At 65.7% G+C, this 55,503-nt stretch carries 57 protein-coding genes and 1 tRNA gene (1 of these 58 cut by a window edge); 12 read left to right on the top strand and 46 right to left on the bottom strand.

What is annotated here, in order from left to right; all coding sequences use genetic code 11:
* Both XM1_RS09985 and XM1_RS09980 read left to right on the top strand, forming a co-directional pair.
* On the top strand, positions 1-1,406 hold the 3' portion of the coding sequence (locus XM1_RS09985; protein WP_068433116.1) for a bacteriohemerythrin. Its footprint begins 1,207 nt before the window's first position; the window shows 1,406 of its 2,613 coding nt (coding positions 1,208-2,613); its start codon lies beyond the left edge, outside the window; its stop codon occupies positions 1,404-1,406.
* Positions 1,407-1,473: 67 nt separating this feature from the next.
* On the top strand, positions 1,474-3,444 hold the full coding sequence (locus tag XM1_RS09980; protein ID WP_068433114.1) for a PAS-domain containing protein: 1,971 nt from the start codon (positions 1,474-1,476) through the stop codon (positions 3,442-3,444).
* Here XM1_RS09980 and XM1_RS09975 read toward each other — a convergent pair.
* Both XM1_RS09975 and XM1_RS09970 read right to left on the bottom strand, forming a co-directional pair.
* Positions 3,441-5,492 carry a YgiQ family radical SAM protein gene (locus tag XM1_RS09975; protein ID WP_068433112.1) on the bottom strand — a complete coding sequence of 684 codons (2,052 nt, stop codon included), beginning with the start codon at positions 5,490-5,492 and terminating at the stop codon, positions 3,441-3,443. The two genes, XM1_RS09980 and XM1_RS09975, sit on opposite strands and share 4 nt — an antisense overlap.
* An 11-nt stretch (positions 5,493-5,503) precedes the next feature.
* Positions 5,504-6,514, bottom strand: coding sequence for a cache domain-containing protein (locus tag XM1_RS09970; RefSeq protein ID WP_156428689.1), 1,011 nt, complete (start codon positions 6,512-6,514; stop codon positions 5,504-5,506).
* Between the two features lie 163 nt (positions 6,515-6,677).
* Between XM1_RS09970 and XM1_RS09965 the strand changes: the two genes are divergently transcribed.
* The 3 genes from XM1_RS09965 to XM1_RS09955 are packed head-to-tail and all read left to right on the top strand — an operon-like array spanning position 6,678 to position 11,091.
* Complete coding sequence (locus tag XM1_RS09965; protein ID WP_068433108.1) at positions 6,678-9,251, top strand: MMPL family transporter; 2,574 nt, start codon at positions 6,678-6,680, stop codon at positions 9,249-9,251.
* A complete protein-coding gene (gene hpnK / locus XM1_RS09960; protein ID WP_068433106.1) occupies positions 9,248-10,114 on the top strand; it encodes a hopanoid biosynthesis-associated protein HpnK in 867 nt (288 codons plus the stop codon). Before XM1_RS09965 ends, hpnK begins: the two co-directional genes overlap by 4 nt.
* Complete coding sequence (locus tag XM1_RS09955; protein ID WP_068433104.1) at positions 10,111-11,091, top strand: lysylphosphatidylglycerol synthase domain-containing protein; 981 nt, start codon at positions 10,111-10,113, stop codon at positions 11,089-11,091. The genes hpnK and XM1_RS09955 overlap by 4 nt, the downstream gene beginning before the upstream one ends.
* A gap of 69 nt (positions 11,092-11,160) precedes the next feature.
* Here the strand turns inward: XM1_RS09955 and XM1_RS09950 are convergent, their stop codons facing one another.
* Positions 11,161-13,320 (bottom strand): methyl-accepting chemotaxis protein, encoded by a 2,160-nt coding sequence (locus XM1_RS09950; RefSeq protein WP_068433102.1) that lies wholly within the window; start codon positions 13,318-13,320, stop codon positions 11,161-11,163.
* Between the two features lie 210 nt (positions 13,321-13,530).
* Here XM1_RS09950 and XM1_RS09945 point away from each other — a divergent pair, with 210 nt between their 5' ends.
* From XM1_RS09945 to XM1_RS09930, 4 genes are all read left to right on the top strand, one after another.
* Positions 13,531-14,523, top strand: coding sequence for an RluA family pseudouridine synthase (locus tag XM1_RS09945; protein ID WP_068433100.1), 993 nt, complete (start codon positions 13,531-13,533; stop codon positions 14,521-14,523).
* 97 nt (positions 14,524-14,620) lie between these two features.
* Complete coding sequence (locus XM1_RS09940) at positions 14,621-15,310, top strand: HAD-IA family hydrolase (protein WP_068433098.1); 690 nt, start codon at positions 14,621-14,623, stop codon at positions 15,308-15,310.
* Positions 15,307-17,337 carry an AsmA family protein gene (locus XM1_RS09935; RefSeq protein ID WP_068433096.1) on the top strand — a complete coding sequence of 677 codons (2,031 nt, stop codon included), beginning with the start codon at positions 15,307-15,309 and terminating at the stop codon, positions 17,335-17,337. The genes XM1_RS09940 and XM1_RS09935 overlap by 4 nt, the downstream gene beginning before the upstream one ends.
* A gap of 31 nt (positions 17,338-17,368) precedes the next feature.
* The gene (locus tag XM1_RS09930; RefSeq protein WP_231920763.1) at positions 17,369-18,079 is read left to right on the top strand and encodes an ATP12 family chaperone protein; all 711 of its coding nucleotides are present in this window, start codon (positions 17,369-17,371) and stop codon (positions 18,077-18,079) included.
* On the opposite strand, the gene XM1_RS09925 is transcribed toward XM1_RS09930, so the two are convergent.
* From XM1_RS09925 to rpsJ, 28 genes are all read right to left on the bottom strand, one after another.
* Positions 18,066-19,172 carry a methyltransferase domain-containing protein gene (locus tag XM1_RS09925; RefSeq protein WP_068433094.1) on the bottom strand — a complete coding sequence of 369 codons (1,107 nt, stop codon included), beginning with the start codon at positions 19,170-19,172 and terminating at the stop codon, positions 18,066-18,068. The genes XM1_RS09930 and XM1_RS09925 overlap by 14 nt on opposite strands.
* 115 nt (positions 19,173-19,287) lie before the next feature.
* Entirely contained in the window at positions 19,288-19,710 is a 423-nt protein-coding gene (gene rplQ / locus XM1_RS09920; protein ID WP_068433093.1) for a 50S ribosomal protein L17, read from the bottom strand.
* Positions 19,711-19,901: 191 nt separating this feature from the next.
* Positions 19,902-20,918 carry a DNA-directed RNA polymerase subunit alpha gene (locus tag XM1_RS09915; RefSeq protein WP_068433092.1) on the bottom strand — a complete coding sequence of 339 codons (1,017 nt, stop codon included), beginning with the start codon at positions 20,916-20,918 and terminating at the stop codon, positions 19,902-19,904.
* A 101-nt stretch (positions 20,919-21,019) separates the two neighbouring features.
* Positions 21,020-21,415, bottom strand: a complete 396-nt coding sequence (rpsK, locus tag XM1_RS09910) for a 30S ribosomal protein S11 (RefSeq protein ID WP_002725469.1) — start codon at positions 21,413-21,415, stop codon at positions 21,020-21,022.
* 12 nt (positions 21,416-21,427) lie between these two features.
* Positions 21,428-21,805, bottom strand: coding sequence for a 30S ribosomal protein S13 (rpsM, locus tag XM1_RS09905; protein WP_068433091.1), 378 nt, complete (start codon positions 21,803-21,805; stop codon positions 21,428-21,430).
* 162 nt (positions 21,806-21,967) lie between these two features.
* Positions 21,968-22,621 (bottom strand): adenylate kinase, encoded by a 654-nt coding sequence (locus XM1_RS09900; protein WP_068433090.1) that lies wholly within the window; start codon positions 22,619-22,621, stop codon positions 21,968-21,970.
* Between the two features lie 27 nt (positions 22,622-22,648).
* On the bottom strand, positions 22,649-23,992 hold the full coding sequence (gene secY, locus XM1_RS09895) for a preprotein translocase subunit SecY (protein ID WP_068433088.1): 1,344 nt from the start codon (positions 23,990-23,992) through the stop codon (positions 22,649-22,651).
* A 165-nt stretch (positions 23,993-24,157) separates the two neighbouring features.
* A complete protein-coding gene (rplO, locus tag XM1_RS09890) occupies positions 24,158-24,637 on the bottom strand; it encodes a 50S ribosomal protein L15 (RefSeq protein WP_068433087.1) in 480 nt (159 codons plus the stop codon).
* Between the two features lie 55 nt (positions 24,638-24,692).
* Positions 24,693-24,896 (bottom strand): 50S ribosomal protein L30, encoded by a 204-nt coding sequence (gene rpmD, locus XM1_RS09885; protein WP_009868549.1) that lies wholly within the window; start codon positions 24,894-24,896, stop codon positions 24,693-24,695.
* 17 nt (positions 24,897-24,913) lie between these two features.
* A complete protein-coding gene (gene rpsE, locus XM1_RS09880) occupies positions 24,914-25,555 on the bottom strand; it encodes a 30S ribosomal protein S5 (protein WP_082700437.1) in 642 nt (213 codons plus the stop codon).
* Between the two features lie 12 nt (positions 25,556-25,567).
* Positions 25,568-25,930 carry a 50S ribosomal protein L18 gene (gene rplR, locus XM1_RS09875; RefSeq protein WP_068433085.1) on the bottom strand — a complete coding sequence of 121 codons (363 nt, stop codon included), beginning with the start codon at positions 25,928-25,930 and terminating at the stop codon, positions 25,568-25,570.
* An 11-nt stretch (positions 25,931-25,941) separates the two neighbouring features.
* Complete coding sequence (gene rplF, locus XM1_RS09870; RefSeq protein WP_068433084.1) at positions 25,942-26,475, bottom strand: 50S ribosomal protein L6; 534 nt, start codon at positions 26,473-26,475, stop codon at positions 25,942-25,944.
* A 15-nt stretch (positions 26,476-26,490) separates the two neighbouring features.
* On the bottom strand, positions 26,491-26,889 hold the full coding sequence (gene rpsH, locus XM1_RS09865) for a 30S ribosomal protein S8 (protein ID WP_068433082.1): 399 nt from the start codon (positions 26,887-26,889) through the stop codon (positions 26,491-26,493).
* Positions 26,890-26,902: 13 nt separating this feature from the next.
* Complete coding sequence (rpsN, locus tag XM1_RS09860) at positions 26,903-27,208, bottom strand: 30S ribosomal protein S14 (RefSeq protein ID WP_009868554.1); 306 nt, start codon at positions 27,206-27,208, stop codon at positions 26,903-26,905.
* A 15-nt stretch (positions 27,209-27,223) separates the two neighbouring features.
* Positions 27,224-27,763 carry a 50S ribosomal protein L5 gene (gene rplE / locus XM1_RS09855; RefSeq protein ID WP_068433081.1) on the bottom strand — a complete coding sequence of 180 codons (540 nt, stop codon included), beginning with the start codon at positions 27,761-27,763 and terminating at the stop codon, positions 27,224-27,226.
* A gap of 17 nt (positions 27,764-27,780) precedes the next feature.
* Positions 27,781-28,101 carry a 50S ribosomal protein L24 gene (gene rplX, locus XM1_RS09850; RefSeq protein WP_040475808.1) on the bottom strand — a complete coding sequence of 107 codons (321 nt, stop codon included), beginning with the start codon at positions 28,099-28,101 and terminating at the stop codon, positions 27,781-27,783.
* A gap of 2 nt (positions 28,102-28,103) precedes the next feature.
* The gene (rplN, locus tag XM1_RS09845) at positions 28,104-28,472 is read right to left on the bottom strand and encodes a 50S ribosomal protein L14 (protein WP_002725445.1); all 369 of its coding nucleotides are present in this window, start codon (positions 28,470-28,472) and stop codon (positions 28,104-28,106) included.
* Between the two features lie 32 nt (positions 28,473-28,504).
* Positions 28,505-28,744, bottom strand: a complete 240-nt coding sequence (gene rpsQ / locus XM1_RS09840; RefSeq protein WP_068433079.1) for a 30S ribosomal protein S17 — start codon at positions 28,742-28,744, stop codon at positions 28,505-28,507.
* A gap of 14 nt (positions 28,745-28,758) precedes the next feature.
* Entirely contained in the window at positions 28,759-28,962 is a 204-nt protein-coding gene (gene rpmC / locus XM1_RS09835; protein ID WP_008615442.1) for a 50S ribosomal protein L29, read from the bottom strand.
* A gap of 2 nt (positions 28,963-28,964) precedes the next feature.
* Entirely contained in the window at positions 28,965-29,381 is a 417-nt protein-coding gene (gene rplP / locus XM1_RS09830) for a 50S ribosomal protein L16 (protein ID WP_008615450.1), read from the bottom strand.
* A 17-nt stretch (positions 29,382-29,398) separates the two neighbouring features.
* Complete coding sequence (gene rpsC, locus XM1_RS09825) at positions 29,399-30,085, bottom strand: 30S ribosomal protein S3 (protein WP_068433077.1); 687 nt, start codon at positions 30,083-30,085, stop codon at positions 29,399-29,401.
* A 4-nt stretch (positions 30,086-30,089) separates the two neighbouring features.
* Positions 30,090-30,476: a 50S ribosomal protein L22 gene (rplV, locus tag XM1_RS09820; protein WP_008615452.1), complete on the bottom strand. Its 387-nt coding sequence runs from the start codon at positions 30,474-30,476 to the stop codon at positions 30,090-30,092.
* A 3-nt stretch (positions 30,477-30,479) separates the two neighbouring features.
* Positions 30,480-30,758, bottom strand: coding sequence for a 30S ribosomal protein S19 (gene rpsS / locus XM1_RS09815; RefSeq protein ID WP_008615453.1), 279 nt, complete (start codon positions 30,756-30,758; stop codon positions 30,480-30,482).
* Positions 30,759-30,771: 13 nt separating this feature from the next.
* Positions 30,772-31,599, bottom strand: a complete 828-nt coding sequence (rplB, locus tag XM1_RS09810; protein ID WP_068433075.1) for a 50S ribosomal protein L2 — start codon at positions 31,597-31,599, stop codon at positions 30,772-30,774.
* Positions 31,600-31,603: 4 nt separating this feature from the next.
* The gene (locus tag XM1_RS09805) at positions 31,604-31,912 is read right to left on the bottom strand and encodes a 50S ribosomal protein L23 (protein WP_008615455.1); all 309 of its coding nucleotides are present in this window, start codon (positions 31,910-31,912) and stop codon (positions 31,604-31,606) included.
* The gene (rplD, locus tag XM1_RS09800) at positions 31,909-32,529 is read right to left on the bottom strand and encodes a 50S ribosomal protein L4 (RefSeq protein ID WP_068433072.1); all 621 of its coding nucleotides are present in this window, start codon (positions 32,527-32,529) and stop codon (positions 31,909-31,911) included. The genes XM1_RS09805 and rplD overlap by 4 nt, the downstream gene beginning before the upstream one ends.
* A gap of 12 nt (positions 32,530-32,541) precedes the next feature.
* The gene (gene rplC, locus XM1_RS09795; RefSeq protein ID WP_068433070.1) at positions 32,542-33,231 is read right to left on the bottom strand and encodes a 50S ribosomal protein L3; all 690 of its coding nucleotides are present in this window, start codon (positions 33,229-33,231) and stop codon (positions 32,542-32,544) included.
* Positions 33,232-33,242: 11 nt separating this feature from the next.
* Positions 33,243-33,551: a 30S ribosomal protein S10 gene (rpsJ, locus tag XM1_RS09790; protein ID WP_002725423.1), complete on the bottom strand. Its 309-nt coding sequence runs from the start codon at positions 33,549-33,551 to the stop codon at positions 33,243-33,245.
* Positions 33,552-34,142: 591 nt separating this feature from the next.
* Here rpsJ and XM1_RS23180 point away from each other — a divergent pair.
* Both XM1_RS23180 and XM1_RS09780 read left to right on the top strand, forming a co-directional pair.
* Positions 34,143-35,094, top strand: a protein-coding gene (locus tag XM1_RS23180) for an IS630 family transposase (RefSeq protein ID WP_156428594.1) whose coding sequence is annotated in 2 segments (ribosomal slippage) — positions 34,143-34,480 and positions 34,479-35,094 — 954 coding nt in all. Because the reading frame shifts where the segments join, the coding sequence is not laid out codon by codon here.
* A gap of 54 nt (positions 35,095-35,148) precedes the next feature.
* On the top strand, positions 35,149-35,331 hold the full coding sequence (locus tag XM1_RS09780; RefSeq protein ID WP_068433068.1) for a hypothetical protein: 183 nt from the start codon (positions 35,149-35,151) through the stop codon (positions 35,329-35,331).
* Positions 35,332-35,625: 294 nt separating this feature from the next.
* On the opposite strand, the gene tuf is transcribed toward XM1_RS09780, so the two are convergent.
* The 4 genes from tuf to rpsL are packed head-to-tail and all read right to left on the bottom strand — an operon-like array spanning position 35,626 to position 39,803.
* The gene (tuf, locus tag XM1_RS09775; protein WP_068433039.1) at positions 35,626-36,816 is read right to left on the bottom strand and encodes an elongation factor Tu; all 1,191 of its coding nucleotides are present in this window, start codon (positions 36,814-36,816) and stop codon (positions 35,626-35,628) included.
* 32 nt (positions 36,817-36,848) lie between these two features.
* Positions 36,849-38,933: an elongation factor G gene (gene fusA, locus XM1_RS09770; RefSeq protein ID WP_068433066.1), complete on the bottom strand. Its 2,085-nt coding sequence runs from the start codon at positions 38,931-38,933 to the stop codon at positions 36,849-36,851.
* A 15-nt stretch (positions 38,934-38,948) separates the two neighbouring features.
* Entirely contained in the window at positions 38,949-39,419 is a 471-nt protein-coding gene (gene rpsG, locus XM1_RS09765) for a 30S ribosomal protein S7 (RefSeq protein ID WP_011385501.1), read from the bottom strand.
* A 12-nt stretch (positions 39,420-39,431) separates the two neighbouring features.
* On the bottom strand, positions 39,432-39,803 hold the full coding sequence (gene rpsL / locus XM1_RS09760) for a 30S ribosomal protein S12 (protein WP_008620996.1): 372 nt from the start codon (positions 39,801-39,803) through the stop codon (positions 39,432-39,434).
* 424 nt (positions 39,804-40,227) lie between these two features.
* Between rpsL and XM1_RS09755 the strand changes: the two genes are divergently transcribed.
* Positions 40,228-41,187, top strand: a complete 960-nt coding sequence (locus XM1_RS09755) for a transglycosylase SLT domain-containing protein (protein WP_068433065.1) — start codon at positions 40,228-40,230, stop codon at positions 41,185-41,187.
* Between the two features lie 8 nt (positions 41,188-41,195).
* On the opposite strand, the gene XM1_RS09750 is transcribed toward XM1_RS09755, so the two are convergent.
* The 11 genes from XM1_RS09750 to XM1_RS09700 all read right to left on the bottom strand — a co-directional run bounded on the left by XM1_RS09750 (position 41,196) and on the right by XM1_RS09700 (position 55,474).
* Positions 41,196-41,600, bottom strand: a complete 405-nt coding sequence (locus tag XM1_RS09750; RefSeq protein WP_068433063.1) for a hypothetical protein — start codon at positions 41,598-41,600, stop codon at positions 41,196-41,198.
* The gene (locus XM1_RS09745; RefSeq protein ID WP_231920762.1) at positions 41,597-43,009 is read right to left on the bottom strand and encodes a trypsin-like peptidase domain-containing protein; all 1,413 of its coding nucleotides are present in this window, start codon (positions 43,007-43,009) and stop codon (positions 41,597-41,599) included. Before XM1_RS09745 ends, XM1_RS09750 begins: the two co-directional genes overlap by 4 nt.
* Positions 43,010-43,176: 167 nt before the next feature.
* The gene (locus tag XM1_RS09740; RefSeq protein WP_068433061.1) at positions 43,177-47,667 is read right to left on the bottom strand and encodes a DNA-directed RNA polymerase subunit beta'; all 4,491 of its coding nucleotides are present in this window, start codon (positions 47,665-47,667) and stop codon (positions 43,177-43,179) included.
* Positions 47,668-47,738: 71 nt separating this feature from the next.
* Positions 47,739-51,914, bottom strand: coding sequence for a DNA-directed RNA polymerase subunit beta (gene rpoB, locus XM1_RS09735; RefSeq protein ID WP_068433058.1), 4,176 nt, complete (start codon positions 51,912-51,914; stop codon positions 47,739-47,741).
* A 195-nt stretch (positions 51,915-52,109) separates the two neighbouring features.
* Positions 52,110-52,484 (bottom strand): 50S ribosomal protein L7/L12, encoded by a 375-nt coding sequence (gene rplL, locus XM1_RS09730; RefSeq protein WP_068433052.1) that lies wholly within the window; start codon positions 52,482-52,484, stop codon positions 52,110-52,112.
* 49 nt (positions 52,485-52,533) lie between these two features.
* Positions 52,534-53,049 (bottom strand): 50S ribosomal protein L10, encoded by a 516-nt coding sequence (rplJ, locus tag XM1_RS09725; protein ID WP_068433049.1) that lies wholly within the window; start codon positions 53,047-53,049, stop codon positions 52,534-52,536.
* A gap of 313 nt (positions 53,050-53,362) precedes the next feature.
* Positions 53,363-54,055: a 50S ribosomal protein L1 gene (rplA, locus tag XM1_RS09720; RefSeq protein WP_068433048.1), complete on the bottom strand. Its 693-nt coding sequence runs from the start codon at positions 54,053-54,055 to the stop codon at positions 53,363-53,365.
* Positions 54,056-54,059: 4 nt separating this feature from the next.
* Positions 54,060-54,491, bottom strand: a complete 432-nt coding sequence (rplK, locus tag XM1_RS09715; RefSeq protein ID WP_068433046.1) for a 50S ribosomal protein L11 — start codon at positions 54,489-54,491, stop codon at positions 54,060-54,062.
* Between the two features lie 150 nt (positions 54,492-54,641).
* Positions 54,642-55,175 carry a transcription termination/antitermination protein NusG gene (gene nusG / locus XM1_RS09710; protein WP_068433044.1) on the bottom strand — a complete coding sequence of 178 codons (534 nt, stop codon included), beginning with the start codon at positions 55,173-55,175 and terminating at the stop codon, positions 54,642-54,644.
* Between the two features lie 7 nt (positions 55,176-55,182).
* Entirely contained in the window at positions 55,183-55,380 is a 198-nt protein-coding gene (gene secE / locus XM1_RS09705) for a preprotein translocase subunit SecE (protein ID WP_068433041.1), read from the bottom strand.
* An 18-nt stretch (positions 55,381-55,398) separates the two neighbouring features.
* Positions 55,399-55,474: transfer RNA gene (locus XM1_RS09700), tRNA-Trp, on the bottom strand.
* Between the last annotated feature and the right edge of the window lie 29 nt (positions 55,475-55,503).

Genomic DNA, 55,503 nt, shown 5'->3' with positions numbered 1-55,503 from the left:
GCCTGTCGCTGGCCTGGTTCGAGCGCATCGTCGCCGATTACTTCGAACCGGCCGACGTCAAGAAGGTGGACATCGGCGGCGGCCTGATCCATGGCGCCGCCCAGGATTTCGCCGAGGACCGGTCGCGCAAGATCATCTTGTCCCACACCGCCCTGAAATTGACCGACGAGCAAAAGCGCATCGGTTCGGGCGCCTCGTTCGGCACGGTGGACGTGCTGGTGCGCAGCTACCGCGATTTCGCCCGGCGCTCGGCCTACGAGCATCTGGCCGGCTATTTCCCCGAGGTCGGCGACGCCCACCTGCAGGTGCTGCTCAATTGCCCGCTGGAAAGCTTCAATCCCGAAACCATCCTGATCCGCGAGGGAAGCGTCGGCAACGCCATCTATCTGGTGCTGGCCGGCCAGGTGGAGATGCTGTCCTCGGACAGCCAGGTGCGCTCGCTGCTGTCGGCGGGCGCCCTGCTGGGAGAGCTGGCCGGGCTGCACGGCCTGCCGTCCATGGAAACCTACCGCGCCACCTCCTACGTCCAGGCCCTTCGGCTGTCCGCCGATTTCTACCTGGAATTCGTCAAGCGCCACGACCTGTTCGCCGCCATCTCCCGGCTGATGGAAATCCGGGAATTCCTCAGCCACACTTGGCTGTTCGGCGAAGTGGTGTCCACCGGAACCCTGAACCGCATCGCCACCGACATGCGCCCGTGCGCCGCCGCCGCCGGGGAAGTGCTGTCGGTGGGCGACCGCAACGTGGCGCTGATCCGGGCCGGCTCGGCCCGCCGTCTGGTGGGCGACCAGGAACTGGAAATCCTGGGCCCGGGCGACTTCTTCGGCGAGGAGACCGCCGTCTTCGAGACCCCCAGGCTGTCGCGCCTGGTCTCGTTGGAACCCATGGAGCTTTACGTGGTGCCGGCCCGCACGCTGCAGGACATTCCCGGCGTGCGCTGGAAGCTGTTCGAGACCTTCCACCGCCGGACCCGGGCCTGCGCCGAGGCCCAGATCGTCACCGCCGACGATCTGGTCTGGCGCGAGGAGTATTCCGTCAACATCCAGCGCATCGACAATCACCACCGCCGCCTGTTCGAGATGTCCAACCGCCTGATCGAGGCGGTCCACCTGGGCAAGGGCAAGACCGAGGTGAGCGAGGCGCTGGACTTCCTGATGGGCTACGCCATGTACCACTTCGCCGAGGAGGAAGCCCTGCTGGAGCGCTACGGCTACCCCGAAGGCGGCGGCCATTCCGCCAAGCACCGGCGCCTGATGGCCCAGATCCGCGAGCTGGAGGAACAGCTGGCCCAGTCCACCGTCACCGCCAAAGACGTTCTGGTCTTCCTGCAGGATTGGATCGTCAACCACATACTGATGGAAGACAGACGCTACGCCCCCTTCATCAATTCAAAGGGCGTATACTAAGGTCAATACCGTATGGGAGGGCGGTTTGAGCAATCAAAACAAGAATGACCCCCCGGGAGGCGATTGCATGACGGATAAGGGCCGGGAGGACATGCCGCCGGGTCATGGTATCGACATGACCATGATGCACGGCGTTCTTGACCACCTCGACCAGGGCATTTCGGTGTTTTCCGCCGAGTTGCGCCTGATGCTGTGGAACCAGCAATTCGCCGACCTTCACGACTTTCCCGAAGGCTTTCTCCATCACGGCCTGAAGTTCGAAGACATCATCCGCTTCAACGCACGGCGCGGCGAATACGGCGATTGCGACGTCGAGGCCTATGTGGGCGCCCGGGTGGCTTCGGCGCTGGAGTTCCGCCCCCATCGCTTCGAGCGGACCCGGCCCAACGGCACCATCCTGGAAATCATCGGCAATCCCCTGCCCGGCGGCGGCTTCGTCACCACCTACTCGGATGTGACGGTCAACCGGCAGGTGGCCGAGAACCTGCGCGATTCCAACGACCGCCTCGACCAGATGGTCGAGCGCCGCACCCAGGCGCTGCGCGAAAGCGAGGAACGCCACCGCGCCTATGGCGAATTTCTGGAAGCCACCGTCCAGCATATGCCGCAAGGCGTCTGCCTGTTCGACAACGACCTCAATCTGGTGGTGGCCAACCAGGGCTTCTTCGAACTGACCCAGATTCCGGTCAGCTTCAACATCAAGGGCATCAATTTCCGCGAATTCATGCTCTACAACGCCCAGCGCGGCGAATACGGCCCCGGCAATCCGGCGGAGCTGGCCGACCAGCGGGTGGAACAGGCCCGCAAGATGGAGTCCCATGCCTTCGACCGCGCGCGGCCCGACGGCACGGTGATCGAGGTGCGCGGCAACCCCATCCCCGGACGCGGCTTCATCAGCACCTTCACCGACATCACGGCGCGAGCCAGGGCCGAGGAATCGCTGCGCGAGGCGGCCACCATGGCGCGCGCCATGCTGGACGCGCCCGGCCTGCTGGTCCTGCTGATCCGCCTGGACGGCGTCATCGTCGACCTGAACGAGGAAGCGGCGCGCGGCCTGGGGGTCGGCAAGGACGACATGATCGGCGCCAACATCTTCTCCACCATGCCGCCCCAGGTGGCCGAACGCCGCTTCGCCCACGCCCAGCAGGCGGTGTTCGAGGGCCGCGCCGTCTATTTCGAGGACGAGCGCGACGGCCGCTGGTTCGAAACCACCATGACCCCCTACCCCACCGACCAGGACGGCACGCCCCGGGTGATGGTCATCGCCCACGACGTCACCCACCGGCACCAAGCGGAGCAGCGCCTGCGCGAGGCGACGGCGCTGGCCCAGGCGGCCAACCGGACCAAGACCGACTTCCTGGCCGCCATGAGCCATGAATTGCGCACGCCCTTGAACGCCATCCTGGGCTTCTCGGAGATCATCGCGCGCGAGATGTTCGGGCCGGTGGGCGAGCGCTACCGCGTCTACGGCCAGGACATCAACTCGGCGGGACAGCACCTGCTGGCCATGATCAACGACATCCTGGACATCTCGCGCATCGAGATCGGCGCCTTCACCTTGTGCATCGAGCCGGTCGACCCGCACGAACTGGCCGATTCCAGCCTGAGGCTGGTCAGCACCCGCGCCGAAGCCGGCGGCATCCGGCTGGCCGAGGAGCTGCCGGATTCGCTGCCCCAACTGCTGATCGATTCCAGGCGAAGCAAGCAGATCCTGATCAACCTGCTGGGCAACGCCGTCAAGTTCACGCCGCCGGGCGGCAGCGTCACCCTCAGGGGCGAAAGACTGGGGTCGGGCGGCATCGCCTTCCACGTGGCCGATACCGGCATCGGCATGAGCGAGGCGGACATCGCCGTCGCGCTCTCGCCCTTCGGTCAGGTGGACACCGGCCTGGACCGCCGCTTCGAGGGCGCCGGGCTGGGCCTGCCGCTGGCCAAGTCCCTGGCGGAGCTGCACGGCGGTTGCCTGGACATCCGCTCGATCCCCGGCAAGGGAACCACGGTCAGCGTCTATTTCCCCGCTTCGTGCATCGCGCCTTAGGTTTGCCCCTCGCCGGGCGCGGCCCTCCGGCCGCTTGGCCGCCGCCTCCCTGCGGACCGTGGTCCGCCCGGGCCTAAGGGCAATGGCGGCTGGTCGCGACGTGCGCCGGATTTGGCGCACATCGCTCCGGGCTTGGAGGCCGGCGCCGGAACTCCGCCGCGCGGCACCAACTGGTGATTGCCCGGCCCGATCAAATCGGCGCGGCCCATCTTCTGCAGGGCTTCGCGCAGGATCGGCCAGTTCTCGGGGTCGTGCCAGCGCAGGAAGGCCTTGTGCAGGCGGCGCTGGCGCAGGCCCTTGGCGGTGAACACCTCCTCGCCCGCCCGGCGCACCGGCCGGATGGGATCGCGGCCGCTGTGGTACATGGCGGTGGCCAGCGACATGGGCGTCGGCAGGAAAGTCTGCACCTGATCCAGCCTGAAGCCGTTCCGCTTCAGCCACAGGGCCAGATTCAGCATGTCGCCGTCGGTGGTGCCGGGATGGGCGGCGATGAAATAGGGAATGAGGTAGAGCTTCTTGCCCGCCCGGGCGGCCGCCTTCTCGAACATCTCCTTGAACCGCTCGTAACTGCCGATGCCGGGCTTCATCATCTTGGCGAGCGGCCCGTCCTCGGTATGCTCCGGCGCGATCTTGAGATAGCCGCCCACATGGTGGCGGACCAGTTCGTCCACATAGGCCGGGCTGGTCACCGCCAGGTCGTAGCGCACGCCCGAGCCGATATTGACCCGCTTGACCCCTTTGACGCCCCTGGCCGCCCGGTAAAGGCGGATCAGCGGATCGTGGTCGGTGCCCAGCGTCTTGCAGATGTCGGGATAAACGCAAGACAGCCGCCGGCAGACCTTCTGTACCTCGGGCTCGCGGCAGCCCAGCCGCCACATGTTGGCGGTGGGCCCGCCCAGATCCGAGATGGTGCCGGTGAAGCCCTTGGTCTTGTCCCTGATCTCCCCGATCTCGCGGACGATGGAGGCCTCGGACCGGCTCTGGATAATGCGGCCCTCGTGCTCGGTGATGGAGCAGAAGGAACAGCCGCCGAAACAGCCGCGCACGATGTTGATGGAAAAGCGGATCATCTCCCAGGCGGGAATCTTGGCCTCGCCATAGGCGGGATGCGGCCCCCTGGCGTAGGGCAGATCATAGACCCCGTCCAGTTCGGGGGTCGAAAGCGGCACCGGCGGCTCGGTCACCCACAATTCCTTGTCGCCGTGGCGCTGGACCAGCGGGCGGGCGTTCAAGGGGTTGCTTTCCTGGTGCAGCACGCGGGACGCCTGGGCGTAAAGCACCTGGTCGCCCTGCACCTGCTCGAAGGAGGGCAGGCGCACCACCACCTTGTCACCCTTCACCGCCGGCTGGGCGGTTTCCGGGTCGGAGGCGTCGATCACCCGCCAATCGTCGGGCACGCGGTCGCGCACGAAGACCGTGCCGCGAATGTCGTGCATGGACCGGGGCGCCTCGCCGTTGGCCGTGCGCCGGGCGATCTCGACGATGGCGCGCTCGGCGTTGCCGAACACCAGGATGTCGGCCTTGGCGTCCATCAGCACCGAACGGCGCAGCTTTTCCGACCAGATGTCGAAATGGGCGATGCGGCGCAAGGACGCCTCGATGCCGCCGATCACCACCGGGACATCCTTGAAGGCCTCGCGGCAGCGCTGGGCGTAGACGATCACTGCGCGGTCGGGCCGCCTGCCCCCCTCGCCGCCCGGCGTGTAATTGTCGTCGCGGCGGATGCGCCGATCCGAGGTGTAGTGGTTGACCATGGAATCCATGTTGCCCGCCGTCACCCCGAAGAACAGGCGGGGGCGGCCCAGGGCGCGGAAGGGATCGGGCCCGCTCCAGTCGGGCTGGGCGATGATTCCCACCTTGAAGCCCTGGGATTCCAGCAGACGGCCGACGATGGCCATGCCGAAGCTGGGATGGTCCACATAGGCGTCGCCGGTGACCAGCACCACGTCGCATTGGTCCCAGCCCAGCGCCTCCATCTCGGCCCGGCTCATGGGCAGAAAGGGCGCCGCCTCGCGGCGGGGAAAGAAAAGGGGATCGGGCTGGTCCATGGGTCTTCCGCTCAAATGCCGTCGCCGTCGGCGAACCCCTTCTCTTCCTCCCCTTTGCCGTTCAGATGCAAGACCCATTTCGCCAGCCATCGCCTTGCGGCCAGACTGGACGCCGCCACGAAGATCCCGACGGTAAGCAGCAGGATCGCCAGTTCGCGCCACCATTCCACCAGGGCCAGATCCTCGGGCAGCCCCACCGAGACCAGGACGGGATAGCCGTCCACGGCAAGGAAAGCGCCGATTTCCGGGGAATCGTCGGTGGGATCGGGAATGCGCCCGGCCAGTTCGCGCCGCTCGGCGGCCCAGCGGCGGAACAGCTGGCTGTCCCAGAAGGTCCGGCCGGCCAGGGTGTAGTCGCGCGGATGATTGACCAGCAACCGGCCGGCATCGTCGAAAATGCGCACCCCGGCCCCGGGAATCAGATTCAGCGCCGCGACCTGCGAGAAGATGTCCTCGGTGTTCAATTGCACCAGCAGCATGCCGAGGAAATGGCCGTCCAGATCCTGGAGCCGCCGGCTGATCATCAGCCGCCAGCGCGACGGCCCGGTCTCGCCCAGGCTCAGGGCCGCGTCGCCGATGAAGGCCGCGCTCTCCAGCCCCAGGTCCCGGTGGCGCTGGAAATAGAAGCCGCTCGAGATGTCGGGCGCGGGACGGACCATCGGCACCGACGCGGCTAGGCTTCGCCCCCTGGCGTCGAACACCATCACCGCCGCCACCTGGGGCAGGCGCTGGGTGGTCAGCTGGAAGACCCGCTGCAATTGCGGCTGCGAGGCCTGGGACGAGACGAAGCGGGTAGCCACCGGCCGCAGATGGTCGGCGATATGGATGTCGACGGGCCGCAGCGTATTGGTCAGGGTGCGCGACACGTCGTGCGCCAGGACCTGAACCTGCGCCTGAGCCTCCACGAAGCTCCGGTCGCGCTCGACCCACAGACTGACGAAATCCCAGGCGTTGAACAGCAGGGCCACCAGGGCGGGCGGCGCCAGCAGCAGCGGCAGCCATCGCCGCGCCCAGCCTTTCACCGTCCTTCCGACCCGCCTCACCATTGCCGCGGCCCCGTCAATGCTGCAATGCAACAACGACGGTAGCGCGTTTGCCCGGCAAAGCCAATGACTCTTGCTATGGCGGGGCCAAGGAGGCACATTCCCCCCTTTCCTCCCGGCTGCGTGGGAAAGCCTAGGAACGATGGTTAAGACTCTGGCTGTTCGTCTCGTCGATTGGTGCTGGCGCCATGCCTGGACGGTAGTGATCGCCTCGCTGGTCGCCACCGTGCTGATGGGCTGGTACGCCGCCGCCCATCTGTCGCTCGACACCGACGAGAGCAAGCTGATCTCGCAGGATCTGCCGTTCCGCCAGGTGGAAAAGACCATCGAGCAGGCCTTTCCCCACTCCGCCGACCGGCTGGCGGTGATCATCGACGGGCCTACCGCCGAACTGGCCGAGGACGCGGTGGAGAAGCTGGCCAAGGCGCTGCCGGCCGCCCACAAGGGCCTGATCTTCGACGCCTCGCGGCCCGCCGAGGAAATGTTCTTCCGCAAGAACGGCCTGCTGTTCATGCCGGCGGCCGAACTGGGCGACATCGTCGAGCGGCTGGTCCAGGCCCAGCCGCTGCTGGGCTCCATCGCCAAGGACCCGTCCCTGCGCGGCCTGCTGGCCTCGGTGGATCTGGTGCTGCAGGGCATTGCCCACGGCCAGGCCCAACCGAAGGACATCGAGCCGCTCATCACGCAACTGGACAAGCCGGCCGCCGACGTCGTCGCCCATGGCAAGGCGGCGCCGGTGGACTGGCAGGGGCTGATGTCGGGCGGCCCGGCCAAGGATGCGCCGCGCCGCTTCCTGATGGTCCACGGCAAGCTGGATTACGGCGCGCTGGAGCCGGCCTCCGACGTCATCGACGCGGTGCGCGCCACCGCCCGCGACCTGGGGCTGGAGCCCGCCAACGGCTACAAGGTGAGCATCACCGGCTCGCTGGCCCTGTCCGACGCCAATTTCGCCACCGTGGCCGAAGGCGTGGAGATTTCGGCACCGCTGTCCTTCCTGGCGGTGCTGCTGCTGCTGTTCTGGGGCGTGCGCTCGGGCCGGGTGGTGGCGGCCATCGTCATCAGCCTGATCATCGGGCTGGTGGCCACCGCCGCCTTCGCCGCGGCGGCCGTGGGCAGCCTCAACCCCATTTCCGTCGCCTTCGCGGTGATGTTCGTCGGCATCGCCGTGGATTTCGGCATCCAGTTCGTCACCGCCTTCCGCAACGAGCGTTTCTTGAAGGGCGACCCGGCCGAGGCGGTGCTGGCCTCGGCGGCGTCCATGGCGGCGCCGCTGTCGCTGGCCGCCATCGCCACCGCCGTGGGCTTCCTGTCGTTCCTGCCCACCGCCTATACCGGGGTGTCGCAGCTGGGCCTGATTGCCGGCGGCGGCATGCTGATCGCCCTGGTGGTGGACTTCACCCTGCTGCCCGCCCTGCTGGCCCTCTTGAAGCCGCACCCCGAGGCCGAGCCGGTGGGACTGAAGCTGCAGGCCGCCGACGCCGCGCTGCGCCGCCACGCCAAGCCCATCGTCGCCGGCGGCTGCGTGGTCGGCCTGATCGGCGCCGTGCTGCTGCCCATCATGCCACTGGATTTCGACCCGCTGCATCTGCAAGACCCCAAGGCCGAGGCGGTGAAGGCCTTTCTGGAACTGGCCCAGAACCCCGACAACGGCGTCTACAACGTCGAGACCCTGGCGCCGTCGGTGGACGCCGCCCGCGTTCTGGCCGAGAAGTTCGAGGCGCTGCCCGAGGTGCATCGGGCCATGACCGTCGCCACCTTCGTGCCCGACGGCCAGGACGAGAAGCTGGCCATGATCGCCGACGTGGCCATGGTGCTGGGGCCGACCCTCAATCCGGCCAAGGTGCTGCCCGCCCCCTCGCCGGAGGAATTGCTGGCGGCCATCGTCAAGCTGGCCGGTCAGTTGGAGACCGTCGCCCCCGACCACAAGCCGTCCCAGGCCCTGGCCGGACGGCTGAAGGCCATCGCCGCCAAGGGGCCCCAGGCGGCGGAGGCCTATCAGAAGGCGGTGGCCGCCGGCCTGCCCGCCCTGCTGTCGGGCATCCGGCGCTCGCTCGACGCCGAGGCGGTCAGCCTGGACAGCCTGCCCCCCGACTTAAAGCGCGAATGGGTGTCCGCCGACGGCCGCGCCCGCGTCCAGGTACTGCCCAAGATCGACATGCAGAACCAGGAGGCGCGCAACCGCTTCAACGCCGCCGTCACCAAGATCACCCCCAACATGGCCGGCGCCCCCATCTCCATGGAGCAGTCGGGCCAGGTGGTGATCGGCGCCTTCGCCATCGCCGCCATCGGCGCGCTGGCCGCCATCGGCCTGCTGCTGGGCCTGATGCTGCGCCGGGTGCTGGATTCGGCGCTGGTGCTGGCCCCCCTGGTGCTGGGCGCGCTGGCCACGGTGATCGCCGCCCGGGCCGCCGGCATCGCCATCAACTTCGCCAACGTCATCGCCCTGCCGCTGCTGCTGGGCATCGGCGTCGCCTTCAACATCTATTTCGTGGTCAACTGGCGTAACGGCGTGACCGACCACCTGTCGTCGCCCACCACGCGGGCGGTGCTGTTCTCGGCGCTGACCACCGGTTCGGCCTTCGGCAGCCTGGCGGTGTCGCCCCATCTGGGCACCGCCTCCATGGGCATGCTGCTGTTCCTGTCGCTGGGCGTCACGGTGGCGGCCACCTTCGTGGTGCTGCCCGCCCTCTTCCACCTGATCGGCAAGCCCAAGTGAGTAAGCGTCTCATCGTCACCGCCGACGATTTCGGCCGCTCGGTCGAGATCAACCGGGCGGTGGAGGAAGGCCATGTCGACGGCATCCTCACCGCCGCCAGCCTGATGGTCACCGAAGGCGCGGTGGACGACGCGGTCGAGCGCGCCCGGCGGCTACCCCGGCTGGGCGTCGGCCTGCACGTCACCCTGGTGGACGGCATTCCCGCCTTGGCCCCCACCCGGATTCCCGATCTGGTCAACAACCAGGGAATGTTCACCCTGGATCTGGTGCGGCTCGGCACCCGCATCTTCCTGTCCAAGGCGACGCAGCGTCAGGTGAGCGCCGAGATGCGCGCCCAGTTCGAGCTGTTCAAGGCCACCGGCCTGAAGCTCGCCCATGTGGACTTCCACCACCACTACCACCAGCACCCCACCGTCTTCGATCTGGTTCTGGACCTGGCGGTGGAGTACGGCGCGCCGGGCATCCGCATCCCGTGGGAGCCGCCGCTGCTGTCCTATCGGGCCCGCGGCGACCGGCTGGGCACCCGGCTGTTCAACGGAATATTCCATTGGGGCCGCAACCGCGCCATGGCGAGCAAGGCCAGGGCGCGGGGCCTGCTGGTCAACCAGCGGGCCTTCGGCGTCAACGATTCCGGCCAGATGGACGCCGCCAAGGTGAACTCGTTCCTGGACGTGCTGCCCGACGGGCTGTCCGAGATCTACTGCCACCCGGCCACCGCCCATTGGGACGCGCCGCGCCCCATGCCGCCCCATTACCGCATCGACGCGGAATACAAGGCGCTGATCGCCCCCGAGAACCGCCGCAAGGTCGCCGAACTGGGCATCCGCCTCACCACCTTCGCCGCCGAGGCCGCCGGACGATGAAGGCCAACCTGGCTCGCCTGGGCGTCATCGTCCTGATCGTCACCGCAGCGTGGTACATGCGCGACGGCTTCGGCGACGTGGGCGGCGCGCTCGACACCGCCGGGTGGAGCGGCGTGGCGCTGATGGCGCTGACCCATGCCCTGCCGGTGGCGCTGTGCGGCGTCTCCTGGGGCCTGCTGCAGGACGACATTCCCACCTGGAAATTCTCGGTGGCCCGCTGGATCAAGGACGGGGTGGGCGAGCTGGCCGGTATCCTGCCGCTGTCGGCCGAGATGGCCGCCATCCGCCTGATGACCCGCTACGGCTTCCGCGTCGCCGAATCCACCGCCATCGTCATGGTGGACGTCACCGCCGAGGCCATCGCCCAGTTCTTCTTCAGCATCCTGGGCGTCGCCCTGTGGCTGCACCTCTACCCCGAGGCCGAGGTCACCCGCTGGGCGCTGATTGCGCTGGGCATCAGCGTTCCCGGCCTCGCCATCTTCGTGGCGCTCCAGCGCTCGGTGGTGATGCGCTTCCTGGAGACCCTGCCGGCCAAGATCATGCCCCACGCCTGGGACGCCCCCGACGCCGATTCCGGGGTGCATGCCGCCGTGCTGACGCTGTATTCCGACCACCGGCGCTTCGCCCGCTCGGTGTTCTGGCACATCCTGGCCTGGGCGGCGGGCGCCATCGAGGCCTGGGTAGCGCTGTGGCTGCTGGGCTATCCCATGGGACTGGCCGAGGTGCTGGCCCTGGAAAGCATCATCTACGCCATCCGCTCGGTGGCCTTCGTGGTGCCGGGCGCCATCGGACTGCAGGAAGGCGGCTACATGCTGGTGGGCGCCGTCCTCGGCCTGCCCACCGAGATCGCCCTGGCGGTCTCGCTCTTGAAGCGCGGCCGCGAACTGCTGATGGGCCTGCCCGCCCTGTTCGTCTGGCACTACATCGAGCACTCCACCGCCAAGCAGAAGGCCCCGGCCGAGAAGACCGGGGCCTGAGGTCGTTCAATTGCGGGCGGGACGCCCGCGCTCCCACGAACCTTTCGGAGCACGGGCATCCTGCCCGCCTTAAGCGCTGCGGATCTCCTTGATGAAGCCCGCCACTTCCCTGGCCAGCTGGTCCGAGGCGCCCTTGAGGCCGTTGGCCGCGTCGTAGACCTGGTCCGACATCAGCTTGGTTTCCTCTGCGGCGTCCGACACCACCTGAACATTCTCGGCCGCGGACGCGGTGCCGTGGGCCGCCTGCTCCACCGAGCGGGCGATCTCGGCGGTCGCCGCGCCTTGCTCCTCCACCGCCGCGGCGATGGCCGACGACAGCTCGCTGATATTGCCGATGGTGTCCGAGATGGAGCGGATGGCGTCCACCGCCGAGCGGGTCTCGGTCTGGATGGCGGTGACCTGCTGGCCGATCTCCTCGGTGGCCTTGGCGGTCTGGTTGGCCAGATGCTTGACCTCGTTGGCGACGACGGCAAATCCTTTTCCCGCCTCGCCCGCCCTGGCCGCCTCGATGGTGGCGTTGAGCGCCAGCAGGTTGGTCTGCGAAGCAATGTCGTTGATCAGGTTGACCACCTCGCCGATCTTCTGCGCCGCCTCGGCCAGACCGCGCACCATGCGGTCGGTCTCGCCCGCCTGGCGGACCGCGTCGCCGGAGATGGTGGCGGCGTGGGCCACCTGGCGGGAGATCTCGGTCACCGACGAGGACAGTTCCTGGGTCGCCGCCGACACCGACTGGACGTTGGCGGTGACCTGCCCGGTCATGGCGGTGACGTTGCCGGCCTGGGCCATGGTCTGCTGGGCGTTGGCCGACAGGGTTTGGGCATTGCCCAGCAGCGAGCCCGACGAGACGTCGATCAGGTCGACCACGCCCTTGACCCGCTCCTCCAGGGAATTGGCGACGCGGTTGAGTTCGGCCTTGCGGCCCTCCTCGGCCTGACGGTCCAGTTCGATCTTCTCCAGGGCGGAATAGCCCAGCTTGGCCTTCAATGCGCGAAGCAGGGAGTGCAGCTGTCCGAATTCATGCACGTCGGCCACCGGAATTTCATGGGCCTGGTTGCCGGCGGCGATGGCGTCGAAATGGCGCTCCATGGCCTTCAGGGGGGCGCGAATACCGGCCAGGATCCACACGGCGAGAATGAAGCCCAGCACCAGGGCGGCGACCATGGCTCCGACTACCAGCATGGTCTTGGAGGATGCGTTGGCCTCGGCCTTGACGTAGGTGGCCCCGGCATCCTTGCGCTGATAGACCATCAGCTCGTTCAAGGTCGAATGGGTGGCGTTGAAGAGTGGCCGCATGGTTTCGCCGAAATGCTTCACCAGAGCAGCGGAATCGCCTCGGCGGGCCATGTCGATGGCCGGAACCAGCCCCTGGTCGCGGAAGGCCCCGCGGGTCGCCGCGAACCGGCCGATCAGCGCCTTTTCCTCGGCGGGATGATCCCCTTGAGCGTAATGCTCCCACTTGGCGTTGATACCGGCGATGTTGGCGTCGATGGCGGCCAGGCGCTCGGCCACCGGCATCCATTGTTGCCCCGTCTGCATCTGGAGGGCGATGGAGGCGACTTGACGGTAATTATCCTGGAACAGATCGACGATCTCGGCGAGGTCGATGGCGGTCGAGGTGTTTTCCTCGTAAACCATCCGAAGGTCGTCGCCGATGCCACGCATACCGCCAATACCCAGCCAGCCCACCATCAGCATCAGCGCGCCCAGCGTCGCCAGCACGCCGGACAGGCGCCCGGCGATGGAGTTCTTCAACTCACCAAGCTTGCCGGCCAGGCCGGTGGAGACCACGCGGCCGTCGCGGATGGCCAGGCCCCGGGCCCGGCCTTCGCGGAACAGCTGGTAGGCCTGCTCGGCGGAGTTGACCTGGGCGCGCGACGGCTTGGAGCGGATGGAGACGTAGCCGGTGATCTGGCCGTTCTCCATGATGGGCGTGACATTGGCCCGGACCCAGTAATGGTCGCCGGTCTTGGAGCGGTTCTTGACGAAGCCCTCCCACGGCCGCCCGGCCTTGATGGACGCCCACAGGTCGGCGAAGGCCTCCTTGGGCATGTGGGGATGGCGCACCAGATTGTGGGGCGAGCCCAGCAATTCCTGCTCGGTGAAGCCGCTGATGTCGATAAAGGCCTTGTTGACGAAGGTGATGCGGCCGCCGGCGTCAGTGCGCGACACCAGCATGTCGCCGTCCTTCAACTCCACCTCACGGTTAGTGATCGGTCCATTGTCACGCATCGTTATCCTCCACGTCGCCTCTCGCGATCCGAGCGGGATTGCTGGCAACCTCAACCATCCATACCACACGGCATAAATCGCCCATGCCTTTAGAATGGTAAGGCACTTTACGTATTCAAGGCCGCTAATGAAATTTCCCAGCGCCACGGTACGATAAGCGGAAAAAGTTTCTGTTGTGCCCGGCCCCGTCGCGCCGCTAGGGTCCGCCCCATGAGCGAAGTCCAGACCCTGACCGTCACCGAGGACGAGGCCGATATCCGCCTCGACCGCTGGTTCAAACGTCATTTCCCCGCCATCGGCCACGGGCTGCTGGAAAAGTGGCTGCGCGCCGGCAACGTCCGGGTGGACGGCAAGCGCGCCAAGTCCAACCAGCGGCTGGAAGCCGGACAGGCGATCCGCGTACCGCCCCAGCCCGCCGCCGATGCGCCTCCCCGCGAAGCCAAACCCGCTCCGGTGGACGACAAGACGGCACGCATGCTCCAAGACGCCGTCCTTTACATGGACGACGACGTCATCGCGCTGAACAAGCCGGCGGGACTGGCGGTGCAGGGTGGAACGGGCATGGCCGACAAGCACCTGGACGCCTGGCTGGACGCGCTGTGCTTCGGGGCGGGCCGCCCCAAGCTGGTCCATCGCCTGGACAAGGACACGTCGGGCGTGCTGTTGCTGGGCCGCACCGCCAACGCCACCGCCAAGCTGGCCGCCGCCTTCAAGAGCCGCTCCGCCCGCAAATGCTATTGGGCCCTGGTGGCCGGGGTGCCGCGCTATCCCCAGGGCCGCATCGACGCGCCGCTGGCCAAGCTGCCGGGCAAGGCCGGCGAGAAGATGGCGGTGGACAAGGAGGACGGCAAGCACGCCGTCACCTATTACCGCGTGGTGGATGCCACCCTGAAGCGAGCCGCCTGGCTGGAGATGGAGCCGCGCACCGGGCGCACCCACCAGCTGCGCGCCCATTGCCTGCTGCTGGGCACGCCGATCATGGGCGACGGCAAGTATGGCGGCAAGGAGGCCCTGATCGAGGGCACCGGCGTGTCGCGCAAGCTGCACCTGCACGCCCGCGCCGTCCGCCTGCCCCATCCGCGCACCGGCAAGCCGCTGGAGGTGGTGGCGCCGCTGCCCCCCCACATCAAGGCCAGCTTCGACTTCTTCGGCTTCGCCGAAGGCGATTCGGGCCAGCCTTTCGTCTCCTTCGAGGAAGAATAGAATTCATCATTAATCCGCCGCATTCCGGCGGTTGGTTGCCGGTCGCCGATGGGGTAAGATAACCCCACGAAAAATACGAGCAGCGCGCCGGAGTCCGATGTCCCATCTGCGCCTTGCCGTCTTCGATGTGGACGGCACCCTGGTGGACAGCCAGCATAATATCGTTTCGGCCATGACCGAGGCGTGGGGCAACTTGAACCTGGGCATCCCCCGGCCCGAACAGGTCCGCCGCATCATCGGCCTGTCCCTGGTGGATGCCTGCGCCGTGCTGCTGCCCTGGGCCAATCCCTCCACCCACCGCGCCGTGGCCGACGCCTACAAGGAAGCCTTCCGCGCCATGCGCCTGCTGCCCGACACCATGGAGCCGCTGTTTCCCGGCGTGAAGGAAGCCCTCGACCGCCTCGAGGGCGAGGGCTGGCTGCTGGGTATCGCTACCGGCAAGTCCCGGCGCGGCGTGGAATCCCTGCTGGACGCCCACGACCTTCAGGGCCGCTTCGTCACCATCCAGACCGCCGACGACAATCCCAGCAAGCCCAACCCGGCCATGCTGCGCCGGGCCGCCGCCGATTGCGGGCTGGAGCCGGGCGAGATCGCCATGATCGGCGACACCGCCTATGACATGGCCATGGCGGCAGCGGCCCGCACCGCCGCCGTCGGCGTCTCGTGGGGCTACCATTCCCTGGACGAGTTGCAGCGGGCCGGCGCCCAGGTGGTGCTCGACACCTTCGACAACCTGACCGAGGTCCTGGACGCGCTGACCGGGGACAAGTCCGGGGACGGAGCATGAGGCCCGGCACGATTGCCAAGATCGTCGCCGCCCTGGTCCTGGTTCTGGTGGTCGCGGTCATCGCGGCCGGCAAGTCGCTGAAGTCCGACGCCTACAACGCCTTCCTGGCCGAACGGGTCAAGGCCGCCACCGGTCTGGACCTCACCTTCGCCGGCGCCACCAAGCTGAAGCTGGGGCCGTCGCCGGTACTCAGCTTCACCGGCGTCACCCTCTCCGTCGGCAACGGGGCTGCGGGCAAGGGCGCGGATATCCTCTATGTCGACCGCATCGAGGCGCGGGTCGCCCTGGTGCCGCTGGCGCTCCATCAGTTGCGCCTGGAAAGCCTCAGCCTCTTCCGTCCGGTGCTGCACGCCGCCAACCTGCCCCGTCTCGGCCAGGCCAAATCCCTGGACATCGGCGCCCCGCCGGCCGGAGCCCCCCTGACCCGCCTCGCCCTGGCCGAGGTGGGCATCGAGGATGCCGCCATCCGCTGGAGCGGCGGCACGGTCCAGGTGGCCAAGGCGGTGATCCGCCCGGAAAGCGAGGCCGGCGGCCCGCTGTCGCTGCAACTGGCCGGGCGCTGGCAGGACAGAAGCTTCGACCTGACCGGGGTGATCGGCCCGCTGTCGGCCCTGGGCGGCGCCAAGCCCTATCCCGTCCAGCTGAAAGGCGCGCTCGGCGGCGCCACCCTCACCCTGCGCGGCGCCGTGGCGTCGCCCCTGGCCGCCAAGGGGCTGGATTTCGATATCCGCGCCCAGGGCGAGGAACTGGCCGAGCTGTTGCGCCTGCGCCCCGGCAAGGGCGTTCCCCAAGCCTTCGGCCCCTTCAAGCTGGCGGCACGGCTTTCAGACTCCGCCGGCCCCCTGGCGCTCGCCGACATCGACGCCATCATCGGCCGCCGCGATTCCCTGCTGATCACCGCCAAGGGACAGGTGGCCGACGCCGCCGGGCCGGGCGGGGTCGATCTGAGCTTTGGCCTGGAAGCCGAGTCGCTGGCCGCCGCGACGCGTCTGCTGGGCCTCGACCTGCCCAATGCCGGACCGGTCAAGCTGTCGGCCAAGCTGAGCGACATCGAGGGCGGCTGGCGCCTTACCGGCATGAAGAGCACCCTTGGCCGCAGCGATCTGGCGGGGGAAGTGTCCCTGGTGCTGGCGCCCCGCCCCCGGATCTACGGCCGTTTGGCCGCCGCCCAGCTGAACCTGGGGGATTTCTCGCTGCCGTCGCCGCGCGGCGCGCCCCCGGCCCAGGCCTCGCAACCCCAGCGCCCGGCCATTCCCATCGACGACGGCCGCATCCTGGGGACCGAGCCCCTGATCCTCGACCTCGTCCGCGACATGGACGCCAATCTGTCGCTGGCCGCCACCCGGTTGCAGGCGGGACCGGCCACCTTGGCCGACGCCGCCGGCGAGCTGACCGTGGCGTCCGGCCGCATGGCGCTGGCGGGCTTCACCGCCCGGGCCGGCGAGGGAAAGCTGGCGGGCGAGATCAAGCTGGACGCCGCCGCCAAGACTCCCGCCCTGGCGCTCCGCCTGACCGCCGCCGGGGCGGACCCCGCCCTGCTGACCGCCGGCGCCCTGAAAGGGGCCAAGGCCGACCTCGCCCTCGACCTTAAGGCCCAGGGCACCAATCTGCGCAATCTGGCCGGCAGCGCCGAGGGCAGCCTTGCCCTCACCCTGGGCGAGACCGTACTCGCCCGCAATTCCGGCACGGACCTCCCCGCCCGCCTGGCCCGCGACATCGCCCCGAACGCCCTCGAATCCGATGGCCTGCATCTGCGCTGCCTGGTGGCCCGGCTGCCGGTCAAGGCCGGCCTGATCAGCCTGGACCGCGGCCTGGGGGCCGAGACCGCCGCCGCCGCCGCCCTGGCCATGGGCAGCATCGACCTCAGGACCGAAGCCGTGGACGTCACATTCGTCAGCCGCACCGCGCCGCCGCTGAAGGTCAGGGGCGTGCTGGGCAATCCGGCGGTCGCCACGGAAGGGACGGCCAAGGCCGCCGCCGATTCCAGCCCCTGCCGCACGGCCCAGGCGCGGCGCCTCGCCCGCTAGAGCAACACACCATCCGAGAAGGCTCTTTTCTGTGCTCAAGTCCATCAAGCGTTTCTACAAGGATTGCGTCGCCGCCCCCCGTGACGGCGGCTTCGCCATTTTGCTGGACGGCAAGGCCGTCAAGACGCCGGGCGCCCGCCCGCTGGCCCTTCCCGCCCAGCCCCTGGCCGAAGCCGTCGCCGGGGAATGGCGCGACCAGGGCGACCAGGTCCTGCCGTCGACCATGCCCATGACCCAGTTGGCCAGCACCGCGCTCGACCGCGTCGGCCCCGAACGCGCCCATATGCTGGCCCAGTTGATGAACTACGCCGGCACCGATTTGCTGTGCTACCGCGCCGAGACCCCCACCGACCTGGTGGCCCGCCAGACCGCCGCCTGGCAGCCGCTGCTGGACTGGGCGGCCCAGGCGCTGGACGCGCCGCTCGCCACCACCACCGGCCTGACCGCCATGGCCCAGCCGGCCGAATCCCTGGCCGCCCTGCGGCGCCATATCGAGGCCTACGACGACTGGCGCCTGACGGCGCTGCAATCGGCCACCGCCGCCATGGGCTCGCTGATCCTGGGGCTTGCCCTGGCCGAGGGCCGCCTCGACGCCGACGCCGCCTTCGAAGCCTCGCAGGTGGACGAGACCTATCAGATCGAGCAATGGGGCGAGGATTGGGAAGCCGCCGACCGCCGCGCCGAACTGAAGCGCGATATCGTGGCGGCGGAACGCTTCCTGGGACTGCTCAACCCTTCCTGAAGGCGCACCAGAAGCCCGGAGAGCCACGATGGCGGTCGATTTCGATGGCGACCTCCAGGAAGCCGGTCTCCTCGGCCAGGCGACGGAGATAGGCCCGGCTGTGGGCGTATTCGCCCGGCTTGGTCACCGCGACCTGGCGGGGATCGCTCAAGGGATCCACCGAGAACAGGAACACGCCGTCCGGCTCCAGCAAACGGGCGGCGTGGACGAAGAACGGCCGCAGATCGGCGAAGTAATACAGCATGCAGGCCGCCAGGATGGTCTCGAAAGGACCGTCCACACTGTCCAGCGCACCGGGCAGGTCCCCTTCCACCAGGGTGTCGTAGACCTTGCGGGCCCGGGCCTGCTCCAGCATGGCCGGCGAGCGCTCGATGCCGGTAACGGACGTGGCCGAGGCCGGTAATTTCGAGGCCAGCAATCCGGTGCCCGTTCCCAGTTCCAGCACCCGGCGCAGCCGCCGTCCCGGAAAGACGTCCAGGTACAGGCGCAGCATCCGGTCGCTGAAGTAATTGTGCAGATCCTTGACGTCGTAGCCTTCGGCGATAGCATCCAGGCGCTCAACCGACGTCACCTCCGCCGCGCCGCCGTCCCAGTCGGGCAGTAGCCGGCAAAAGCACTCCACTGCCTCCTCCGCCCGTCCGCCCTCGATCAGGGCCACGGACAGATTGTGGTAATGGGCCGGATTGGCGGGATCGTTGGCCAAGGCCCGCGACAGCGTGTCGATGGCGGCATGGACCTGTTTGGTCTGCAACTGCCCCATGCCGCGATAGGGAAGGAAGCGGTCATCCCCGGCGATCTGCCGCTCGTGATAGGCGCAGACCCGCTCCACGTCGATATGGGCATGGAGGTGATTCAGGGCTTGGACCAGATCGAAGATCATCTCCACCTGGGGATCGCGCCGCACCGCTTCCACCAGGGCCTCCACGCCGACCTTGTCATGGCCGCCCGCCAGGTAGACCTTACCCAGAAGATTGCGGGGCAGAGGGTCGCGGGGGTTGATGCCCTCCGCCGCCAGAAAAGCGGCCTCCGCGCCCGGCAGGTCACCCTCGCGGGCAAGATCGATGCCGTGGCGAATGTGTTCCTCAAAGGTCATGACGCGTCTCCCGGCAGCTTGGCTATTGGTACCCCGCCGCGGGAAGGCTGTCACGCGAAAGGGGCCGCCCCTTGCGGGACGGCCCCTTCGTCAGATCGTCGTTGCCGGAGGAAGCTTATTCCTCGTCGGCATCGGCCTTCTTGTCGGCGGTCGGGCCGGAATCGGTGCCCTTGGCGGCCGGATCGCGATCAACCAGCTCGATGATGGCCATGGGGGCGCAATCGCCGTAGCGGAAGCCGGCCTTCAACACGCGGGTGTAGCCGCCATTGCGGGTCTTGTAGCGCTCGCCGATGACGGCGAACAGCTTGGCGACCACCTTGTCGTCGCGCAGGAAGGCATAGGCCTGGCGCCGGGCGTGCAGGTCGCCGCGCTTGCCCAGCGTGATCAGCTTCTCGACCACGGGACGCAGGTCCTTGGCCTTGGGCAGGGTGGTCTTGATCTGCTCGTGCTTGAGCAGGGCGTTGGACAAGCTGACGAACAGGGCCTTACGGGCCGACTTGTCGCGGTTCAGCTTACGGCCGGACATACCATGACGCATAACAACTCTCCTCGTCGCTTGGCCTCGCCTGGCGAAGCCGATTGTACTGCCGCGTCGCCTCCATCGGGGGAGAACGGGCGGGTGGACCGGATCGGTCCGAAAACATCCCTCTCAAATCGTCACCCCCGGGCTTGAGCCCTAAGGGTCTGGATGGCCGGGTCAAGCCCGGCCATGACGATAAGAGACGTGGATCAATAGGGCTCTTCGAGCTTCTTGGCCAGCTCTTCGATGTTCTCCGGCGGCCAATTGGCGATTTCCATGCCCAGGTGCAGACCCATCTGCGCCAGCACTTCCTTGATCTCGTTCAGCGACTTGCGGCCGAAATTGGGAGTGCGCAGCATCTCGGCCTCGGTCTTCTGGACCAGGTCGCCGATGTAGATGATGTTGTCGTTCTTCAGGCAGTTGGCCGAACGGACCGAAAGCTCCAGCTCGTCCACCTTGCGCAGCAGGTTCTTGTTGAAGGGCAGTTCGTCCTTCTTCTCTTCCTCGACGACCGCGGTGGGCTCCTCGAAGTTGATGAACAGCTGCAGCTGGTCCTGCAGGATGCGGGCGGCGAGCGCCACGGCGTCATCCGGAGTGACCGCGCCGTTGGTCTCGACGGTCATGGACAGCTTGTCGTAGTCGGTGACCTGGCCCACGCGGGTGTTTTCCACCTTGTAGGCCACCTTGCGCACCGGCGAGAAGATGGCGTCGATCGGAATGAGGCCGATCGGCGAATCCTCGGGACGGTTCTGCGAGGCGGGGACGTAGCCCTTGCCGGTCTCGACCGTGAACTCGATGTTCAGCTTGGCGCCCTCGTCCAGGGTGCACAGCACCAGTTCGGGGTCCATGATCTCGATGTCGTGACCGACCTCGATCAGGCCGGCGGTGACTTCGCCCGGGCCGACCGCACGCAGATGCATGCGCTTCGGGCCCTCGCCATGCATCCGCAGGCCGAGAGTCTTGATGTTCAGGATGATGTCGGTGACATCTTCCCGCACGCCGGGGATGGACGAGAATTCGTGCAGAACGCCGTCGATCTGGATGGCCGTGACGGCGGCACCCTGCAGCGACGACAGCAGCACGCGGCGCAGGGAATTGCCCAGCGTCATGCCGAAGCCGCGCTCCAGCGGTTCGGCGACCACGGTCGCGGTACGCTGGGCATCGGCCCCGGGCTCCACATGGAGCTTGTTGGGCTTAATCAGTTCCTGCCAGTTCTTCTGAATCACGTGCGTGACCTCATGCTGAACAAAGGAAAACGAAAACGGGCGTGCCGCCGAACCTCCTCACCACGAGGAAGCCGGCGGCATCCCGATCCAAGGAGACCCGATCAGACGCGACGGCGCTTGCGCGGCCGGCACCCGTTGTGCGGGATCGGCGTGACGTCACGGATCGAAGTGATCTGGAAGCCCACGGCCTGCAGAGCGCGCAGAGCGGACTCGCGACCGGCACCAGGACCCTTCACCTCGACCTCCAGGGTGCGCATGCCGTGCTCGGAAGCCTTGCGGCCCGCGTCTTCGGCAGCCACCTGGGCGGCGTACGGGGTCGACTTGCGCGAGCCCTTGAAGCCCTGCATGCCGGCCGAGGACCAGGAAATGGTGTTACCCTGGGCATCGGTGATGGTGATCATGGTGTTGTTGAACGTGGCATTCACATGCGCCACGCCCGAGGTGATGTTCTTGCGCTCGCGGCGACGAGGACGCGCGGCAGCAGCGGGCTTAGCCATCGGAGGTGTTCCTTACTTGGTAACTTTCTTCTTGCCGGCAATCGGCTTGGCCGGACCCTTGCGGGTACGGGCATTGGTGTGGGTCCGCTGGCCATGAACCGGCAGGCCACGACGATGGCGCAGGCCGCGATAGCAGCCCAGGTCCATCAGACGCTTGATGTTCATGGCAACCGCGCGACGCAGGTCGCCTTCGACCTGGAAGTCGCGGTCGATGAGCTCACGGATCTTGAGCACTTCGTCGTCGGTCAGCTGATTGACGCGACGCTCGGCGGGAATCCCCAGCGAGGTGGTGATCTCCGCCGCCTTGGCGCGGCCGATGCCATGAATGTAGGTCAGCGCGATCAGAACGCGCTTATTCGTCGGAATATTGACGCCAGCGATACGAGCCAAAGCTGGTTACTCCTTCACCAGATAAAAGACCGCGCCACGAGATGACCCGGAGCCGTTAACCAAAAACGCGCCCCTGGCCTCGCCCATGACGGGGGAAACCGAAGGTGCGGGATTATAGGGCGATTCGATCAAGAGTCAACCGTCTCGCCCTATAGAATCACATTACTTCGCCGCGTCCAGAATCCCTTCCAGGGCCTTGGTCACATCGGCGATGTCCATGGTGCCGTTCACCAGCTTCAGCGCGCCCTTCTTGTCGTAATAGGGCAGCAGCGGAGCGGTCTGGGCATGATACGCGTCGAGACGCTTGGTCACGGTATCGACATTGTCGTCCGGACGGCGAGCGAACTCAGTGCCGCCACAGGAATCGCACTTGCCGGCGACCTTGGGCAGCTGGAACTTGTCGTGGTAGCCGGCACCGCACTTGGCGCAGGTGTAGCGGCCGGTGATGCGCTCGACGATATAGGCGTCGGGCACCTGGATCTCGATGGCGAAGTCCAGCTTCTTGCCCTTACGCGCCATCATGGCGTCAAGAGCCTCGGCCTGGGCCACGGTACGGGGGAAACCATCGAAGATGGCGCCCTTGGCCACGTCGGGCTGGTCCAGGCGCTCGTCGATGATGGCGATGACGATCTCGTCGGACACCAGCTGGCCGGCGTCCATCACGGCCTTGGCCTTCTTGCCCACTTCCGAGCCGGCGGCCACGGCAGCGCGCAGCATGTCGCCGGTGGACAGCTGGACCAGGCCGTACTTGTCCTGAAGACGCTTGGCCTGGGTACCCTTGCCGCCACCGGGCGGACCCAACAGAACGAGATTCATCGGATGTCCCCTCTTTCTTCTTGGCAGTTAACGCCGCCCGCGCAGCCGGGACTTCTTGATGAGTCCCTCGTACTGGTGCGCAAGCAGATGCGACTGAACCTGAGCCACGGTATCCATGGTCACCGACACCACGATCAGCAGCGAGGTGCCGCCGAAGTAGAACGGCACCGAGAACTTGCTGATCAGCAGTTCCGGCAGGATGGACAGGGCCGACAGATAGGCGGCGCCCACCACGGTCAACCGGGTCAGGACATAGTCGAGATAGTCGGAGGTGTTCTTGCCCGGACGGATGCCCGGCACGAAGCCGCCGTACTTCTTCAGGTTCTCGGCCGTATCCACCGGATTGAACACCACGGCGGTATAGAAGAACGAGAAGAACACGATCAGGCCGAGATACAGCGCGATGTACAGCGGCTGGCCGCGGCCCATCAGGGCGGTGAAGGTGGTCAGCCACTCGGGCCCGCCGGCCGCGGAGAACTGGGCGATGGTCACCGGCATCAGCAGGATCGAGCTGGCGAAGATCGGCGGAATCACGCCCGAGGTGTTGACCTTGAGCGGCAGGTGCGAGGACTCGCCGCCGAACATCTTGTTACCCACCTGGCGCTTCGGATACTGGACGATGATCCGGCGCTGGGCGCGCTCCATGAAGACGATGAAGGCGATGACCGCCACGCTCATGATCAGGATGCCGATGATCACCAGCACGGGAAGCGCGCCGGTACGGCCCAGCTCCAGGGTGTTGCTGATGGCCGCGGGCAGTTCCGCCACGATGCCGGCCATGATGATCAGCGAGGTGCCCTGGCCGATGCCGCGCGCCGTGATCTGCTCGCCCAGCCACATCAGGAACAGGGTGCCGCCGGTCAGCGTCACCACGGTCGAGAAGCGGAACAGCATGTGGCTTTCCATCATCACCGCGCTGCCGCGCGTGCTGGTCATGCTTTCCAGACCGACCGCGATGCCGTAGGCCTGCATCACCGCGATGACCACGGTGAGATAGCGGGTGTACTGGTTGATCTTCTTGCGGCCCGCCTCGCCTTCCTTCTTCACCGCTTCCAGCGACGGGACGACCGTGGTCATCAGCTGCAGGATGATGGAGGCCGAGATGTACGGCATGATGTTGAGCGCGAAGATGGTCATACGGTGCAGCGCACCGCCGGCCAGCATGTCGAACATGCCGAGCATGCCGCCGCCCGACTGCTTGAACAGGTCGCCGAGCACATGCGGATCGACGCCCGGCATGGGAATCCAGGTCCCCAGGCGATAGACGACCAGCGCCCACAGGGTGAACCAAATGCGCTTCTTGAGATCGGTGGCCTTGGCGAGAACGCCAAAGTTCAGATTCGCGGCGAGCTGCTCGGCAGCGGAGGCCATGCCTTACTCCGGGGTTCGGTGGCGGGGGGCGTCGGGGCCCGTCGGGGCCTGGCACCGCACCACAAATCCTTGATCCAGCCCTTGACCCGGATCAATCGTCCGGGGTCGGGGATTCGACGCGTGAACGGGCGAAGGGGGCCTTGGGCCGGCCCCCTTCTCCTCAAATCACTCGGCTGCAGCGGCCTTGGGCGCGGTCACGGTGACCGAACCACCGGCCTTCTCGACGGCGGCGATGGCCGCGGCCGAGGCGCCGGTCACCTCGATGGTGACCTTGGCCTTGATCTCGCCATGGCCCAGCAGGCGAACGCCGTCCAGGACCTTGCCGATCAGACCGGCGGCCGACAGGGCCTCGGCGTTGATGGGCTTCTTGGCGTCAATGCGCTTCTCGTCGATCGCCTTCTGCAGGCGGCCGAGGTTGATCACGGCGAAGTGCTTGGCGTTCGGGTTGTTGAACCCGCGCTTGGGCAGACGACGGTAGATGGGCATCTGACCGCCTTCGAAGCCGTTGATCGCCACGCCGGTACGCGAGGTCTGACCCTTCACGCCCTTGCCCGAAGTCTTGCCCTTGCCGGAGCCGATGCCACGGCCGAGGCGCTTCGACTGATAGCGCGCGCCCTCGTTGTCGCGAAGTTCGTTGAGCTTCATTTCTTTTCGTCCTCGTCACGGTCGGCCGGGACTCTCGCCCCGGCCCCCGGATGTTCTATTCTTCCACGCGCACCAGGTGGCGGACCTTGGTGATCATGCCGCGCACGGCCGGAGTATCCTCCAGCTCGCGGGTGCGGTGCATCTTGCCCAGGCCCAGGCCGATCAGAGTGGCGCCCTGGTCGGCCGGACGGCCGATGGGGCTACCAATCTGGGTGACCTTGACGGTCGACTTGGCGGCGGTCTTCTTCTTGGCGGCCATGTTCAATGCCCTCCCGATCAAGCGCCGGCGGCAGCCGCGGCGGCGGCACCGTCGCGACGACCGATGATCTCGCCCACCTTCTTGCCGCGCTTGGCGGCAACATGGCGGGGAGAAGCCAGGTTGATCAGGGCGTCGAAAGTCGCCTTGATCATGTTGTGCGGGTTGGAGGTGCCGAGGCACTTGGCCACGACGTCCTGGACACCCATGGTCTCGAACACGGCGCGCATCGGGCCGCCGGCGATGATGCCGGTACCGGCCGGGGCGGCCCGCAGGATGACGCGGCCGGCACCGAAGTGGCCGAAGGCGTCATGATGCAGGGTGCGACCCTCGCGCAGCGCGATCTTGATCATGTTGCGCTTGGCCTGTTCGGTGGCCTTGCGGATGGCTTCCGGAACTTCGCGGGCCTTGCCCGAACCGCAGCCGACGCGGCCCTTGGCGTCACCCACCACGACCAGAGCGGCGAAGGCGAAGCGACGGCCACCCTTCACCACCTTGGCGACGCGATTGATGTGGACCAGCTTGTCGACGAATTCCGATTCCTCGCGCTCGCGCGGGGTCTGCTCGGCGCCGCCGCGACCGCGATTCGGGCGGTCGCCGCGCTCGCCGCGCTCGCCGCCACGGCCGCGTTCGGGACGATCAGAAGAGGGAGTACGTGCCATTGCTCATCATCCTCAGAAAGACAGGCCGCCTTCGCGGGCCGCATCGGCCAGGGCCTTGACCCGACCGTGGTAGATGTAGCCGCCGCGATCGAACACCACTTCCGTGACGCCCGCCGCCTTGGCCCGCTCGGCGATCAGCTTGCCGACCGCGGCCGCAGCCGCCCGGTCGGCGCCGGTCTTCAAATTGCCCTTCAGCTCCTTGTCGAGCGTCGAGGCGGAGGCCAGGGTGACGCCCTTGAGGTCGTCGATCACCTGGACGTAGATGTTCTTGCCGGAGCGGAAGACGGACAGACGGATACGACCGTTGCCCTTCTCCTTGATGCTCTGGCGGGCGCGCCGCTTGCGGCGCTCGAAAAGATTCTTCGGCGTCATCATGGCGGAGCCCCTTACTTCTTCTTACCTTCCTTGCGGAGGATAGTCTCGGTTTCGTACTTGATACCCTTGCCCTTGTAGGGCTCGGGACCACGGAAGGCGCGGATCTCAGCCGCAATCTGGCCGACCTGGCGCTTGTCGCGGCCAGAGATCGAGATGGCGGTGGGCTTCTCGCACTTCATGGTGATATCGGCCGGGATCGGATACTCGATATCGTGCGAATAGCCAAGCTGCAGCTTCAGCGACTTGCCCTCGACCGCGGCGCGGTAACCGACGCCGTTGATCTCGAGATTGACGGTGAAACCCTCCGACACGCCCTTGACCATGTTGTTCAGGTGCGCGCGGGTGGTGCCCCACATCATGCGGGCGTGCTTGGTTTCGTTCTTGGGCTTCACCCAGATCAGGTTGCCGTCGAGGGTGACCTCGACGTTGTCCCTGAGGGTGAGCTTCGACTCACCCAGCTTGCCCTTGACGGTGACTTCGGGTCCGGTGATCTGAACGGTGACACCCGACGGCACCGAGACGGGATATTTGCCGACTCGCGACATTTTCAGGTCCCTCCGTTAGAACACTTCGCAGAGGACTTCGCCGCCGACGTTCTGAGTGCGAGCCTCAGAGTCGGACATGACGCCCCGCGGGGTCGAGAGGATGGTGATCCCCAGCCCGTTGGCGACGCGGCGAAGGTCGGCGATCTTGGAATAGACGCGGCGGCCAGGAGTGGACACGCGCGAGATTTCCCGGATCACCGGCTGACCCTCGTGATACTTCAGTTCGATGCTGAGCTGGGCGACGCCGGGGCGCAGCTCGGCGCGCGAGTAGCCACGGATGTAGCCTTCACGCTTCAGCACTTCGAGAACGTTGGCGCGCAGGCTGGACGCCGGCGAGACAACGGTGGACTTGTTGGCCCGCTGCCCGTTGCGGATACGGGTGAGCAGATCGCCGAGAGGATCGGTCATGGACATGGATCGTCCTCCCTTACCAGCTGGACTTGACCATGCCGGGAATCTGGCCCTGCGAGGCGAGCTCGCGAAGCTTATTCCGGCACAGCTTGAACTTGCGATAGTTACCGCGCGAACGGCCCGTAACCTCGCAGCGCAGACGCACGCGGATCTTGGACGAGTTGCGGGGCAGCTCCGCCAGCTTCAGGGAGGCTTCGAAGCGCTCCTCCGGGCTGGCTTCACGGTTGTTGGCGATCGCCTTCAACTTGGCGCGGCGAGCGGCGAACTGGGCCGCCATACGCTCACGCTTCTTGTTGCGCTCGACCGAGCTGATCTTAGCCATTGCCTAAATCTCCAATCAGGCCACGAACGGCATGTCGAAGCCCTTGAGGAGGGCCTTGGCCTCCTCGTTGGACTTGGCCGTGGTGACGAAGATGATGTCCATGCCGCGGATGGTCTCAACCTTGTCGTAGTTGATTTCCGGGAAGACGATCTGCTCCTTGAGGCCCAGCGAGTAATTGCCGCGGCCATCGAAGCTCTTGCCCGGAACGCCACGGAAGTCGCGGACGCGGGGCAGCGCGATGTTGATCAGGCGGTCGAGGAATTCGTACATCCGGTCGGCCCGCAGGGTGACCTTGCAGCCCACGACCTGGCCTTCGCGCAGCTTGAACTGGGCGATGGACTTCTTGGCCTTGGTGCTGACCGGCTTCTGACCGGAAATCAGGGTCAACTCGGCGAGAGCGGCCTCGATCTTCTTGGAATCCTGGGCGGCTTCACCGACGCCCATGTTGATCACGATCTTCTCGAGCTTCGGCACCTGCATGGGGTTCGCGTAGTTGAACTCCTTCTGCAGGGCGGGCTTGACGACCGTATTATAATGCGTGTGCAGACGTGCCATCTGTCTGTTCCTTCGGCTTACCGGTCGATGACTTCGCCGGAGCGGCGCGCCACGCGCACCTTCCGACCGTCTTCGAGGATCTTGTGACCGATGCGGGTCGCCTTGCCGTCCTTGGGGTCCTCGTGGGCGACGTTGGAGACGTGGATCGACGCCTCCTTCTCCACGATGCCGCCCTGCTGGGTGGCGGACGGACGGGTGTGGCGCTTCACCATGTTCACGCCGGAGACGATGACGCGCTGCTCGGACGGCATGGCGGCGATGACTTCGCCCTTCTTGCCCTTGTCCTTGCCGGCGAGGACGACGACCCGGTCACCCTTCTTCACGTTCATGGAAGCCATGATTAGAGGACCTCCGGAGCCAGAGAGATGATCTTCATGAACTTCTTGCCGCGAAGCTCACGAGTGACGGGGCCAAAAATACGGGTGCCGATGGGCTCGCCCTGCTTGTTGATCAGGACGGCTGCATTGGTGTCGAACCGGATCGCGGAACCGTCGGCGCGACGGATTTCCTTGGCGGTGCGGACGATGACGGCGCGATGCACGTCACCCTTCTTCACACGGCCGCGCGGAATCGCCTCCTTGATGGAAACGACGATGACGTCGCCCACCGTGGCGATGGTCCGGTGCGAGCCGCCCAACACCTTGATGCACTGCACCCGGCGGGCACCCGAATTATCGGCGACGTCCAGGTTGGTTTGCATCTGGATCATGATGTCTCTTCCTTATTCCCAGTTCGCGACCATCAAGCCTGCGGCTCGACGATCACTTCCCAGCACTTGGTCTTCGAGATCGGCGCGCATTCGCGGATGCGGATGGTCTCACCGGTCTTGAAAACGTTGTTCTCGTCGTGGGCGTGGTACTTCTTGGAACGACGAATGAACTTCTTGTAGATCGGGTGCATCACGCGCCGCTCGACGCTGACCACCACGGTCTTGTCCATCTTGTCGCTCACCACGACGCCCTGAAGAATGCGCTTCGGCATTTGAATGGGCCTCCTTAGGACGCGCTTTTGGCGCGCTCGCCGAGCAGCGTCTTGATGGTCGCGATCTCGCGACGCACGGCACGCACCCGGGCGGTATTCTCCAGCTGGCCGGAGGCCCGCTGGAAGCGAAGATTGAACTGCTCCTTCTTGAGCGCAATGACCTGCTCCTTGAGCTGGTCAACACTCTTCTGGCGCAGATCGGCAGCCTTGGTCGCCATGGCTAGATATCCCCGATCCGAGAAATGAACTTGGTCTTGATCGGCAGCTTGGCGGCGGCCAGGGCAAAACCGTGACGGGCGATTTCCTCGGCGACGCCATCCACCTCGAAGAGGATGCGGCCGGGAGCCACGCGGGCGGTCCAGAACTCGGGCGCGCCCTTACCGGAGCCCATGCGGACTTCGGCAGGCTTGGACGACACCGGCAGATCCGGGAAAATGCGGATCCACACGCGGCCCTGACGCTTCATGTGACGGGTCAGGGCACGACGGGCGGCCTCGATCTGGCGGGCGGTGATCCGCTCGGGCTCCAGGGCCTTCAGGCCGTAGGCGCCGAAATTCAAGGCGGAACCACCCTTGGTGACCCCCTTGATCCGGCCCTTATGGGCCTTGCGGAACTTAGTACGCTTGGGAGAAAGCATCTCTCTTCCCTCTCAAATCAGCGGCGTTCGGCCGGGGCGGTTTCCCCAGCGGCGCGCTTGTCCTGGGCCATGGGGTCATGGGCGAGGATCTCACCCTTGAACACCCAAACCTTGACGCCGCAGGTGCCGTAGGTGGTGCGGGCGGTGCCCACGCCATAATCCACATCGGCACGCAGCGTGTGCAGCGGCACGCGGCCTTCGCGGTACCACTCCATGCGGGCGATTTCAGCGCCACCCAGACGGCCGGAGCAGTTGATACGAATGCCCTGGGCGCCCAGACGCATGGCCGACTGCACGGCGCGCTTCATGGCGCGACGGAAGGCGACGCGGCGCTCGAGCTGCTGGGCGATGGACTCGGCCACCAGCTGGGCATCCAGTTCCGGCTTGCGGATCTCGACGATGTTGAGGTGAACCTCGCCACCGGTCATCTTCGAGAGTTCCTTGCGCAGCACCTCGATGTCCGCGCCCTTCTTGCCGATCACCACGCCCGGACGGGCGGTATGGATGGTGATGCGGGCCTTCTTGGCCGGACGCTCGATGACCACGCGCGACACGCCGGCCTGGGCCAGCTTCTCGCGCAGGTACTTGCGCAGCTTCAGGTCCTCGTGCAGCAGCTTGGCGTAGGTCTCGTCCGCGAACCACCGGGAGTCCCAGGTGCGGTTGATGCCGACGCGCAGGCCGATCGGATTGACTTTCTGACCCATCTGCTTACTCCCCCGCCGCTTCGGCGCGTTCGCGCACGATGACGGTCAGATTGCTGAACGGCTTCTCGATCCGGCCGACGCGGCCACGGGCGCGCGCCTTCCAACGCTTCATCACCATGGCCTTGCCCACGTGGGCTTCGGCGACATAGAGACGATCGACGTCGAGCTGGTGGTTGTTCTCGGCGTTGGCGATGGCGGACTGCAGCACCGACCGCACGATGACGGCGATGCGCCGCTTCGAGAAGGTCAGGGCGTTCAGCGCCACGTCGGCCTTGAGACCACGGATGCTTTCGGCAACCAGGTTGAGCTTGCGCGGGCTGGTGCGGATGGTGGCCAGGAAAGCCTTGGCCTCGGTCTCCGCCAGGACCCTGTCTGCGGGTTTCTTGCCCATGGCTTACTTCCTCTTCGCCTTCTTGTCGACCGCGTGGCCGTAGAACGTGCGGGTGGGCGAGAACTCACCGAACTTGTGTCCGATCATGTTCTCGGTCACCAGCACCGGAATGAACTTCTGGCCGTTGTAGACGCCAAAGGTCAGACCGACGAACTGCGGCAGGATGGTCGAACGACGCGACCAGATCTTGATGACCTCGTTGCGGCCGCTGGCGCGGGCCTTGTCGGCCTTTCCCAGCATGTAGCCGTCGAGGAAGGGGCCTTTCCAAACGGAACGAGCCATTTTTCAGCCCCTCCTACTGAGTCTGACGGCGGCGCATGATGAGCCGGTCCGTCTTCTTGTTGCTGCGAGTCTTCTTGCCCTTGGTGGGCTTGCCCCACGGGGTGACCGGATGACGGCCGCCCGAGGTACGGCCTTCGCCGCCGCCGTGCGGGTGGTCGATCGGGTTCATGGCGACACCGCGGACGGAGGGGCGACGGCCCATCCACACGGCACGACCGGCCTTGCCGAGCGACACGTTCTGCTGGTCGGGGTTGGACACGGCACCGATGGTAGCCATGCACTCACCGCGAACCATGCGCAGCTCGCCCGAGGCCAGGCGGAGCTGGGCGTAGCCCTGATCCTTGCCCACCAGCTGGACGTAGGTGCCGGCCGAACGAGCCAGCTGACCACCCTTGCCCACCTTGAGCTCCACGTTGTGCACCACGGTGCCCACGGGGATGTTCTTCAGCGGCATGGCGTTGCCGGGCTTGATGTCGGCCTTCTCGGAGGCGATCACCTGGTCGCCGACAGCGAGACGCTGCGGGGCGATGATGTAGGCCTTCTCGCCGTCGGCATAGCTGACCAGCGCGATGAAGGCGGTACGGTTGGGATCGTACTCGAGACGCTCGACAGTCGCGGCAACGTCGAACTTGTTGCGCTTGAAGTCGATGATGCGGTACCGGCGCTTGTGCCCGCCGCCACGCCACCGGACGGTGACCCGACCGGTGTTGTTGCGGCCGCCCTTGGAGCGCAGGCCTTCGGTCAGGCCCTTCTCGGGCTTGCCCTTCCACAGTTCGGAGCGATCAACCAGGACCAGCTGGCGACGGCCCGGAGTCGTGGGCTTGAAAGTCTTCAGTGCCATGGTGTCAGACTCCCGTGGTCACGTCGATGGAGTGGCCCTCGGCCAGCGTCACGACCGCCTTCTTGACGTCGGAACGCACGCCGGGACGGCCGCGGAAGCGCTTGACCTTGCCCTTGGCGATCAGGGTGTTCACGGCGGTGACCTTCACCCCGAAAATACCCTCGACAGCGGCCTTGATCTCCGGCTTGGTCGCGTCCAGCGGCACCTTGAAGGTGACCTGGCGGAACTCGGAGCCCATGGTCGCCTTTTCGGTGATCACGGGGGCGCGGACGACGTCGTACATCCGCTCCTTGCTGATGACGAGCTTGCTCATTTCAGGCGAGCCTCCAGGGCGGCGACCGCGTCCTTGGTCAGGACCAGGGTTTCACGGCGCAGAATGTCGTAGACGTTGGCGCCCTGGGTCGGCAGCACATCCACATAGGGGATGTTGCGGCTGGCCAGAGCGAAGTTGCCGTCCACGGCAGCGCCGTCGATGAACAACACCGAGCTCAGGCCCAGCTTCGACAGGCGAGCGGCCAGGTCCTTGGTCTTGGGCGAGCCGGCCGAGGCCGCGTCCACCACGATCAGCTTGCCATCGGCCACCTTGGCCGACAGGGCAGTCTTCAGCGCCAGCTTGCGGACCTTCTTGGGCAGGTCGTGGGCGTGGGAGCGCACAACCGGGCCGAAAATGGTCGAACCGCCGCGGAACTGCGCGGAACGCAGCGAACCCTGACGGGCACGACCGCCACCCTTCTGAGCGAAGGGCTTCTTGGTGGTGCCGGAGATCTCGCTGATGGTCTTGGTCTTGTGGTTCCCGGACTGGCGCTTGGCCAGCTGCCAGTTGACGGCGCGGAACAGGATGTCCCCACGCACCGGCACGGCGAAGATCTCGTCGGCCAGTTCGATTTCGCCGACGGTCTGGTTGTCCAGGCTGATTACGTTCGTCTTCATCGCCTTGATCCTTTACTCGGCCGAGGCCGCGGCCTTGACGCCGGCCGGGAACGGCACGCCATCAGGCAGCTTGCGCTTCACCGCGTCGCGGACGAGCACCCAGGACCCCTCGTGACCGGGAACCGAACCCTTGACCAGGATCAGGCCGCGATCGGCGTCGGTGGACACCACGGTGAGGTTCTGAGTAGTCACCTGCTCATCGCCCATGTGACCGGCCATCTTCTTGCCCTTGAACACCTTGCCGGGGTCCTGGCGCTGGCCGGTGGAGCCGTGGGAGCGATGCGACACCGAAACACCGTGCGTGGCCTCGAGGCCACGGAAGTTCCAGCGCTTCATACCGCCGGCAAAGCCCTTGCCGATGGTGTTAGCAGTCACATCCACGTACTGACCGGGGATGAAATGGGCGGCGGAGAGTTCGGTGCCGACCTCGAGAAGGTTCTCGGCGGTCACGCGGAACTCCACCAGCTTCTTCTTGGGCTCGACCTTGGCCTTGGCGAAGTTGGCGCGAGCAGGCTTGCTCACATTCTTCACCTTGGCGGTACCGGCACCAAGCTGAACGGCAACATAGCCGTCCTTTTCCACAGAGCGGGTCGAGACCACCTGGCAGGTGTCGACCTTCAGCACGGTGACGGGCACGTGGGTGCCGTCCTCGGTGAAGATCCTCGTCATGCCGACCTTCTGGGCGATGAGACCAGAGCGCATTGTTAGGTTCCTTAGAGCTTGATCTCGACGTCGACGCCAGCGGCCAGGTCGAGCTTCATCAGCGCGTCCACGGTCTGCGGGGTCGGGTCGACGATATCCAGAAGCCGCTTGTGAGTCCGAATTTCGAACTGCTCGCGCGACTTCTTGTCGATGTGCGGGCTACGGTTCACGGTGAACTTCTCAATCCGGCTGGGCAGCGGGATCGGACCGCGCACCTGCGCCCCGGTCCTCTTGGCGGTGTTGACGATCTCGCGGGTGGACTGGTCCAGCACGCGATGATCAAACGCCTTGAGGCGGATGCGGATGTTTTGGCTTTCCATGTTCAAGTCATCCGTCAAATCGGATCGGCGCCCCATCGGAGCGCCGATCGGTGAAAACAGTCAATTCAAAGAGCCTCCCGCAGTTAGCCGCAACGCCTGTGGCGAAGCCGCTCTTACGGAATGAGGCCGAAGCCGAAGGCAGCCTTATACAGAGACTCATGGGGCTTGGCAACAAGACTCATCAAAGAATCTCACCCGATCTCCGCATGCCCCGTCGGCGGGGATCATCCCGCTGGAAAGGGGCCGCCGGAAAAGGGCCCCCGGCGGGAAGGCCGCGTCTCCCCCTCCCCCGCCCAGACCGGGGCGCCAGCCGGCCCCATATTCTCGAAACCGTCCGCCGGTACGGTACACACCCCATATCCAGGGCATGGCCTGGCATTATACTTGGAGAGAAGGGGTTGTCCGCAGTCCAGGCGTGGGGCGTAGGGGTTATTTCTGATCTGGAGTCAGCGCATCGCCCTACGAAGTATAACCCTATTCTCCAATGTTTCCGCGCTTCCCTTGCTCTAGAGCGGTTCGCGATCTAACGGAATCGCAGGGGATTCACAGGCGCGGCTAATCGTGATTCACTTCCTGTGGAGGTGGCCCACGATGACTCGACCTTTATCCGTAGATCTGCGCGACCGTGTTGCGCGATATGTTCTGGCTGGCCATTCGCGCCGACAGGCGGCCAGTGTCTTCAATATCTCGGTGAGCTCGGCGGTACGCTATGTGGCGCAATATCTGTCGAGTGGGACGGTGGCGCCAAAGCGGCAAGGCGGTGATCGGCGCAGTAAATTGGGCGACCATCGGGCCTATGTGCTGCTGCGTGTTAAGCAGGTTCCGGATATCTCGCTGGCCGATTTAACCAAAGAACTGGCCGAGCGGGGCGTTCAAATCCATCTTTCCAACCTTGCCCGGTTTCTCCGGGCACAGGGGCTGACCTATAAAAAAAACTTTGGTCGCGTCCGAGCAGATGAGGCCGGACGTCCGGTTGCTGCGCGAGGAGTGGATTAAAGGCCGCCAACCGCTGATGCGGCGTCAGGCCCATCGCCTGGTGTTCCTCGACGAGACCGGAACCAATACCAAAATGACCCGTCTGCGGGGCCGCTCACCCAAAGGGGCGCGGTTGAAAGCCGCTGTGCCCTTCGGACATTGGAAGACGGAAACATTCATCGCCGGGCTGCGTCATGATGGCTTGGTGGCGCCCTTTGTCATCAATTGCCCGATGAACCGGAAGATGTTCGAGGCCTATATCGAGACCCAACTGGCCCCAACCCTGGAGCCGGGCGACGTCGTGATCCTCGACAATCTCTCAGCTCACAAAAGTCCTCGGGCAGAACGGATCATCCAAGATCGTGGTGCCTTCATGCTGTTCTTGCCGCCGTATTCCCCCGACCTCAATCCCATCGAAATGGCCTTCTCGAAGCTCAAGGCACACCTCAGAAAAACGGCTGCCAGGACCATTCAGGACCTATGGGACGCCATCGGCCGAATCTGCGATCTCTACGAACCTCAAGAGTGCCGAAATTTCTTCAAGGCTGCCGGATATGAACCAGTGTGATCGCGAATTGCTCTAATCTCTCTTTATGGAAAAGCTCCAAAAAGGGAGGAAAAGATGACCGCGCAGCAGAAGATTCTGAACTGGAAGCACCTGACCGAAATTCTTCAGAGCATTCGGCTGAGTGGCCAAGGTGACGCGGCGCGGGCGGCGCGGATCGCCGAGCAGCTGCTGCCCCACTTTCCTAAGTTCTCCTACACCCTCAATCGCATCCACAGCCGCATGACGCAGACCGCGTAATACCAAATCCCGATGAGCCGAACTCATCGGGATTTGGTTAGGCCCGAAGGGCCGCGCCGCTTATGCGGCGGGAGGCAAGGGCCCGCCCGCCGAATGAGGGCGATCCCAGTGATCGGTTGCGATCACTGGGATCTGGTATAAGGCCTCTCACCTTAATCCGGCTGCCGAACAGGCGGGTGCCTCGCACCCGCCTTTATTGTTGCCCGCTCGGCGGCGGCGCGACACGGAATTTTAAAAACAAACGGCCCCGGAGGTTTCCCTCCGGGGCCGCTGTTCAAGCGATCGAGCAGAAAACTACTCGACGATCTTGGCAACCACGCCGGCGCCGACGGTACGGCCGCCTTCGCGGATGGCGAAGCGCAGGCCCTGGTCCATGGCGATCGGGGCGATCAGGGTCACGTGCATCTTCACGTTGTCGCCCGGCATCACCATCTCGGTGCCTTCCGGCAGCTCGACGACGCCGGTGACGTCAGTGGTGCGGAAGTAGAACTGCGGACGATAGTTGGTGAAGAACGGAGTGTGACGGCCGCCCTCTTCCTTGGTCAGAACGTAGGCCTCGGCCTCGAACTTGGTGTGGGGCGTGATGGAACCCGGAGCCGCCAGAACCTGGCCGCGCTCCACGTCCTCGCGCTTGGTGCCGCGCAGCAGGGCGCCGATGTTGTCGCCGGCCTCACCCTGATCGAGCAGCTTGCGGAACATTTCCACGCCGGTGCAGGTGGTCTTGACGGTCGCCTTGATGCCGACGATCTCGACTTCCTCGCCAACCTTCACCACGCCACGCTCGACGCGGCCGGTCACCACGGTGCCGCGGCCCGAGATCGAGAACACGTCTTCGATCGGCATCAGGAACGGCTTGTCCTTGGGACGCTCCGGCTGCGGGATGTAGGCGTCGACTTCGGCCATCAGCTTCAGGATGGCGTCGCGGCCGATCTCCGGCTGCTTGTCTTCCAGGGCGCACAGCGCCGAGCCCTTGACGATCGGAATGTCGTCGCCGGGGAAGTCATACGAGCTCAGCAGCTCGCGCACTTCCAGCTCGACCAGATCCAGCAGCTCGGGATCGTCGACCATGTCGCACTTGTTCATGAACACCACCAGGGCGGGCACGCCGACCTGACGGGCCAGCAGGATGTGCTCGCGGGTCTGGGGCATGGGGCCGTCGGCGGCCGACACCACCAGGATGGCGCCGTCCATCTGCGCCGCGCCGGTGATCATGTTCTTCACATAGTCGGCGTGGCCGGGGCAGTCCACGTGGGCGTAGTGGCGGTTGCTGGTCTCGTACTCGACGTGGGCGGTCGAGATGGTGATGCCACGGGCCTTCTCTTCCGGCGCCTTGTCGATCTGGTCGTAGGCGGTGAAGGTGGCGCCGCCGGTCTCGGCCAGGATCTTGGTGATCGCCGCGGTCAGCGAGGTCTTGCCATGGTCAACGTGACCGATGGTCCCGATGTTGCAGTGAGGCTTGTTACGCTCGAATTTAGCCTTAGCCATCGTATCTTACTCCGTCCTCGATAGGTGTCGAATTAGCCGGCCAGCTTCGCGCGGATCTCGTCCGACACGTTCTGGGGCACTTCCGAATAGTGGTCGAATGTCATGCTGTACTGCGCCCGGCCCTGGGACATGGAACGCAGGGTGTTCACGTAGCCGAACATGTTGGCCAGCGGCACCATGGCGGTGATCACGCGGGCGTTGCCGCGCTGGTCCATGTCGTTGACCTGGCCGCGACGGCTGTTCAGATCGCCGATCACGTCACCCAGGTAATCCTCGGGGGTGACGACCTCGACCTTCATCATCGGCTCGAGCAGCTTCGGACCGGCCTTAGCGATGCCCTCACGGAAGGCGGCGCGCGAGGCGATTTCGAAGGCGAGAACCGACGAGTCGACGTCGTGGTAGGCACCGTCGGTCAGGGTGGCCTTGAAGTCGATCAGCGGGAAGCCGGCGATGACGCCGTTATCCATGGCCGAGCGGATGCCCTTGTCCACGCCGGGGACGTATTCCTTGGGCACCGAACCGCCGATGACCTTGTTCTCGAAGACGTAACCGGCGCCCTTCTCGGCGGGCTCGAACTTGATCTTGACGCGGGCGAACTGGCCCGAGCCACCGGTCTGCTTCTTGTGGGTGTAGTCGACCTCGTAGACCTTGGAGATGGTCTCGCGGTAGGCCACCTGCGGAGCGCCCACATTGGCTTCCACCTTGAACTCGCGCTTCATGCGGTCCACGAGGATTTCTAGATGCAGTTCGCCCATGCCCTTGATCACGGTCTGGCCGGATTCGGCATCGGAGGTGACGCGGAACGAGGGATCCTCGGCGGCCAGACGAGCCAGGGCGATGCCCATCTTCTCCTGGTCGGCCTTGGACTTGGGCTCCACGGCGACTTCGATGACGGGCTCGGGGAACTCCATGCGCTCGAGCACCACCAGCGAACTGGGGGTCGGATCGCACAGGGTGTCACCGGTGGTGGTGTCCTTCAGACCGGCGAAGGCGACGATGTCGCCGGCGCGGGCTTCCTTGATTTCCTCACGCGAGTTGGCGTGCATCAGCAGCATACGGCCGACGCGCTCGCGCTTGTCCTTCACGGTGTTCTGGATGTAGCTGCCCGAGTCCACGACGCCCGAATAGACGCGCACGAAGGTCAGCGAACCCACGAAGGGGTCGTTCATGATCTTGAACGCCAGACCGGCGAAGGGCTCGTCGTCGGTGGAGTGCTTGGCGATCTCGTCCTCGGTGCCGTACTTCACGCCCTTGATGGCGGGAATGTCGACCGGGGCCGGCAGGTAGTCGATGACGGCGTCGAGCAGGGGCTGCACGCCCTTGTTCTTGAACGCCGAGCCGCACAGCACCGGCACGAAGGTGCGCGAGATGGTGCCCTTGCGGATGCAGGCCTTCAGCACGTCCATGGAGGGCTCTTCGCCGCCCAGGTACTGCTCCATGGCCGCGTCGTCCATCTCCACCGCGGTCTCGATGAGCTGGGCGCGGTATTCGGCGGCCTTCTCGACGAGGTCGGCGGGAATCGGCTGGTCGGAGAACTCGGCGCCCAGGCTTTCGTCCTTCCAGATCACCGCGACGTTGCGCAGCAGGTCGACGATGCCGACGTAGTTGCTCTCTTCGCCGATGGGCAGGTGCATGACCAGCGGACGGGCGCCCAGGCGGTCAACGATCATATCGACGCAGCGATAGAAGTTGGCGCCGATGCGGTCCATCTTGTTGACGAAGCAAATGCGCGGCACGCCGTACTTGTCGGCCTGACGCCACACGGTCTCGGACTGGGGCTCGACGCCCGCCACCGAGTCGAACACGGTCACGGCGCCGTCGAGCACGCGGAGCGAACGCTCCACCTCGATGGTGAAGTCCACGTGGCCGGGGGTGTCGATGATGTTGACGCGGTGATCACGCCAGAACGCGGTGGTCGCGGCCGAGGTGATGGTGATGCCGCGCTCCTGCTCCTGCTCCATCCAGTCCATGGTGGCGGTGCCTTCGTGCACTTCGCCAATCTTATAGGACTTGCCGGTGTAGTAGAGGATGCGTTCGGTGGTGGTCGTCTTACCGGCATCGATGTGGGCCATGATGCCGATGTTGCGATACTTATCGAGAGGCGTGGTACGAGCCATGATGGATCCGGTCTCCTACCAGCGGTAATGCGAGAAGGCCTTGTTGGCCTCCGCCATACGGTGGGTGTCTTCGCGCTTCTTGACGGCGGCGCCACGGTTGTTGGCGGCGTCCAGGAGCTCACCGGACAGGCGGTCGATCATGGTGGTCTCGGAACGCTTGCGCGAGTAATCGATCAGCCAGCGGATGGCCAGGGCCTGACGGCGATCGGAACGCACTTCGACGGGCACCTGGTAGGTGGCGCCGCCGACGCGGCGGGAACGCACTTCCAGGGCGGGCTTGACGTTGTCGAGAGCCTCGTGGAACACCTTCAGCGGGTCCTGGCCGGTCTTGGCCTGGATCTTGTCGAGGGCGCCATAGACGATGGCTTCGGCGGCGGACTTCTTGCCGTCGAGCATCAGGCAGTTCATGAACTTGGCGACGACATAGTCGTGAAACTTGGCGTCGGGGGTGATTTCGCGCTTTTCAGCGGCGTGACGACGAGACATCTGATGAACTCCTTACTTCGGACGCTTCGCGCCGTACTTCGAACGACGCTGACGGCGATCCTTGACGCCCTGGGTATCGAGCGTGCCGCGGATGATGTGGTAGCGGACACCCGGCAAGTCCTTCACACGACCGCCGCGGATCATCACCACCGAGTGTTCCTGAAGGTTGTGACCTTCGCCCGGAATGTACGAGGTAACCTCGAAACCGTTGGTCAGGCGCACGCGGGCGACCTTACGAAGCGCCGAGTTCGGCTTCTTCGGAGTGGTCGTGTACACGCGAGTGCAAACGCCGCGCTTCTGCGGGCAGGCCTCCATGGCGGGGACCTTGTTGCGCGCCGCCACGGGCTGGCGCGGCTTACGGATCAATTGATTGATCGTGGGCATTCAGTCACTTTCCCTTCACACAGGTCCCTTGACGAAAACCAGAAGAAAACCCGCCGGCAGTTCCCCGCCGGGGTTTTCTTGCGGTTCGGTCGCCGACCTGTTCGGCGTTGTCATCAGTGTTTCGCAAGCCTCGGGACAACGAAAACCGTCCAGGCGGACGGATGCCGGTCCCCCGAGAAGCGCGCATCCTATTTATCCGCCTGCCCCCCGTCAAGCGAAAGAGTCGGGAAGATCTCCGCCCGGTCCCGACGCATCGGGGCCGGGCCAGGCGCAAGGCGCCGCGCCGCTTATGCGGCTAAAGCCGAGCGTGCTTTACGGCACGCGCCCGGCGCCCGAGAGGCTAATGAGATTCAATCGCGGCGAGTCGAATCTTGGTAACCTTTCCATGCTATGGTGAGGATGGTTCCGTCTTCCGAGGTTCGCCATGCAAACCCCGAACTCCGACATCACCGGCTCCATATCCATCGAGACGCCCAGCCGGTCGGGGCGCGTGATGTCGGGCATCAAGGAGGCCGCCGACAGCACCGGCGTGTCGTTCGGCTATCTCCTCGCCCAGGCCACCCAGGAAAGCGGCCTCGACCCCCATGCCCGCAACACCAAGTCCTCGGCGTCGGGGCTGTTCCAGTTCACCGCCGGCACCTGGCTGGACATGGTCAAGCGCCACGGCGCCAAGCACGGGCTGGAAGACGCCGCCGAGTCCATCGTCAAGGGCGCCGACGGGCGTCTGGACGTGCCCGACAAGGCCATGAAGAAGGCCATCCTGGATTTGCGCAAGGATCCCAAGTTGTCGTCGCTGATGGCCGCCGAGTTCGCCAAGGACAACGCCAAGACGCTGGAGAAGCGCCTGGGGCGCGAGGCCACAGCGTCGGACCTCTACCTCGCCCATTTCCTGGGGGCGTCCGGAGCAGCCCGGGTGATCGAGGGCATGGAGGACAATCCCAGGCACTCGGCCCGCCACCTGCTGCCCGACGCCGCCCGCGCCAACCCCGAGGTGTTCAACAAGGCGCGCACCGTGGCTGGCCTTTATAAGAGTGTGCAGGCCCGCTTCAAGACCGCGCTGGGCGACGACGCCGATGCCGCCCACGAACCGGCCATCGAATCCGGCAATCCGCAGCTGGCGGCGCTGCGTCCCGTGGCGCGGCCCGAATCCCCGCCCGCCTCCACTCCCACCGAGACCGCTCTCACCCAGGTGGTGCAGGCGGTGGCGCCGGTCACCCAGGCGGCGGTGCGGACCGTGTCGCCTTCGGATTTCGCCAGCGCGCTGCAGCCCGACAGCCCCTTCTTCCCCACCGCCATCCCCCCCGCCCCCACCGGCGCCAGCCGGCCGCAGACGGTATCGCTGCGCGACATCGTCGAATCCATCAAGGCGGGCGGAGACGTTTAGGCAGGCGGCTAAAACACCCGCCAGGAATGACTGAAGGCGGCCGACAATCCCATTCCGATCAGCCAAAGCGGAAGCGGCAGGTTGACGATGGGCAAATACCAGCCGCATTCCCGGAAGGTCAGCCGGTCGAGGATCGAGGCTTCCCCCACCAGTTGGACTCCGGCGGAATTGACCCATTGGTAATGGGTGGTGCGCAGCCGCAGGCCCAAATCCACCAGTCCGATCACGCCGGGACCGAGGGCGGCGGCCATCGTGGCGGCCATGGGCCAGGGCGGGCTCGACGCCCAGGCCAGCCCGAAGACGACGGCGAAATAAAGCAACACCAGCGGCAGCCATCGGGGAATGCCGATGCCCACCGGCCCCAGGCCCAGGGGGATGAACGAGCCGTCCCGCCCGACGCGCCGCGTCTTCACCGGAAGAAATCCTCGGCCGCGATGGCGAAGTTCAGGCCGTCGGCGTCGCGGATGTGGAAGGTGGTGATGCCCACCAGATTGCCCGACGAGTCGAACAGGCCGCCCCCTGACGAGCCCTGCGAGATGGGCGCCGAGGTCTGGACGTAGCGGGTCGCCTTGACCTGCCGCAATCCGGAGATCAACCCCTGCCCCAGGGTCGCCTCCAGGCCCTTGGGCGAGCCGATGGAATAGACGGTCTCGCCCACCCGCAGATCGTCCCAGGCCCGGATGCCCGGCGCGGCGGAAAGCCGTCCCGGCGACACGGTCATCTGGCAGCGGTCGGAGGCCGGGTCGCCCCCCGACGGCGTGGCCCGCAGGGTCTGATTTCCCTGGCGCAGCAGGATCACGGACATTTCATCGATGACATGGCAATTGGTCACCACGGTGCGTTCGTCCATGGCCACCGCCGAACCGAAGCGGCCCTTGCGCGCCTTCAACTCCTCCTCGGTGCGGGCGGCCACCACCACGTAGACCGAGCGGCCGACGGTGGCGAAGACCTCCTCGGCCCCCAGGCGCGAGCGGCCCGCCGGCCGCTGCAGGGTACCGGGCAGCGGCCGCCACTCGGGAATGCGCGACGCCGCCGCCGAGCCGAAACCGGCCGGGCTGACGCCGACGGCGGCCGGCGCGTCCACGGGTCCCTGGCGGTCCGGAATCCGTCCCGGCCGCCAGGCGGCGGCGGCCTCCTCCACCTGGGCGCGCAGGTCGGCGGCCAGATTGCGGGCCAGGTCTCCGCGCAGGAAATAGGCCTCGGAGGTGCAGTCGCGGTAATGGAAGCGTGCGTCGAACAGCGGATGGTCGTCGGGCGACTGCTCGGAACGGCCGGCCAGACCGGCGACGGTGGCCCAATAGAGGGCCTGGGAGCGATTCTTCTCCACCCAGCCGCCGCGATCGTGGCCGTGGGCCAGACGCAACTGGGCCAGGCAATTGCCCTCCGCCGCCAGACCGTTATAGAGGTCGGCCGCCAGGGCCGGCTCCTCCGTCTCAGCCAGCACGGCGCGGACCAGGCGGGCCCAGGCAGCCCCACCCGCCACCGCCTTGGCCAGATAGGTCCGGGCCTTGGCCGGATCCTTGGGCGTGCCGCGCCCGTACCAATGGGCGTCGAACAGCCGCCGCAGGGCCTGTCCGTCGCCGCCGGCGGCGGCCTGCTCCCACCACGACAGGGCGGCGGCCGGGTCATAATGGCGCTGGGTCGGGTCGCCCATCACGTCGCCGAGCAGCCGGGCGGCGACGATGTCGCCCGCGGTGGCGGCGGTGGAGCATTGAGCCAGTTCGGTAGTCGAGGAAGGGCGCGCCACGCAGGCGGCACGGGCCGGCGACACGCCGCCCATGGCGACCAGAATCGCCAGCGTCCAGACCCACCGCGAGCTCATGGCTTCTCCCTTGATGCTCCACCCGGGATTGGCGCCCCGGGATTTAAGGGAAAATGATAGCGCCTCGACGGCTTAAGGTCTTCACCCTATTTCGATTCGTTAAAAAAAGTCATCCCCGCCTCCTTGCGGGAAGCGGGGATGGGTCTTTTCAGCAACCGACGAGAAGGCTACTCGGCGGGCGGGGCCTCGGGAGCGGAACCTTCGGCCGCCGGCGGAATGGCCGGAACCTCGCCCTCGCCTTCCACCTGCATGTCCTTGTCGCGCTTGGCGGCAATGGCGCGCAGGCGGTTCATCACCGCGCCGGTACCGGCGGGGATCAGACGGCCGACGATGACGTTCTCCTTCAGGCCCTGGAGCGAGTCCACCTTGCCGGACACGGCCGCTTCGGTGAGCACGCGGGTGGTCTCCTGGAAGGAGGCCGCCGAGATGAAGGAGTGGGTCTGCAACGAGGCCTTGGTGATGCCCTGGAGAACCGGGGTGCCCGAAGCGGGACGGCCGGCTTCCTTGATCGCCTTGGCGTTCTCGATGTCGAACTCGACGCGGTCGACCTGCTCGCCCACCAGAAGGGTGGTGTCGCCGGGATCGGTGATCTCGACCTTCTGCAGCATCTGGCGAACGATCACCTCGATGTGCTTGTCGTTGATCTTCACGCCCTGCAGCCGGTAGACCTCCTGAATCTCGTTGATGAGATACTGGGCCAGGGCTTCCACGCCCAGGACCTTCAGGATGTCGTGCGGCACGGGATTGCCGTCCATCAGCGGGTCGCCGCGGCGGACGTAGTCGCCTTCCTGCACCGAGATGTGCTTGCCCTTGGGGATCAGGTACTCGATGGCGTCGCCGTCTTCCGGGACCACCAGGATGCGGCGCTTGGACTTGTAGTCCTTGCCGAATTCCACGCGGCCGTCGCAATCGGAGATGATGGCGTGGTCCTTGGGCTTACGCGCTTCGAACAGCTCCGCCACACGCGGCAGACCGCCGGTGATGTCGCGGGTCTTGGACGATTCACGCGGAATGCGCGCCAGCACGTCGCCGGCGTTGACCTTGGTGCCGTTCTCCACCGACAGGATGGCGTCCACGCTCATGAAGTAGCGGGCTTCCAGGCCGTTGGCCAGCAGCAGCTCCTCGCCCTTCTCGTCACGCAGCGTGACGCGCGGGCGGAGCTCGGCGCCCCTGGGCTGCTGCTTCCAGTCGACCACCACCTTGCTGGCGATGCCGGTGGCCTCGTCGACCACCTCGCGCATGGACAGGCCTTCGGTCAGGTCGACGTAGTGGGCCACACCCGCACGCTCGGTGATGATCGGCAGGGTGTAGGGGTCCCACTCGGCCAGCTTGGTACCCTTGGTGACCTTCTGGGCCTCGTCCACCAGCAGCTTGGCGCCGTAGGGGACGCGGTGACGGGCACGCTCGCGGTTGTTGATGTCGAGCAGGGCCACTTCGCAATTGCGGCTCATGACGATATGAGCGCCCGACGAGTTGACCACCACGTTGCGGTTGATGACCTGGACGGTGCCGTCGAAGGTCGCCTCGATGGACGACTGCTCCGCACCGCGCTGGGCCGCGCCGCCGATATGGAAGGTACGCATGGTCAGCTGGGTGCCGGGCTCGCCGATGGACTGGGCGGCGATGACGCCCACGGCCTCGCCGACGTTGACGCGGGTGCCCCGCGCCAGATCGCGGCCGTAGCAGGTGCCGCACACGCCCTCTTCCGAGTCGCAGGTCAGCACCGAACGGATCACCACGGTCTCGATCCCGGCGGCGTCGATCAGCTCGACCTCGGTCTCCTGGATCATGGCGCCGGCCGGCACGATGACCTCGCCGTTCAGCGGGTTGACGATGTCGCGCGCCGCCGAGCGGCCGAGGATGCGCTCGGCCAGCGAGGCGATGACCTCGCCGCCCTCGATCACCGGCGACACGGTCAGACCGTTGGTGGTGCCGCAATCCTCTTCGCAGATGATCGCGTCCTGGGCCACGTCCACCAGACGACGGGTCAGGTAACCCGAGTTGGCGGTCTTCAGCGCGGTGTCGGCCAGACCCTTACGGGCGCCGTGGGTGGAGTTGAAGTACTCCAGCACGGTGAGGCCTTCCTTGAAGTTCGAGATGATCGGCGTCTCGATGATTTCGCCCGAGGGCTTGGCCATCAGGCCGCGCATGCCGGCCAGCTGCTTCATCTGGGCAGCGGAACCACGAGCGCCCGAGTGAGCCATCATGTAGATGGAGTTGATGGGCTTGCCGGGCTTCAGCGACGAGATCTGCTTCATCATGGCGTCGGCGACGTCGTCGGTGCACTTGGACCAGGCGTCGACCACCTTGTTGTACTTCTCGCCCTGGGTGATCAGGCCGTCCTGGTACTGCTGCTCGTATTCCTTGGCCTTTTCCTCGGTCTCGCCGACCAGGGTTTCTTTCTCCGGCGGAATGACCAGGTCATCCTTGCCGAAGGAGATGCCCGCCTTGAAGGCGTTGGAATAGCCCAGGCCCATGACGCGGTCGGCGAAGATCACCGTCTCTTTCTGACCGCAATGGCGGTAGACCACGTCGATGACGTTCTGGATTTCCTTCTTGGTCAACAGGCGGTTGATCAAGGAGAACGGCACGTTCTTGTTCTTGGGCAGGATCACCGACAGCATCATGCGGCCCGGCGTGGTGTCCACGATCTGGGTCACCGGGGTGCCTTCGGAATCCACGGTGTCGAAGCGGGCGCGGATCTTGGTGTGAAGCGTGATCGTCTTTTCGGTCAGCGCTTCCTCGATCTCGGCCATGTTCACGAAGACCGGCACCTTGAACAGGATGGCCTTGCCGTCCTTGATGGCCTTCTCGGCGTCGTTGACGTCGGCGAAGACCAGCGGCACGCCGGGCTTCTCGACGTTGAACAGGCGCAGATGACCGCCCTTCAGGCCGGCTTCCAGCGCGTCCTTGGACGACACGTTGACGCGGCGGTGCGCGGTGACCTCACGGCGCGCCAGACGGTCCAGCAGGCCGTCCAGGTCCTTGACGTCGATCTTGGAATTGGGATCGGTCGGGCAGTAGAACAGGACGGAATTGTTGGCGATGGCGCCCTTCAACTCGTCCATGGACCGGATCTTCAGCACCTGGCCGGGAACCTCGTCCCGTTCCATGGTGATGTAATAGATGCCCAGCACGATATCCTGCGACGGCACGATGATCGGCTTGCCGTTGGCGGGCGACAGGATGTTGTTGGTGGACATCATCAGCACGCGGGCTTCCAGCTGGGCTTCCAGCGAGAGCGGCACGTGGACGGCCATCTGGTCGCCGTCGAAGTCGGCGTTGAAGGCGGTGCAGACCAGCGGGTGCAGCTGGATGGCCTTACCCTCGATGAGGACCGGCTCGAAGGCCTGGATGCCCAGGCGGTGCAGCGTCGGCGCGCGGTTCAGCATCACGGGATGCTCGCGGATGACCTCTTCCAGGATGTCCCACACCTCGGGACGCTCCTTTTCCACCATGCGCTTGGCGGCCTTGATGGTGGTGGCCATGCCGTAGAGTTCGAGCTTCGAGTAGACGAAGGGCTTGAACAGCTCCAGCGCCATCTTCTTGGGCAGGCCGCACTGGTGCAGCTTGAGCTCAGGACCCACCACGATGACCGAACGGCCCGAGTAGTCGACGCGCTTACCCAGCAGGTTCTGACGGAAGCGGCCCTGCTTGCCCTTCAGCATGTCGGACAGCGACTTCAGCGGACGCTTGTTGGCCCCCGTGATGGCGCGGCCGCGACGGCCGTTGTCGAACAGGGCGTCCACCGCCTCCTGCAACATGCGCTTCTCGTTGCGCACGATGATCTCGGGGGCGCGCAGCTCGATCAGGCGCTTCAGACGGTTGTTGCGGTTGATGACGCGACGATACAGGTCGTTCAGGTCCGAGGTGGCGAAACGGCCGCCGTCCAGGGGAACCAGCGGACGCAGCTCCGGCGGAATGACCGGAATCACTTCCAGGATCATCCATTCGGGACGCGAGCCGGATTCGAGGAAGGCCTCGACCAGCTTCATGCGCTTGACCAGCTTCTTGCGCTTGGCCTCCGACGTGGTCTCCTTGAGGTCGACCTTCAGCTGGGCCTTCTCGGAATCGAGATCGATGACCGACAGCATGTCGCGGATGGCCTCGGCGCCGATCTTGGCGGTGAAGGCGTCCTCGCCGTACTCGTCAACGGCGCGCATGTACTGCTCTTCGGTCAGCAGCTCGCGGATCTTCAAGGGCGTGAGGCCGGGCTCGACCACCACGTAGTTCTCGAAGTAGAGGATGCGCTCCAGGTCCTTCAGGGTCATGTCGCACAGCAGACCGATACGGCTGGGCAGCGACTTCAGGAACCAGATGTGCGCCACGGGAGAGGCCAGCTCGATATGGCCCATGCGCTCGCGCCGGACCTTGGCCAGGGTGACTTCCACGCCGCACTTCTCGCAGATGATGCCGCGATACTTCATGCGCTTGTACTTGCCGCACAGGCACTCGTAGTCCTTGATCGGCCCGAAGATGCGGGCGCAGAACAGGCCGTCGCGCTCCGGCTTGAAGGTGCGGTAGTTGATGGTCTCCGGCTTCTTGATCTCACCGTACGACCAGGAGCGGATGCGCTCCGGCGAGGCGATGGAGATGCGGATCTGGTCGAACGACTGGGTGCCGCTGACCTGGCCGAAGATCTTCATAAGTTCGTTCATCGATGAACTCCCGTGTGACCTTTAGGTGCGGCGGGGGGAGGTGTTCTCCCCCCGCGCCGGGTCGATAATGCTTAGTAGTTCCGCTGGGTCAGTTCGACGTTCAGGCCCAGCGAGCGGAGCTCCTTGACCAGCACGTTGAACGACTCGGGGATACCGGCCTCGAAGGTGTCGTCGCCGCGCACGATGGCCTCGTAGACCTTGGTGCGGCCGGAAACGTCGTCCGACTTGACCGTCAGCATTTCCTGCAGCGTGTAGGCGGCGCCGTAAGCTTCCAGCGCCCACACTTCCATTTCACCGAAGCGCTGACCACCGAACTGGGCCTTGCCGCCCAGCGGCTGCTGGGTGACCAGCGAGTACGGGCCGATGGAGCGGGCGTGGATCTTGTCGTCCACCAGGTGGTGCAGCTTCAGCATATAGATGTAGCCCACCGTCACCTTACGGTCGAACGGCTCGCCGGTGCGGCCGTCGACCAGGGTCACCTGGCCGGAAGAGGACCGGCCCGCCTTGGTCAGCATGTCGACGATGTCGCTTTCGCGCGCGCCGTCGAACACCGGGGTGGCGATCGGCACGCCCGGGGTCAGGTTGTGAGCCAGCTCGGTGATCTCGTTGTCACCCAGGCCGGCGATCTCGTCCTCGTAGATGGCGTCGCCGTAGACGTCCTTCAACTTGGCCTTAAGATCAATGATGGTCGCGGCGTTGCGCTTGTACTTGTCGAGCATGCCGCCGATCTGCTGGCCGAGGCCCGCACAGGCCCAGCCCAGATGGGTCTCGAGGATCTGACCGACGTTCATGCGCGACGGCACGCCCAGCGGGTTCAGCACGATGTCCACCTGCTGGCCGTCTTCCAGGTACGGCATGTCTTCCAGCGGAACGATGCGCGAGATGACGCCCTTGTTGCCGTGACGGCCGGCCATCTTGTCGCCCGGCTGCAGCTTGCGCTTCACCGCCACGAACACCTTGACCATCTTCATCACGCCGGGCGGCAGCTCGTCGCCGCGCTGCAGCTTCTCGACCTTGTTCTCGAAACGCTCCTGCAGCTTGTCGACCTGCTGGTCGAAGGCACGCTTCAGCGCCTCGCTGTCGGCCATCACCGCATCGTCGTCCACGGCGATGTTGCGCCAGGTGCTGGGATGCAGCTCGTCCATGTTGGCATCGGCCAGAACGGTGCCGGCCTTGATGCCCTTGGGGCCCGAGACCACCTTCTTGCCGAGCAGCAGGGCCTTGAGACGGGCGAAGAACGACCGCTCCAGGATGTGACGCTCGTCGTCGCGGTCCTTGGCCAGACGCTCGATCTCGGCCCGCTCGATGGCGAGCGCGCGCTCGTCCTTCTCCACGCCGCGGCGGGAGAAGACGCGGACCTCGACGATGGTGCCCGACACACCCGGCGGCAGGCGCAGCGACGTGTCGCGCACGTCGGAGGCCTTTTCGCCGAAGATGGCGCGCAGCAGCTTCTCTTCCGGGGTCATCGGCGATTCGCCCTTCGGCGTCACCTTACCCACCAGGATGTCGCCCGGCTTGACCTCGGCACCGATATAAACGATGCCGGCCTCGTCCAGGTTCTTCAGAGCCTCTTCGCCCACGTTGGGAATGTCGCGGGTGATTTCTTCCTGGCCCAGCTTGGTATCGCGGGCCATGACTTCGAATTCCTCAATGTGGATCGAGGTGAAGACGTCGTCACGGACGATACGCTCGGAGATCAGGATCGAGTCTTCGAAGTTGTAGCCGTTCCAGGGCATAAACGCGACCAGCACGTTGCGGCCCAGCGCCAGCTCGCCCAGCTGGGTCGAGGGGCCATCGGCGATGATGTCGCCCTTCTTGATCAGATCGCCCACCTTCACCAGCGGACGCTGGGTGATGCAGGTGTTCTGGTTGGAACGCTGGAACTTCAGCAGGTTGTAGATGTCGACGCCCGACGCCGAGGCCTGGGTCTCCTCGGTGGCGCGAATGACCACGCGGGTGGCGTCCACCTGATCGACGATGCCGGTCCGCTTGGCGGTGATCGCGGCGCCCGAGTCACGGGCCACCGCCTGCTCCATGCCGGTGCCCACCAGGGGCGCCTCGGCGCGGATCAGCGGAACGGCCTGACGCTGCATGTTCGAACCCATCAGGGCGCGGTTGGCGTCGTCGTTCTCCAGGAACGGGATCAGCGCGGCGGCGACCGAAACCAGCTGCTTCGGCGACACGTCGATCATGGTGATTTCGGACGGCGGCACCATCACGAATTCGCCCGCCTGACGGCACGACACCAGATCCTCGGCGAAGGAGCCGTCGGGGTTCAGCACCGAATTGGCCTGGGCGACGGTGTAGCGGCCCTCTTCCATGGCCGACAGGTACACCACGTCGTTGGTCACCTTGGCGTCGATCACCTTGCGGTACGGCGCCTCGATGAAGCCGTACTGGTTGACGCGGGCGTAGGTGGCCAGCGAGTTGATCAGACCGATGTTCGGGCCTTCCGGCGTCTCGATCGGGCAGATGCGGCCGTAATGGGTCGGGTGCACGTCGCGCACCTCGAAGCCGGCGCGCTCGCGGGTCAGACCGCCCGGGCCAAGCGCCGAGAGACGACGCTTGTGGGTGATTTCCGACAGCGGGTTGGTCTGGTCCATGAACTGCGACAGCTGCGAGGAGCCGAAGAATTCACGCACCGCGGCCGCGGCCGGCTTGGCGTTGATCAGGTCGTGCGGCATCACCGAGTCGATGTCCACCGAGGACATGCGCTCGCGGATGGCGCGCTCCATGCGCAGCAGGCCGACGCGGTACTGGTTCTCCATCAGCTCGCCCACCGAGCGGACGCGACGGTTGCCCAGGTGATCGATGTCGTCGATCTCGCCCTTGCCGTCCTTGAGTTCCACCAGCACCTTGATGACGCCCAGGATGTCTTCCTTGCGCAGCACGCGCACGGTGTCGGACACCTCGGGCGTGTTGAGGCGCGAGTTCATCTTGACGCGGCCCACAGCCGACAGGTCGTAGCGCTCGGAATCGAAGAACAGGCCGGTGAACAGGGCTTCGGCGGTCTCGAGCGTCGGGGGCTCGCCAGGACGCATCACGCGGTAGATGTCGATCAGAGCCTCTTCACGCGAAGAGTTCTTGTCGATGGCCAGCGTGTTGCGCATGTACGGGCCGACATTGATGTGGTCGATGGCCAGCACCGGCAGCTCGCTGATGCCCGCCTTCTCCAGCTCGGCCACCAGATTGGCGGTCAGCTCGTCACCGGCCTCGGTGAAGATCTCGCCGGTCTGCTCGTTGATGATGTCCTCGGCCACATACTGGCCGATCATGTCCTCGGGCGTGACCACGATGTCGGTCAGGCCGGCTTCCTTGAGCTTCTTGCCCAGGCGCGGCGTCATCTTGGTGCCGGCGTCGGCCACCTTCTCGCCGGTCTTGGCGTCGATCAGGTCGGAGACCAGCTTGACGCCCTTCAGGCGCTCGGCGTCGAACGGAGTCTTCCAGCCCTTGGGACCGCGGGTGTAGGTCACCTTGCCGTAGAAGTAGGCCAGGATCTCTTCCGAGGTCATGCCCTTGATCTCGCTCTGCTCGAGACCCTTGCCCTCGGCGGCGCGCGACGCGCGCAGCGCGGCGGTGTTCATGCCGTCCAGCGCATACAGCAGCGTGGTCACCGGCAGCTTGCGGCGGCGGTCGATGCGCACATAGACCAGGTCCTTGGCGTCGAACTCGAAGTCCAGCCAGGAGCCGCGATAGGGAATGACGCGGGCGGCGAACAGGTACTTGCCCGACGAGTGGGTCTTGCCCTTGTCGTGGTCGAAGAACACGCCCGGCGAACGGTGCATCTGGCTGACGATGACGCGCTCGGTGCCATTGATGACGAAGGTGCCGTTGGACGTCATCAGGGGCATGTCGCCCATGTAGACGTCCTGCTCCTTGATGTCGCGGATGGAGCGGGACCCGGTGTCCTCGTCGATATCCCACACCACCAGGCGGAGCGTCACCTTCAAGGGCGCCGCGAAGGTCATGCCGCGCTGCTGGCACTCCTCCACGTCGTACTTGGGGGTCTCCAGCTCATAGCGCACGAACTCCAGGGTTCCGCGCTCAGAGAAATCCTTGATCGGGAAGACGGACTTGAAGACTTCCTGCAGGCCAAGATTGGCGCGCTGCTCGGGAGCGGTGTCCATCTGGAGGAAATGATCGTAGGAGCTCTTTTGCACCTCGATCAGGTTCGGCATCGGCGCAACGGTGGGGATCCGCCCGAAGCTTTTGCGCACACGCTTGCGACCCGTATAGGATTTAGCCATTGCCGCTCCTCGTCCTCTTCGTGGGGTTTAACCCAACAAACTCGTCCTGCCCGGGTTCACCCGGGATGCCCCCTGCGGGGCCCTGCCCCGTAGGGTAGGTTTTGACCACCCTTACGGGGTGATCGGTAAAGCGCCAGAAGGCCGGGATACGGCAAACCCGCATCCCGGCCCCTGGATAAACACCAGAAGGCGTTCTTACTTGACCTGCACCTTGGCGCCGGCCTCTTCCAGAACCTTCTTGATCTTCTCGGCTTCGTCCTTGGCCACGCCTTCCTTGACGGGCTTCGGAGCGGCCTCGACCAGATCCTTGGCTTCCTTCAGGCCCAGGCCGGTGATGGCGCGGACTTCCTTGATGACGTTGATCTTCTTCTCGCCGGCGTCGGCGAGGATCACGTCGAACTCGGTCTTCTCTTCGGCAGCCGGGGCAGCGGCACCGGCGGCAACGGCGGCGACGGCCACCGGAGCGGCGGCGGAAACGCCCCACTTCTCTTCCAGCATCTTCGAGAGCTCGGCGGCCTCGAGAACGGTCAGGGCGGACAGGTCGTCAACCAGCTTGGCAAGATCAGCCATTTAAAACACTCCTAGTAAAAGCTTGAAGCTTGGGATTGGTTCAAAAATCTCACGCGGCGTCCTTGTCCGCCTTGGCCTTCAGGACGCGGGCCAACTGGCCTGCGGGCGCCTGAAGAACGCCGGCGATACGGGTGGCCGGGGTCGAAATCATGCCGAGCAGCTTGGCACGCAGTTCGTCGAGCGACGGCAGCGTGGCGAGCGCCTTGACGCCGTCCACGTCCAGACGATTCGGGCCCAGCGATCCACCGAGGATCTTGAGCTTGTCGTTCGTCTTGGCGTAGTCGGCGACGACCTTGGCGGCGGCGACCGGATCGCGCGAAACGGCGATGGCGGTCGGCCCGACGAACAGGTCGGCGATGGACTCGAACTCGGTACCCACAAGGGCGAGCTTGGTGAGACGATTCTTGGTCACCTTGAAGGTGGCGCCAGCCGCACGCATCTTCCCGCGCAGATCAGTCATCTCGGCGACCGTCAGACCCGAATAATGGGTGACGACCACCAGCCCGACGTCTCCGAGCGTTCCCTGCAGCGAGCCGACCCACTCTGTCTTTTGTGTCCGGTCCACTTTCGTCTCCAAACATAGAGCCGAAACGTCCCCGCCATCATGGCGGCTGGTTCCGGTCCATTGCCCATGGCCTGGTCGGGTGGCGAACCACCCGGCAAGGCCGGTGGCCTGTCCCAGAAGCTTCAAGCCGTGCCGATCCCCCCGAAAAGGGAACCGGAAGCGTTCTTTGACCTCTGTCTGCGCAGGCGGGGAACCCCTTCAAGCCCCTTTGACGGGGCACCTACGGTCTCGGACAGGTTGGAAGTCCCCTTAAAGGGAACTTCCGCCTTCTCCCCTTCCCTCTCGGGTCGGGGAAACCTTTTGTCCCCCGGCCTTAGGCCAGGGTGGCGACGTCGAGCTTGACGCCCGGGCCCATGGTCGAGCTGATGGACACCTTCTTGAGGTAGGTGCCCTTGGCGCCCTGGGGCTTCGCCTTGTTGATGGCATCGACGAACGCCTTGACGTTCTCGGCCAGCTTCTCTTCCGAGAACGAGGCCTTGCCGATGCCGGCGTGAACGATACCGGCCTTCTCGACGCGGAACTGGACCTGACCGGCCTTGGCGGCGCGGACGGCCTCGGCCACGTTGACGGTCACGGTGCCCAGCTTCGGGTTGGGCATCAGGCCGCGCGGGCCCAGCACCTTACCGAGACGGCCCACCAGACCCATCAGGTCGGGAGTGGCGATGACGCGGTCGAAATCCATGTTGCCGGCATTGCAGGACTCGAACAGATCCTGCTCGCCGACGATGTCGGCGCCGGCCTTGCGGGCCTCCTCGGCCTTGTCGCCCTTGGCGAACACGGCGACGCGCACGGTCTTGCCGGTGCCGTGGGGCAGCTCGACCACGCCGCGGACCATCTGGTCGGCGTGACGGGGATCGACGCCGAGGTTCAGCGCGATCTCGATGGTCTCGTCGAACTTGGCGACGGCACGGGTCTTGATGGCCTTCACCGCATCGGCGAGGCTGTAGAACTTGTCGCGGTCGATATCGGCATAGGCCGACTTCAGGCGCTTTCCTTCGCGAGCCATGTGCTTACTCCACCACCTTGAGGCCCATGGAACGGGCGGAACCGACGATCATCGTGGACGCGGCCTCGACGTCGTTGGCGTTGAGATCGGCCATCTTCTTCTCGGCGATCTCACGGATCTGAGCCATGGTCACTTCGCCGACCGTGCCGCCCTTGCCGGGGGTGGTCGAGCCCTTGGACACCGCGGCGGCCTTCTTCAGGAAGTAGCTGACCGGCGGGGTCTTGGTCACGAAGGTGAAGGTACGGTCGGAATAGGCGGTGATCACCACCGGAATCGGCATGCCGGGCTCCAGAGTCTGAGTCTGGGCGTTGAAGGCCTTGCAGAATTCCATGATGTTCAGGCCGCGCTGACCCAGCGCGGGACCGATCGGCGGCGAGGGATTCGCCTTGCCGGCCGGGACTTGGAGCTTAACGTAGCCCACGATCTTCTTTGCCATGTCACAATCCTCTCTCTGTCACCAGAGTTGGCGGTACGGCGTTGGCGCGCCTCCCGCCCTCCAAACCGCGTCCGGACATCCGGATGCGGAAAACAAAAAGCACCGGTGCCGCCCGCGCCTGTCCGGCGGGGCGGCTTCCGGTCACGTCCCTCAGATCTTTTCGACCTGAGAGTATTCCAGTTCGACCGGGGTGGAGCGACCGAAGATCGACACCGCCACCTTGAGGCGGGCCTTCTCCTCGTCGACTTCCTCGACCAGGCCGTTGAACGAGGTGAAGGGGCCGTCCGAGACCCGCACCTGCTCTCCCACCTCGAAGGTGATGGAGGGCTTGGGGCGCTCGACGCCTTCCTGCACCTGCTTGATGATGCGCTCGGCTTCCCGCTCGGTGATCGGCACGGGGCGGCCCTTGCCGCCCAGGAAGCCGGTGACCTTGGGTGTATTCTTGACCAGGTGCCAGGTGTCGTCGGTGAGATCCATCTTCACCAGGACATAGCCCGGGAAGAACTTGCGCTCGGCGTTCACCTTGGCGCCACGGCGCACCTCGACCACTTCCTCGGTCGGCACCAGAACCTGCTCGAAAGCCTCGGCCATGCCCTTCTGTTCCGCCTGCTCGCGGATGGACTGGGCGACCTTCTTCTCGAAGCCGGAATAGACGTGAATCACGTACCAGCGGGCGGTAGCCATCTCGTCCTCAGCCTCCCAGACCGAACAGGAGCTTCACGCTCATGGCGAAAATCTGGTCAACGACCAGGAAGAAGACGGCGGCGATCACCACCATCATGAACACCATGCCGGTGGAGACGGTGGTTTCGCGCCGGGTCGGCCAAGTAACCTTGGCGACTTCCTGGCGAACCTGCTTGAAGAAAAGGGCCGGAGACGTTTTTGCCATATCTCTACAGTCGAAAGTTGGCAGGAGTGGAGGGGCTCGAACCCCCAACCCCCGGTTTTGGAGACCGGTGCTCTACCAGTTGAGCTACACTCCTGCAGCCTTCACCGGCCCCTGAGACAGGGA

The organism is Magnetospirillum sp. XM-1 (assembly GCF_001511835.1).
Classification (GTDB): Bacteria; Pseudomonadota; Alphaproteobacteria; order Rhodospirillales; family Magnetospirillaceae; genus Phaeospirillum.
The sequence above is the reverse complement of the archived record's forward strand: the minus strand, read 5'-3'. Positions and strand labels throughout refer to the sequence as shown.

Excerpts from the sequence above, each read along its gene's own strand:
- XM1_RS09980 (WP_068433114.1), top strand. The coding sequence starts at position 1,474 with ATGACGGATAAGGGCCGGGAGGACATGCCGCCGGGTCATGGTATCGAC.
- XM1_RS09975 (WP_068433112.1), bottom strand. The coding sequence starts at position 5,492 with ATGGACCAGCCCGATCCCCTTTTCTTTCCCCGCCGCGAGGCGGCGCCC.
- XM1_RS09965 (WP_068433108.1), top strand. The coding sequence starts at position 6,678 with ATGGTTAAGACTCTGGCTGTTCGTCTCGTCGATTGGTGCTGGCGCCAT.
- XM1_RS09955 (WP_068433104.1), top strand. The coding sequence starts at position 10,111 with ATGAAGGCCAACCTGGCTCGCCTGGGCGTCATCGTCCTGATCGTCACC.
- XM1_RS09950 (WP_068433102.1), bottom strand. The coding sequence starts at position 13,320 with ATGCGTGACAATGGACCGATCACTAACCGTGAGGTGGAGTTGAAGGAC.
- XM1_RS09945 (WP_068433100.1), top strand. The coding sequence starts at position 13,531 with ATGAGCGAAGTCCAGACCCTGACCGTCACCGAGGACGAGGCCGATATC.
- XM1_RS09940 (WP_068433098.1), top strand. The coding sequence starts at position 14,621 with ATGTCCCATCTGCGCCTTGCCGTCTTCGATGTGGACGGCACCCTGGTG.
- XM1_RS09935 (WP_068433096.1), top strand. The coding sequence starts at position 15,307 with ATGAGGCCCGGCACGATTGCCAAGATCGTCGCCGCCCTGGTCCTGGTT.
- XM1_RS09925 (WP_068433094.1), bottom strand. The coding sequence starts at position 19,172 with ATGACCTTTGAGGAACACATTCGCCACGGCATCGATCTTGCCCGCGAG.
- rplQ (WP_068433093.1), bottom strand. The coding sequence starts at position 19,710 with ATGCGTCATGGTATGTCCGGCCGTAAGCTGAACCGCGACAAGTCGGCC.
- rpsK (WP_002725469.1), bottom strand. The coding sequence starts at position 21,415 with ATGGCTAAGCCCGCTGCTGCCGCGCGTCCTCGTCGCCGCGAGCGCAAG.
- XM1_RS09900 (WP_068433090.1), bottom strand. The coding sequence starts at position 22,621 with ATGAATCTCGTTCTGTTGGGTCCGCCCGGTGGCGGCAAGGGTACCCAG.
- secY (WP_068433088.1), bottom strand. The coding sequence starts at position 23,992 with ATGGCCTCCGCTGCCGAGCAGCTCGCCGCGAATCTGAACTTTGGCGTT.
- rplO (WP_068433087.1), bottom strand. The coding sequence starts at position 24,637 with ATGAAGCTCAACGAACTTCGCGACAACGAGGGCGCGCGCTATCAGTCG.
- rpmD (WP_009868549.1), bottom strand. The coding sequence starts at position 24,896 with ATGGCCGCCAAGAAGAAGACCGCCGCCAAGTCGACCGTCAAGGTCACC.
- rpsE (WP_082700437.1), bottom strand. The coding sequence starts at position 25,555 with ATGGCACGTACTCCCTCTTCTGATCGTCCCGAACGCGGCCGTGGCGGC.
- rplR (WP_068433085.1), bottom strand. The coding sequence starts at position 25,930 with ATGATGACGCCGAAGAATCTTTTCGAGCGCCGCAAGCGGCGCGCCCGC.
- rplF (WP_068433084.1), bottom strand. The coding sequence starts at position 26,475 with ATGTCGCGAGTCGGCAAATATCCCGTCTCGGTGCCGTCGGGTGTCACC.
- rpsH (WP_068433082.1), bottom strand. The coding sequence starts at position 26,889 with ATGTCCATGACCGATCCTCTCGGCGATCTGCTCACCCGTATCCGCAAC.
- rpsN (WP_009868554.1), bottom strand. The coding sequence starts at position 27,208 with ATGGCTAAGATCAGCTCGGTCGAGCGCAACAAGAAGCGTGAGCGTATG.
- rplE (WP_068433081.1), bottom strand. The coding sequence starts at position 27,763 with ATGGCACGTCTGCACACGCATTATAATACGGTCGTCAAGCCCGCCCTG.
- rplX (WP_040475808.1), bottom strand. The coding sequence starts at position 28,101 with ATGGCTTCCATGAACGTGAAGAAGGGTGACCGGGTCGTCGTCCTCGCC.
- rplN (WP_002725445.1), bottom strand. The coding sequence starts at position 28,472 with ATGATCCAGATGCAAACCAACCTGGACGTCGCCGATAATTCGGGTGCC.
- rpsQ (WP_068433079.1), bottom strand. The coding sequence starts at position 28,744 with ATGCCGAAGCGCATTCTTCAGGGCGTCGTGGTGAGCGACAAGATGGAC.
- rpmC (WP_008615442.1), bottom strand. The coding sequence starts at position 28,962 with ATGGCGACCAAGGCTGCCGATCTGCGCCAGAAGAGTGTTGACCAGCTC.
- rplP (WP_008615450.1), bottom strand. The coding sequence starts at position 29,381 with ATGCTTTCTCCCAAGCGTACTAAGTTCCGCAAGGCCCATAAGGGCCGG.
- rpsC (WP_068433077.1), bottom strand. The coding sequence starts at position 30,085 with ATGGGTCAGAAAGTCAATCCGATCGGCCTGCGCGTCGGCATCAACCGC.
- rplV (WP_008615452.1), bottom strand. The coding sequence starts at position 30,476 with ATGGGCAAGAAACCCGCAGACAGGGTCCTGGCGGAGACCGAGGCCAAG.
- rpsS (WP_008615453.1), bottom strand. The coding sequence starts at position 30,758 with ATGGCTCGTTCCGTTTGGAAAGGCCCCTTCCTCGACGGCTACATGCTG.
- rplB (WP_068433075.1), bottom strand. The coding sequence starts at position 31,599 with ATGGCACTGAAGACTTTCAAGCCCACGACTCCGGGCCGTCGCCAGCTG.
- XM1_RS09805 (WP_008615455.1), bottom strand. The coding sequence starts at position 31,912 with ATGAGCAAGCTCGTCATCAGCAAGGAGCGGATGTACGACGTCGTCCGC.
- rplD (WP_068433072.1), bottom strand. The coding sequence starts at position 32,529 with ATGAAGACGAACGTAATCAGCCTGGACAACCAGACCGTCGGCGAAATC.
- rplC (WP_068433070.1), bottom strand. The coding sequence starts at position 33,231 with ATGCGCTCTGGTCTCATCGCCCAGAAGGTCGGCATGACGAGGATCTTC.
- rpsJ (WP_002725423.1), bottom strand. The coding sequence starts at position 33,551 with ATGGAAAGCCAAAACATCCGCATCCGCCTCAAGGCGTTTGATCATCGC.
- XM1_RS09780 (WP_068433068.1), top strand. The coding sequence starts at position 35,149 with ATGACCGCGCAGCAGAAGATTCTGAACTGGAAGCACCTGACCGAAATT.
- tuf (WP_068433039.1), bottom strand. The coding sequence starts at position 36,816 with ATGGCTAAGGCTAAATTCGAGCGTAACAAGCCTCACTGCAACATCGGG.
- fusA (WP_068433066.1), bottom strand. The coding sequence starts at position 38,933 with ATGGCTCGTACCACGCCTCTCGATAAGTATCGCAACATCGGCATCATG.
- rpsG (WP_011385501.1), bottom strand. The coding sequence starts at position 39,419 with ATGTCTCGTCGTCACGCCGCTGAAAAGCGCGAAATCACCCCCGACGCC.
- rpsL (WP_008620996.1), bottom strand. The coding sequence starts at position 39,803 with ATGCCCACGATCAATCAATTGATCCGTAAGCCGCGCCAGCCCGTGGCG.
- XM1_RS09755 (WP_068433065.1), top strand. The coding sequence starts at position 40,228 with ATGCAAACCCCGAACTCCGACATCACCGGCTCCATATCCATCGAGACG.
- XM1_RS09745 (WP_231920762.1), bottom strand. The coding sequence starts at position 43,009 with ATGAGCTCGCGGTGGGTCTGGACGCTGGCGATTCTGGTCGCCATGGGC.
- XM1_RS09740 (WP_068433061.1), bottom strand. The coding sequence starts at position 47,667 with ATGAACGAACTTATGAAGATCTTCGGCCAGGTCAGCGGCACCCAGTCG.
- rpoB (WP_068433058.1), bottom strand. The coding sequence starts at position 51,914 with ATGGCTAAATCCTATACGGGTCGCAAGCGTGTGCGCAAAAGCTTCGGG.
- rplL (WP_068433052.1), bottom strand. The coding sequence starts at position 52,484 with ATGGCTGATCTTGCCAAGCTGGTTGACGACCTGTCCGCCCTGACCGTT.
- rplA (WP_068433048.1), bottom strand. The coding sequence starts at position 54,055 with ATGGCTCGCGAAGGAAAGCGCCTGAAGTCGGCCTATGCCGATATCGAC.
- rplK (WP_068433046.1), bottom strand. The coding sequence starts at position 54,491 with ATGGCAAAGAAGATCGTGGGCTACGTTAAGCTCCAAGTCCCGGCCGGC.
- nusG (WP_068433044.1), bottom strand. The coding sequence starts at position 55,175 with ATGGCTACCGCCCGCTGGTACGTGATTCACGTCTATTCCGGCTTCGAG.
- secE (WP_068433041.1), bottom strand. The coding sequence starts at position 55,380 with ATGGCAAAAACGTCTCCGGCCCTTTTCTTCAAGCAGGTTCGCCAGGAA.